The sequence below is a fragment of the Mesorhizobium sangaii genome, assembly GCF_014207355.1.
GTDB classification, from domain to species: Bacteria; Pseudomonadota; Alphaproteobacteria; order Rhizobiales; family Rhizobiaceae; genus Mesorhizobium; species Mesorhizobium sangaii.
Genome location: NZ_JACHEF010000001.1, coordinates 1,805,704 through 1,863,006 on the forward strand (window position 1 = coordinate 1,805,704; position 57,303 = coordinate 1,863,006).

Here is a 57,303-nt window from a genome sequence, read left to right on the forward strand (position 1 = left end):
GCCCTACTCCCTTACTGCCCTACTCCCTTGAGGATCATGCCCTACCAATCCCCGATTTCACCCGGCCGTTCCTGGTATGAGGACACTGCCGGCCCACGGCCTGAATATCCAGCGCTGGATGGCGACAAGACGTGCGATGTCGTCATCGTCGGCGGCGGTTTCACTGGCCTTTCGGCGGCTGCTCACCTTGCCAAGGCGGGCACGAATGTCGTGCTGATTGAAGCCTGCCGTTTTGGCGATGGTGCCTCTGGGCGCAATGGCGGGCAGCTTGGCACCGGCCAGCGCGCCTGGGTCGAGGACCTGGAAGACGAATACGGCCTCTCCCGCGCCAAGGCTTTGTTCGACCTTGCCGAAGAGGCGAAGGCGCATCTCCTCGAGTTCGCCGCCGCCAACCAGATCGATATCGACTACATGCCGGGCCAGCTCTCGGTGGCGCACAAGCCGCGCTATGTCGACGACTACAAGGCGCATGCCGAGATCATGGCGAGCCGTTTTTCCTACCCGCATATCTCGTTCATGGATGCCAAGGAGACGGCGGAGCGGCTGGGCTCGACCGCCTATTTCGGCGGCACGCGCGACACCGGCACCGGCCACATCCACCCGATGAAGCTGGTGATCGGCACCGCGCAGGTGGCGGCGCAGGCCGGCGCACAGCTGTTCGAGGAGACGCCATCGACCGCAATCATTTCCAGTGGCGGCAAGGTCAAGGTTTCGACACCGAGAGGCACGCTGACAGCGCAGAAATGCCTGATCGCGGTCAACGCCTATGGCGGCACGCTCGAACCGGTGAGTGCCGCGCACATCATGCCGATCGGTTCGTTCATCGGCGCGACGGTGCCGCTGGGCGCGAACTCGACGGTGCTGCCGGGCGGCGAGGCGGTCGACGATTCCCGCTTCGTCGTGCGTTATTTCCGCAGATCGAAGGACGGGCGGCTGCTGTTCGGCGGACGCGAAGTCTATGGCGTCAACGACCCGAAGGATATCCACATCCACATCCGCCGTCAGATCACGGAACTCTACCCGGCACTGAGGGATGTCGAGATCACGCATGGCTGGGGCGGCTATGTCGGCGTCACGGTGCCGCGAAAGCCGTTCGTGCGCGAAGTGATGCCCAATGTGATCTCGGCCGGCGGCTATTCCGGCCATGGCGTCATGCTGTCGAACTTCTTCGGCAAGCTCTATGCCGAAACCGTCGCCGGCAACCGCGACCGGCTGAAGCTGATCGAGGATCTAAAGATCCCGCCATTCCCCGGTGGCCGGCGCTTCCGCGCGCCGCTGCTGTTCCTGGCGCTCAACTGGTTCGCGTTGCGCGACAGGATCTAGAAGCTGTTCTGTCCCGGTGGAATTGAGACACTATCGGTTTTTAGAGTGTGATCTCGAGCGAAAAACCGGATGCCACTTTTCGGGATCGTGCTCCAGACGGACAGGATCGCTCTCATCTATGTAATATTGTTGTAATATTTGTTGCCGTAACGGCACATTGCGGAATCCCCTCCAAAGGAGCAGAATCCCTAACGAGGGCGTAGTGATGCCACAATCAGCGATATAAAGATGCCGGTTGTGGGTTACTGACGGGGAATTCTGCGGGCTTGCCCGCTTTGATTCTTGGGACTGATGCAGATCTGGCGCCAGGTTCTTGGCATTTGATCGGAAGAACATCGGCCCGCTTATGGAGGTGGCAAGAGTGAGAGAGCCCTTCAGTTTCGGTACGCCGGAACGTCGGCGCTTTGCCATGCAGTTCGGATATGACATGCGGCCGTCCTTCTGGCAGGAGGTCCGCTCGAATTCGCATCTGGTGATCGCCGCGATCGGCACCGCCGCACTGCTTGGCGTGGCCGCGGTGGCGCTATGGCTGGCGTTGCCGGCCAATGACAGGCAAGCGGCGGCGAGCCCCGAGCAAACCATTCCAACCATTCCGGTGAAAACGACGAAAATCGCTCCGGGGGGAGCAGCAGTGGCTGCAGCAGCCGTGCCACAGGCAGCGCCCAAATCGGACAAGATTTTACCAGCCGTGGCGGCCGCGCAAGCCACCATTGCGGCGCTGCCAGCCAATGATCCGCGTTGGACCGGTTCGCAGTCGAAGGCCGCATCCTCTGCCGGGGCACCTGCTCCCGGCAAGGTGGCGAACCAGGCTGAACAAGCACCGGGCAAAGCCGCGGTGGCATTTGCGCAACCGGCAGCAGATAGCGTTGCCGCCAGCGAACTTGCCAAGGTTGCCGCACCCACTCCGCCGGCGGCTAGCCGTCCCGATGGCGCGAAAACCGCAGCCATCCCGGCGGTACAGCCGCAAGTGCCGTCAGAGCAGCCCGCGGCGGCGGAAGGCGACGACAGCCAGGCCAATGCGAAGCCAGGCAAGGTCGAGGCCGCCGGAACAGGACAGATCCTAAGGGCAGTGACCATGCGCAGCGGCCCGAAGAAAAATGCCGCTGCTATCCTCACCGTGCCAGCCAAAAGCTCGGTGCAAGTGATGAGCTGCAAGAAGTGGTGCCAGATCACCTACAACGGCAAGACCGGCTGGATCTACAAGACCTACATCAAGACCGGCGCCTGACGCCTGTCTCGACCCGCCGCCGAAACGCCGTGCAGCATTTTGATTTGCGTCGGCGCTCTCAGATGCAGCGTCCGCCGTCGACCTCCAACGCCACACCGGTGATGAAGGCGGCTTCATCCGACGCCAGCCAAAGTGCGGCGTTGGCGATATCGAGTGGAGTCGAAAGCCGACCGAGCGGGATCGACGCGCGGAACTTCTCGCGGATTTCAGGCGTGTCGGCGCCCATGAACTTCTCCAGCATGCCGGTCTCGCCGGCAACCGGGCAGAGGCAGTTGACACGGATGTTCTTCGGCGCCAGTTCCACCGCCATCGACTTGGTGGCGGTAATCGCCCAGCCCTTCGAGGCATTGTACCAGGTAAGGCCGGGCCGCGGCCGCAGACCGGCGGTCGAGGCCGTTGTCAGGATGACGCCGCCGCCTTGCCGATCCATGATCGGTACCACGGCGCGTGCGGCGTGATAGATCGCCTTCATGTTGACGGCGGTGATCAGGTCGAAGGTTTCCTCGTCGACGTTGAGCATGTCGCCATTGCGATGGGTGTAACCGGCGTTGTTGACCATGATGTCGATCCGGCCGAATGCGCTCTTGGCGGCATAGACCATCTCGTCGAATTCGGAGCGCTGTGAAACATCGGTCTGGGTCCAGATCGCCGCCTCACCGATTTCGCTGGCGACACGCTCCGCGCCCTTGGCGTTGAGGTCGGCAACGACGACCCTGGCGCCTTCCCCGGCAAAGCGCCTGGCGATGCCCTCGCCAAAGCCCGCCGCAGCACCGGTGATCACGGCAACCTTGTTTTCCAGACGCATGCTCTTCCCGCTCATGATTGGTGACGATCGGCCGGAGTGCCCGCGGCACATGCAAAACCATGACTTCTGACCGGGCCACGACTTCTAGCCAGGTTCATCGAAAGATGTGCGGTCATCGCCGATTTCTCCTTTGGCTTTCGCTTCGATCCCGCTCTATGCTGCAACTGCGAAGGCTTCCGGGGCCGCGCCTGTCGACAAGCCTCCGAGGTATCGGGCTGTCAAGAGGCAGGCGCAACACTCAGATGTGACACCATGGCACTGGAAAATTTAAATCGATTAGATTATATCAGCCGCGTCACAGCGACCGGCGTCAGAGCGGACAGACCATGACCAGCCAGATCATCCCCGTCGATCCTTTCGACTTCATCATTTTCGGCGGCACCGGCGATCTGTCGGAACGCAAGCTTCTGCCGTCGCTCTACTATCGCCAGCGCGACCATCAGTTCTCCGAGCCGACGCGCATCATCGGCACGTCGCGCTCGAAGATGACCGACGAGGAATTCCAGGCCTTCGCCAAACAGGCGATCTCGGACCACGTCAAGGCTGCCGATATCGACGCCAAGGAACTGAAGACCTTCCTTGCCCGCCTCTCCTACGTTTCGGCCGATGCGACGACCGGCGCCGGCTTCGACAAGCTGAAGAAGGCGATCGGCGACAGCGACCGCATCCGCGCTTTCTACCTGGCTGTGGCGCCGGCGCTGTTCGGTGATATCTCGCACAAGCTGAAAGAGCACAAGCTGATCACGCCGAACTCGCGCATCGTGCTGGAGAAGCCGATCGGCCGTGACCTTGCCTCGGCGCGAGCACTCAACGATCTGGTCGGCGACAATTTCCACGAAAACCAGATCTTCCGCATCGACCACTATCTCGGCAAGGAGACGGTGCAGAACCTGATGGCGCTGCGCTTTGCCAACGCGCTCTACGAGCCGCTGTGGAATTCCGCCCATATCGACCACGTGCAGATCACCGTGGCCGAGACCGTTGGGCTGGAAGACCGCGTCACCTATTACGACAAGGCCGGCGCGCTACGCGACATGGTGCAGAACCATATGCTGCAGCTTTTGTGCCTGGTTGCCATGGAAGCGCCCTCGTCGATGGATGCCGACGCGGTGCGCGACGAGAAGCTGAAGGTGCTCAGGGCACTGAAGCGCATCAACGGCAACGAGGCGCCGAAGCACACTGTGCGTGGCCAGTACCGCGCCGGCGCCTCGGCCAGCGGGGCTGTGAAGGGCTATGTCGAGGAGCTTGCCCACGACAGCAACACCGAGACCTTCGTCGCCATCAAGGCCGAGATCGGCACCTGGCGCTGGGCGGGCGTTCCGTTTTACCTGCGGACCGGCAAGCGGCTGGCGACCCGGGTTTCGGAAATCGTCATCGAGTTCAAGCCGATCCCGCATTCGATCTTCGGCGACAGTGCCGGGCCGATCTTCGCCAACCAGCTGGTCATCCGGCTGCAGCCGGACGAAGGCGTCAAGCAGTTCATCATGATCAAGGATCCGGGTCCGGGCGGCATGCGGCTGCGCCAGATCTCGCTCGACATGAGCTTCGCGCAATCCTTCGACGGCCGCGCGCCGGACGCCTACGAACGGCTGATCATGGATGTCATCCGCGGCAACCAGACCCTGTTCATGCGTCGCGACGAAGTCGAGGCGGCGTGGAAATGGATCGACCCGATCCAGAACGCCTGGGAAAGCGCCAGACAGGAAGCGCAGGGCTACACAGCGGGCACCTGGGGACCGTCGGCCTCCATTGCGCTGATCGAACGTGACGGGCGGACATGGCACGAGAGCAATTGAACAGCGCCGCCTATAGCTGGAACGGCTTCGCCGGGCGCCAGGAGTTGGCGGCCGCCCTTGCCGATCATGTCGCCGGGCGCCTGACCAAGGCAATCGCCGAGCGCGGCACAGGGTTGCTCGCCGTCTCCGGCGGCACCACACCGGCCAAATTCTTCGCCGCCCTTTCGGTAATACCCATCGCCTGGGACAAGGTGATTGTGACGCTGGTCGACGAGCGTTTCGTGCCAGCCTCCTCGCCGCGCTCCAATGCCGGGCTGGTGGCCGCCAATCTCTTGCAGAACGCGGCAAAAGCGGCACGGTTCGTACCGCTCTATCACGAAGCCGTCGGCATCGAGGATGCGGCGGCGTCCGACAACGCAGCGCTGCAGTCATTGCCCTGGCCGCTCGATGTCGTCGTGCTCGGCATGGGACCGGACGGCCACACCGCCTCGTTCTTTCCCGATGCCGATGATCTGGCAAAGCTGCTCGACCCGTCGTCCGACAGGATCGTGCTGCCGGTTCATGCGGCGAGCGCCGTCGAGCCGCGGCTGACCTTGTCGCTGGCGCGCATTGTCGATGCCGGCTTCATCGCGCTGCACATCGAAGGCGAGGACAAGCGCACCGCCTTCGACAGTGCGGTTGCACCTGGACCGCGAAAGCCGATCCGCGCCGTGCTCGACGCCGCACCCAAGCCCGTAGAGGTTTTCTGGGCGCCCTGATTTGAACGTGCTGAGGGTCCCGGCAGACAGCTGGAGCGTGTTCCGGGACCTCGCCTGAAAGGACCGACACCATGACCGCCAGACGCGACATCGAAGCCATCACCGAGCGCATCCGCCAGCGTTCCAGACCGGGCCGCGAGCGCTATCTCGGCCGCATCGCTGAAGCGTCGAACCGCACCGCCAACCGGGCCGTGCTGTCCTGCGGCAACCTCGCCCATGGCTTTGCGGTGTGCAGCCCCTCGGAAAAGCTGGCGCTGGGTGCGGACACGGTGCCGAACCTCGGCATCATCACCTCCTACAACGACATGCTGTCGGCGCATCAGCCGTTCGAGACCTTTCCGGCGCTGATCAAGGACGCGGCGCGCGAGGCCGGCGGCATCGCCCAGGTGGCCGGAGGCGTGCCGGCAATGTGCGATGGCGTCACGCAGGGCCAGCCCGGCATGGAGCTGTCGCTGTTTTCGCGCGATGTGATCGCCATGGCTGCGGCGATAGGCCTGTCGCACAACATGTTTGACGCCGCCGTCTATCTCGGTGTTTGCGACAAGATCGTGCCGGGTCTGGTGATCGCTGCACTGACCTTCGGCCACCTGCCCGCGGTGTTCATTCCGGCAGGGCCGATGACCACCGGCCTGCCGAACGACGAAAAGGCCAAGGTCCGCCAGCTCTATGCCGAAGGCAAGGCGGGACGCGCCGAACTGCTGGAGGCCGAGTCCAAGTCCTATCACGGGCCGGGAACCTGCACCTTCTACGGCACGGCCAATTCCAACCAGATGCTGATGGAGATCATGGGCCTGCATACGCCGGGCGCCTCCTTCGTCAATCCCGGCACGCCGCTGCGCGAGGCCTTGACCCGCGAGGCGACGAAGCGGGCGCTGGCGATCACCGCGCTCGGCAATGCCTATACGCCGGTCGGCCGGATGATCGACGAGCGTTCGATCGTCAACGGCGTCGTCGGCCTGCATGCCACAGGCGGCTCGACCAATCACACCATCCACCTGATCGCCATGGCGGCGGCCGCCGGCATCGCCATCACCTGGCAGGACATTTCCGACCTGTCGGAGGCCGTGCCGCTGCTGGCGCGAGTTTACCCGAATGGTCTCGCCGACGTGAACCACTTCCACGCGGCGGGTGGGCTCGGCTTCCTGATCCGCGAACTGCTCGACGAAGGCATCCTGCATGAGGATGTGCAGACGGTGTGGGGCGAAGGTCTGCGGCCCTATGCGGTGGAGGCCAAGCTCGGCGCCGACGGCGGCGTGGTGCGCGAAGCCTCGCCGCGCGAAAGCGGTGACGAGAAGGTGCTGGCGCCGTTCAAAAAGGCGTTCCAGGCAACCGGTGGTCTGAAGGTGCTGTCTGGCAATCTCGGCCATGCCGTCATCAAGACCTCTGCAGTAAAGCCGGAGCGGCGGATCATCGAGGCGCCGGCCAAGGTTTTCGACAGCCAGCAAGGGCTGAACGAGGCGTTCAAGGCAGGCACGCTGACCGGTGATTTCATCGCCGTCATCCGCTTCCAGGGACCGAAAGCCAACGGCATGCCGGAACTGCACAAGCTGACCACCGTGCTCGGCATCCTGCAGGACCGCGGCCAGCGCGTGGCGCTGGTCACCGACGGGCGCATGTCGGGCGCCTCCGGCAAGGTGCCGGCCGCCATCCATGTCACGCCGGAAGCAGTCGAGGATGGACCGATCGCCAGGATCCATGATGGCGACATCATCCGGCTCGACGCCGACGCGGGAACGCTGGAAGTGCTGGTGCCGGCCGGCGAGTTCGCACTGCGCCGGACGGCGGATGCCGACCTCATCGGCAATGAATTCGGTTTCGGCCGCGAGCTGTTTGCCGGCTTCCGCCAGTTGGTCGGCCGTGCCGACCATGGCGCCAGCGCCTTCGGCACGGCGTGACGAAATCGTCCTGTCGATGAAAAAGGGCGGCTGACAGCCGCCCTTTTTGCTGCCGGTCAGACGGCAGTCATGGCGTAACAGTGATCTCGGTCCGCTCGCCAGCCTTGACCGTCACCGGCATTTCCTTGTCATGGCCTCCATCGGACATGTGCCGGACGACCACATAGTCGCCGGCCGGAATGGTTTGCTGCCAGGCGTCGCCATAGCTCAGGCCAAGCGCCTTGCGATTACCCTGGATGTCCTTTTTCGGCGACAGGACCTCGATCGAGTAGGCGCCAGGGGCCGACATGGCCAGAACGCCGGCATCGAGCGGTACCTTGATGTCCTGATTGTCGCCGACCTTAACGCTGAACGGCTGCTCGACGGTCGCGAGATCAAGCGTGGTGAGCGCGACATAGTCGTCCGGCGGCAGCCAGAACTTGCTGTCCGGTCCGTAGGAATGCTCGACATCGTCGCGTGAACCATCGATCTTCTTCTTGGCCTTGACGATCTGGAAGCCGAGGCCGGAACTGTCGGCCTTGTCGCCGCCGGTGACATAATAGGCGTTGAACAGGACGTGCCCGACGCCGACGATGACGTCCTTTTCGACCGTCTGCCCGGCGGCCAGCTGGATGGTCTCGACCACCGAGCCGCTGCCGATCTGGACCGTGACCTTCTGCTCACCCGCCGGCACGATGATCTTGGTGTCGCCATAGTGGGTGGTGTTGCCGCCGGGATAGGTGAAGTCGACATGGGCTTCGTCACTGATGTCGGCGCCCTGGCTCGGCCGCGGATGAATGAGCATGGTGCCCGCGTTCAAGGTGAACAGCGGCTTGTAGACCTTGCCGGCCTCGATCTTGAACTTCTGCTCCACCTTGGCTTCGTCGTCGCGTGCAACGACGACATAGTCGCCGGGCTCGAGATTGCCGTTGTAGGCCCCATATTCGGTGGTCACGGAATCCCCGCGCGAGCCGTCGGAGTTCGCCTTGTAGATCTCCCAGGCGTTGCCATCGGTGATCGGCTGGCCACCTTCGGCCATCACCACCGTCGGCTGGAAGTTGAATTCCGGTTTCGCGGGCTCCGGCGAAGGCGCCGGGGCGGGAGCGGGAGCCGGCTCAGGAGCGGGTGCTGGCGCTGGTGCCGCCACGGTCTCGACAAGCGCCTCCTGCAACGCCTTCTCGTCGGAGGCCTGGATGTATTTGCCGCCGGTGTTGTCGGCGAGGCAGGCGATCTGCTTGCCTTCGTCGGCGGTAAGCCCGAAGCCGACGACGTCGGCGGTGAAATCGACGCCGGACGCCTCGAGTTCCTTGCCAAGCGCGCAGGGATCGCCGCCGCATGTTTCGAGCCCGTCGGTGATGAGGACGACGGTCGCCTTGTCCTCGGTGTATTTCAACGCTTCGGCCGCCTGCTTGACGGCGGCGGTCAGCGGTGTCTTGCCGAGGAATTTCAGGCTGTCGGCGGCGGCCGAGATGGCGCTTGCCGAGCCTGCCTGTGGCGGCACGATCAACTGGATGTCGTCGCAGCTGCCTTTTTCGCGGTGGCCATAGGCCATGAAGCCGATTTCATCATCGGCGGGAACCGATTGAAGCACGGCTCTCAGCGATTCACGGGCGATTTCCAGCTTGGGCTTGCCGTCGATCTGCGCCCACATGGAACCGGAGGCATCGAGAATGATGATGACCTTGTTTGCGGCAAAGCCGAACGTCGTCATCGACAAAAGGAGGATCGCCGCAGCGACGCTCCGTGCAAATCCCGCCATCGAAATCTCCTCAACTCCGCCCCGATCCGGGCGGGAAGCTATTTGACGCGGCGTCAGGACACAAGGCCGGGCACGGCTGTGAGGGGACGGAATGTCAAACTTTTGAGCGGCAGCGAAAATCGTCGCTCAGTAGGTCGTACGACGCTCTTCCGAGGGCGGCCTGCCGAATTGCAGCCGGTAGCTCTGGGCAAAATAGGAATGCGAGGTGAAGCCCGTGGCGATCGCCACATCGAGGATCGGCATGTTGGTCTGGCGCAGCAATTCGCGCGCCCGCTCCAGCCGCAGCCGCATGTAATAGCGGCCGGGCGTGACGCTGAGATGGCGCAGGAACAGGCGCTCGACCTGACGCACCGACAGGCCGGCGGATTTGGCCAGCTGCACCGCCGACAACGGCTCATCGAGGTGGTCGGCCATCAGTTCGACGATGCGCCTGAGCTTCTCCGACTTGCCGGTGAGATCGCGTTCCGGCCCGACACGCTGGCGGTCGCCGGCCGAGCGGATGCGTTCGTGCTGGAACTGGTTGGCGACGCCATTGGCGAGGTTGGAGCCGAAATCACCGCGCACGATCTCCAGCATCAGGTCGATCGAGGTGGTGCCGCCGGCGCATGTGTAGCGCTTGCGGTCGATCTCGAAGACGTTACCCGTGCAGTTGATGTCGGGGAAGCGTTCGACGAAGCCGGCGCGGTTTTCCCAATGGATGGTGCAGCGATAGCCTTCGAGCTGGCCGGCCTCGGCAAGCAGGTAGGAGCCGACCGACAGCGCACCGAGCGCGTTACCGCGCCGGCCCCAGCTGCGCAGCGCCGCCAGCACCTTGCTCTTGCCGGGAAATTCCGTCGTCAGTCCGACCGAGACGAAGAGGATGTCGACCGGCGGCAGGTCGGCAACGGCATAGTCGATCTTGAGCGGCAGGCCATTGGAGGCCATCACCGGATCGCCATCCGCGGAGACCGTCGTCCAGCCGTAGAAATCGCGGCCAAGCAAACGGTTCGCCGACCGGAACGTATCGATCGCCGCGGCCAGCGAGAACATCGAGAACTTGTCGACCAGCAGGAAAGCGAACTGCCGGCCGCCTTGAACGGGATCTGTCATGACCGGCCGTTCTACAGGAACAGTTGGGTTCGGCAAAGCTGCGGCTTTCTGGTGGGTCAGAAGGACGGCCGTTTCAATCCGGCCGCAAGGTAGGCTGAGGCTAACGTATTGGCCATCAGCATGGCAATGGTCATCGGCCCGACACCACCGGGCACCGGCGTGATCGCGCCGGCGGCCTTCGCCGCTTCGGCATAAGCGACATCGCCGACGAGGCGCGACTTGCCCTCGCCCTTTTCCGGCGCCGGTATGCGGTTGATGCCGACATCGATGACGGTGGCGCCGGGCTTCACCCAATCACCTTTGACCATCTCCGGCCGGCCGACGGCCGCGACGAGAATATCGGCGGTACGGGCAAGCGCCGGCAAATCCCTGGTGCGGCTGTGGGCGATGGTGACGGTGCAGTTGGCGGCAAGCAGCAGGTTGGCCATCGGCTTGCCGACGATGTTGGAGCGGCCGACGACGACCGCGTTGAGGCCGGACAGGTCCTTGCCGCGCACCCGCTCGATCAAAAGCATCGAGCCGGCCGGCGTGCAAGGCACGAAGGCGGTCTCGAGTTCGCCGGTGCCGAGCTTGCCGACATTGATGAAATGGAAGCCATCGACATCCTTTTCCGGCGCGATGGTCTGGATGATCTTGCCGGCGTCGATATGGGCGGGCAGCGGAAGCTGCACCAGAATGCCGTTGATGGCCGGATCGGCGTTGAGGTCGCCGATGATCTTCAGCAATGCCGGCTCGGAGGTTTCGGCCGGCAGCGTGTGCTGGACGGAATGAAAGCCGCATTCCTTGGCGGTGCGCGACTTGGATGCGACATAGACCTGGCTGGCCGGATCCTCGCCGACGATGACCACGGCAAGACCGGGCTTGGCCTTGCCTTTCGCGACAAGTTCGGCCGTCAGGCTCTTGACCGTCCGCACCACGTCTTCGGCGACGCTCTTACCATCAATCACTTCGGCCATGGACCACCCTCAACACCGTTCCGCCCAAGCGGACCGCATCCGAAACATGAATGCGGCACCCTGGATCCCTGTCTGACGCATGCCGCGAAACCACGCGCCCGGATCGAGCCCGGGAGCGTGCCTATGGCACTATGCAGCGCGGCATTTTCACGAAAATTCCAACACGCAATCCCGTCAAAGCGCCGTCCCATGCCGTTTACGCGAAACCGGCATGTTTTTGTTCGGCAGCGCGACTTATTTTGTGGCTCAGAAGTAGCGGCGGCGCGCGCGGGTCTCGGTAAGTTCGCGGACCGCTTCGCGGAATTCGCGCAGGCTGGCGCGGATCTCGTCGATCGGCGCGTGCGGTTCGATATCCGCCCCGGCCCGCGGCGCCTCCACCGATGGCTCGTCAGGCTGAGGTGCCTGCTGCGGCGAGGCGGGCTGTTGCGGATAAGGCGCGGAAGCGGGCTGAGGCGGATAAGACATCTGCCCGGCATGGGGTATGGGCTGCGGATAGGGATAGCCCGGCTGCTGTGGCACCTGCCAGTGCTGCGCCTGCGGAAGGCCTATCGGCTGCCCATAGGGATACGCCTGCGGACCCGAATACGGTCGCTGCGGCACCATGTTGGGAGGCAATGGCGGCTGCGCCGTCGGTTGCGGATAGGGACCGTGGCCGCCGGGCCGGAAAGGCAGCGGCGGATAGGCTGCCGCGGCCGGCTGCAGAGGTGCAAAGGCCGTTGCCGGCTGGGAGTAGGCGGGGTGCGACAGATCTTCCGTTGGCTTCCCATCGGCAAAGGGCGAGACCCATTCACCGGTATCGATGGTGTCCGGGGACTGCTTGCGGGACATGGCCTTGCGTAGCTTCGATAGCAACGCACTGATGCGACCGGGACCTTCGGTCGGCGTGATGTCAACCTGCTGAACAGGCGGGAGTGGTGCAGGCGGTGGCGGCGGCGGTGCAGGTGGTGGCGGGGCCGCCGGCTGCGGTGCCGGTGGTTTTGGTGGCGGTGCTGCCTGATATGCCTTGTCTTCGTAAGGCGTCCGGCGTTCGTCCATGCTGCGGTCGCGGCGCGAGCGCGATGTGGCGGTGTCACGCAAGCTCTCATAGGCGCCACGCATGGCGCCGAGGCCAACGCCGGAGGCAAAGCCCAGCAACAGCCCGGCAAGCGCCACCACGACCCGCGATGGCCCGTTCGGCTCGAGCGGCGCGAACGCCTTCGAGATCACATTGATGTTGGCGGTGTTGATGTCCTTCTGTTCGCCGGTCTCCTTGGCGCGCAGCAGATACTGTTCATAGACCGAACGCTTGGCGGCGGCCTCGCGCTCCAGTTCGCGCATCGACACCAGATCGCTGTTGACGTCGCCGCTGCGAACCTTCAGCTGCGCCAGACGAGAGGCGAGATCCTGTTCAAGCTGGACCGCGCGCTTGAGGTCGACCTGCAGCGACGAGCCGATGCGCCGCAGCTCCGCGGCGATGCGGTCGCGTGCACCGGCAAGCTGGGCATTGAGCGCCTGGAGTTCGGGGTGCCGCGGACCGAACCGGATGGCGGCGCGGTCGGCCTCCTGCTTGAGCGACGCATATTGCGAACGCAGATCGCTCATCGTGTTGGAGTTGATCTCCTCTGGCAAGGTGCCGGTGAGAACCGAGTTGACGTCGACCGAACGCGCCGAAGCGGCCCTGGCGTTGAGTTCCAGCGTGCGGGCACGCGCAACCGACAGCTGCTCGTTGAGCTTCAGCATCTCGTCGTCGCTGATGAGGTGGCCCTGCGCGTCGACGAGGTCGTGCGTGGCCCTGAAATCCTCGACCTTGCGTTCGGCCGCCTCGACGCCCTTGCGCAATTCATCAAGCCTGGCGGTCAATTCGTCGGTGGCGCGGCCGGCGGTATCGGACTGGATCTGACCAAAGGTCTGCAGGAAGACATCCGTCATCGTGTTGGCGATGAGAGCTGATTTCTCGCCATTCTGCGTGGTGGCGCTGACGGTGATGACGAAGGTCTTGCCGCCGCGCTCGACCGACAGGCTTTCGCCCAGATTGCCGACCGTAAGCGCCCGGCGGCGGGTCTCGTCGACACCGCCCGGCCCGTCGTGGCGTGACAGGACGGAGCGGATGAGCGACATGACGCTGAGGCCGCTGCTGCCCTGCCCATTGAATTCCGGGTCGTTGACGAGATTGAGCTTGTCGACGACCTTGTTCAGAACAGTGCCTGATGTCAGAACCCGGACCTGGTTTTCAACGATGGCCAGCGTGGCGTCGGAGGCGACGACCGACTGGGTGAGGTCGCGGTCGGTGAGCTTCAGGTCACGCGGATCGACGATCAGTTCTGTGGTGGCTTCGTATTTCTTCGGCGTCGACAGCGCGATGGCGATGCCGAGCCCGGCACCCAATATCGTCGTCGCCACGATCAGCAGCTTCGACTTGCCAACGCCGCGAACGACCTGCATCGGATCGATCAGCGGCTTCCATTGCTGGCTGTCCGCGCCGTCGTTGCGGGACGCCCGCGCGTCGCCTGAATGGTAAGGTTCGGATGTTCGATCGGAGCGATAGGAGCCTCCGGTTTCAGCAGTCCGTGGCGTGGTTTGCGCATAGTCCGATGATGCCGACCCGGTCGCAGAAAAATCGTCGGCGGATCGACTGCGTCCGGGCGCCACCCGCGCAGACGATGCAGGCTCATAGCCAGGCTGATATCCATCTGTTGCAACAGCATCCGACAGCTTCGGGTTCGACAGCGCTTCGCGCTGCGAAGGATTCGTCCGCGCTTCGCGCTGTGACCGGGCGAGACGATGGCGCGTGGCGGCATCCTCGCGCCATGACGGGTCCGCCCGGTCTCCGATCGAGACCAGGGATGCGTCGGGTTCGTCGTCGCCGCGCACAGCCTTGCCAAGCGCCAGCAGCGAACGCTCGCGCTTCCAGTCTTCACGGTTTTCCCTGTCGACCATCGTCTGGAGCTTTACCCTTGGCGGCCTGCAAACGGCACTTGCCATTCGTTAAGCCACGCTAAACAGGCATGGAAAACAAAAGGTTAATTTTCGCCCGCCGAAGCCGCGGTTTGTCCCTCCGCCAGCACCAATTTTTCAACACGCCCCTGGGCTCCAGAACGGCACGTTAAGTTTTCCGACCTAAGCTCTCCTGGAGACATGACGCAAGCCAGTGACATACCGCAAAGGCGGCCCACCCTCGCCCGGATCGGCACTTTTTTGGCCGAACGACGGGGGCTGCTGCGCGACTATTTCTCGGCGATCAGCGGCGCCGGCGGGCGACTGGTGTTTTCACTCGCCTATTTCATCGCGCTGGCCAACACGTTGTCGATTTCCGAGTTCGGCATGTTCGCCACCGCATCGGCGGCCGGCGTCATGCTATCGCGCATCCTCGCCTTCGGTTTCATCTCGGCGCTCTATCGCACAGCCACCATCCGCCCCAATCTGATCGGCACCTTCACCGCCGGCTTCCTGCTGCTCGGCCTGCTGTCGTTGCCGCTGCTCGCCGCAGCCTCGTTCGGCGTCTACCTGATCTTCTTCGCAGACACCGTGCCGCTGTCGGTGTTTGCGGCGATCGTCTTTGCCGAAGCGCTGTTGTGGCGGCCGGTGGAGGTGGCGCTGATCGTCAACAACGGCCTGGGCAAGTTCGGCCGCGCCGCGTTGCTGGCCATCCTGGCGACGGCGCTGCGGGCGCTCGGCGCGGTGCTGTTCATGTTCTGGGCGCAACACAGCGTCTGGATATGGTCATGGTTCTATATCGGCGCCAATGCCGCCTCGCTCCTGATTGCCTTCGGCTTCTTCTACCCTCGCCAGCGGTTGCGGTTGCGCATCGAGCTTTATCTCCGGCGACTGGCCGACTCCATCTACGTGGCCGGTGCCGAAGTGCTGTTCTACCTGCAGATGGAGTTCGACAAGCTGCTGGTCCTGGCGATCGGCGGGCCGCACCTGGCTGGTATCTACGCCATCATCATGCGGCTGGTCGACCTGACGGCCATTCCGATCCGCACCTTCTCGATGATGCTGGTGCAGCGCATGATGCGCGCGCCGGACCTGCTGTCGCGGCTGGCGGTCAAGAGCGGCATCGAAGGCGGCGTGTTTGCGGTCTCGACGCTGGCGCTGCTGACGCTTGGCATCGTGCTGCATTTCTTCCCCAATGCGCTCGGCAAGAACGTCGCCGAGGCCGCCCCCCTGGTGGCGCTGGCGATCTGCGTCCCGGGACTGCGCAATCTGGTCGAATACCAGGCCGAGCTGCTGTTCGCCCGCGGCCAGACGCTGGTGCGAGCGCTCAATCTTGGCCTGCTTGCCGGGCTGAAGGCGGTGCTGCTGACCTATGTGCTGACGACCATCCTCGACACACCGAACCTGGTGCTGTCGCTCAATGTCGTTTTCCTGCTTCTGTATCTCGCCTCGACGCTGCTCACCTATTCGGCGATGCGCAAGCCGGCAAAGCCGGTCTAGGACCCGCTTCGTTCAAGCATGATCTTTTCCGGAAACCGGGTCGCACTTTTCGGGATCATGCTTTATTCAAGCCCGATCAGACGGCGGATGCGACCGATATCGGTGCCGATGAAAGACTGCATGCCGATCGCCACCTGCTCAGGCGCCATGGCGCCAACGAAGCGGCGGAACTCGTCGTCCGACAGCGCTTGCCCGGTCCAGTGGACGCGGCAGAACTCCTCCGAACCGTGGAAGTGGCCGGCCCCCTCCAGCAGATCGTCGACGTAGCGGCCGTAGATCATGCATTCGGAGAATTTGCGTGCCGAGCCGACGACCTCGACCCAGCCACGCGCATGAACTTTCTCGATCTCGCCGCACATAGCCAGCACGGTGTCTCGCCGCCACGCGATCAGTGTCGAGATGTAGTCATGGACCGATGTCCGGGACGGGTCGATGCCAAGTGCCGCACCGGCGTTGCGCGACCAGATCCGATGCTCCTCATGACCTTCATCTGCCAGCACCCCGTCGCGGCGGAACAGCCGCGCCTTGCCGTCGCGCCAGAAGGCGCCGCAGTCGAAAGGTTTGAGGAAGGCGACGTCGGAATCGCAGAAAATCAGCACGTCTTCCCCGGCACGCGCTGATATCGCGATACGGCGCAATTGCTGCACGTGCCAGCCGCGCAGCGGCTGCGTCTTCAGGCTGAGCCAGACGCGCCTGCGAAACAGGCTGAGCGGATCGTCGAACGCGTGCAGCCAGCGCGGCAGCAAATCCCGCTCATCGACGACGCTGCGGCGTCCGTTCTCCAACTGACGGAAGAGCTGGATATCGCGATGTTCGACCAGGATATAGTGGTGCGCCGCGCCTGAGACGTGGCGGTCGAGCGTTTCGCACAACAGCCGGCAACGCTCGAAATCGGGCGCATAGCTTGCCGTCACTATTGCCGCCGTCGGTATCTGCCGAAGCGAGCTTGGCTCGATAGCGGCGCCTGGGACGAACCGGCTGTTCAATGGATGTCTCCCGCAACTTCCGAAGTACGCGAGAATTTCTGCCTGACGACGCGCAGCAGGAACAAGGGATTGCCGACCACGTAGCGGCGCCACAAGCGACCGGGTTCGACGGCCAACCGAAACAGCCATTCAAGCCGCAGCCGGCGCATCCACAAGGGCGCCCGCGGCACCGCGCCGCTCAGGAAATCGAGCAATGCGCCGACGGCGATCGGCAGCGTGCAGTGACGCGCGTCGATATGGCGTGCGATCCACAATTCCTGGCGCGGCACGCCCATCGCGACGAGCAGCACATCCGGCCGCAATTGTTCGATCCGGTCGACTATTCCCGCCTCCTCGGCAGGCGAGAAATAGCCGTCATGGATGACCACGAAGCTGTGCTGCACGGCAAGTGCCGCAAGCTTGGCCGACGCCGCTTCGGCATTGACGCGGGTCGCGCCGAGCAGCCCCACCGTCAACGGCGTTATCGAGGCCTGCAGGAAGGCGGGGACGAAATCGGTGCCGTTGAGATTGTCCGGAAACGGCGCCCCATAAAGAAGTTTCGCCGCCAGATCGACGCCGATGCCGTCGGGCAGGATGAGGAAATCATCGAGCGCCTCGGCAAAGGCCGGGTCGGTGGAGGCGAGGTTGGCGTTGTGGGCGTTGAGGAAACTGACCTTGGTGAAGCGCCGCTCGGCAATCAGGCGGTTCAGCAGGCTGACCGCATCGTTCCAGCGGATGGCGAGCACCGGGATACCGAGGATCGTCTTCAAGGTGTCGAGCCCTGACGGGGTGCGGGCGGCATGCATGTTCATGCAAACGCCTCCTGCCTGACCGGCCCGAGCTTTTCGAGACCGAGCCGGATGGCGGCATCGAGCGCCTTGACCTGCGACCGACGGAAAGCGCAGCCGTCGACGTCGTGGATGACGGCTGCCGCGGCCTCCAGGGCCCGGGCAAAATCGGCCGGATCGTCGGTAACGACGCAATTGGCCGGGCGATGATCGATGCCGCGTAGCGAGCGGCTGGTGGCGACGGAGGGCAGACCGAGCTCGAAGGTCTCGATGGTCTTCAACTGGACGCCGCTGCCGGCGGTGCTGATCAGCGGGATGACGGCAGCACTGCGCACGAAAGCCTGCGCATCCGGCACACGGCCGACGAATTCGACACCGGGATGCTTCGACGTGACGCCCGAAGGCATGCTGCCGGCGATGCGGACGCGGAAACCGGGCCGCAGATGCGGCACCACCTTGCCCAGGAACCAGTCGAGGCCGATGCGGTTCGGCTGCCAGGTCCAGGTGCCGATCAGCGCCGCATCGCAGTCGATGCGGCGCAAAGCTTTCTCGGTCGGCGCCTGTGCGCCCGTCACCAAAGGCAGCACCGCCGAGCGGTCGTCGGAGGCGACACCGAGTGCCGCGCGGTCTTCCTCCGCCAGCGTGAAGATGAAGCGTGCGCGGCGGCAGAGACGCTCTTCCATGGTCTCGAGCAACCTCGCCTCGCGGCCAAACAGCAGGCGCTGGAAGAGGCTGCCGGCGGCAGCGGCATTCTCCCGCGCCGAAAGATGCTCGACATTGTGGGCGACGAAGATCGAGGGCCGGTCGGCGAACAGTTTTTCGAAGGCACCGGCGAACTGCACGGAATTCAGCACATAGCCGTCGAACGGACCGGCGCGTGCGACCGCGGCGAGAACGTCGCTGTCTGGTACTGCGCGCAACTTGACCGAGGCGAAGGTGAGGCCCGAGAGCAGCGCCTTGCCGACCCAGGCCAGCTTTTGTCGTGCAGAGGCACTGTCCGTGCGCACATCGATCGCACCCAGCACCACGGTGTTTTCGGGATCGTCTGCGGGTTTTCCCGGCCAGGTGAAGCCGATGACGGTGACGCGCGCGCCAGCGCGCCGCAAAGCGGCGATGATTGCAGCGTTGGCGATCTCATAACCCGAGGCAAGGGCGCCGTCGGGCACGATCGATGTGGCGAACAGCAGATGCATCTCACCTATCCTGTGGTGTAGCCGGTAGCAAAGTGCGGTGAACCCTTGATTAAGCGAGCACAATCAACGAGCGAATGCCGCTGCCTGGCAGGCTTCTCCGTACAAGGTGATTAACGAAACCTTATCATCGTGGTGCTACCAGAACCCAACTCACCATTTGGCTGGACACGGATGATCCCTTTGCCATCGGACGGTTCGGTATCGATCGCGGGGCGCTCGCCCCGGCTTGACGTCGAGGCTGTCGAAGTCGTCGTCACCTTGCCGACCTTCAAGCGGCCCGAGCAGGTGCTGGAAACGCTAGCGTCGCTGCGCGCCCAGCAAACCGGCAGGCGCTTTGCCGTCATCGTCATGGAAAACGAAGCCGGAGCGCGCGCTGGCGCCAAAGCGGCGGTGCCGCTGTTCGAGCGCGGCGAGATTTCAGGTCTGGTCATCATCGCCCATCAGCGCGGCAATTGCAGCGCCTACAATGCCGGCTGGCAGACAGCGATCCTCCAATTCCCCAACTTCAGGCATCTCCTGGTCATCGACGATGACGAGATCGCCGATCCCCAGTGGCTGGAACGGATGTGCGGGGCAGCCGAAACGCTCGGCGCCGATATCGTCGGCGGTCCGCAGGTGCCCGACTTTGCCGACCCCGCCCATGCGAAATGGGCAGAGCATCCGGTGTTCGCGCCGCCCTACCGGGAAACCGGACGCGTGCCGGCGCTCTATTCGTCCGGCAATCTTTTGCTCGGACGCAACGTACTGATCGCCATGGGTCCGCCCTTTCTCGACCTGAAATTCAACTTCATGGGTGGCGGTGATTCCGATTTCCTCAGCCGGTCCGCACAGAGAGGCTTCGTGCTTGGCTGGTGCGCCGAGGGACAAGTGCATGAAACCGTTCCGGCGCGGCGTGTCGAAGCCGACTGGATCCGTGCCCGCAGCCTGCGCAACGGCGTGATCTCGACACTGGTCGAAAAGAAGAAACGCGCCGGCACGCCGCTGGCCGGCGCCATGGTGTTGCTGAAGAGCCTGGCACTGCTTGCCGCCTCGCCGTTCCGCGGCATGCTCCGGCTGGCGCGGACAGGATCGCCGGCGATCGCCATCTACCCCGTCCATGTGGCGCTGGGCCGCGTGCTGGCCGAATTCGGATATGCCAATGAGCAATACCGCCAGCCTGAGAAAAACTGAGCGCGCGCCGCTCAGCGCCGCGTTCACGCGCGAAGGCGTGGCGACCGCGATCGCAGCACTGCTGTTCACCGTCGTCATGGTGTCCTTCCGGCCGTTCCAGCCGGCCGGCGCCGAACCGACCGGCCAAGGTGGCGACATCGTCAACCAGCTTGGCTTCGGCTCGCTCGGCGCCATGTCGATCTTCTCGCTGATGGCCTTTGCCGATCCGCGCGTGGTGCGCTCGCTGCTCAGCCCGTCCTGGGTGCTGATGCTGGGCTTCTTTTTCCTGTCGGTGGTGCTGGCAACCGACCCGCCCACGGCGATGCGCGCCGCCTCGTTCACGCTGATCGGCATTTTGACGATGGCGACGATCCTGGTCTTGCCGCGCGACGCCGAAGCTTTCTCAAAAGTCATCATCTTCGCCGCCGTGGTGGTCATGGGCCTGTCCTATCTCGGCCTCATCGTCTTTCCGCACGAGGCCATGCACACTGCCGACTCACAGGAGCCCGAACATGCCGGCCTGTGGCGCGGCGTGTTCACCCACAAGAACATCGCCGGCCCGATCATGGCGTGTCTCAGTTTCGCCGGCCTCTATCTCTACCGGCGCGGTCAGCGGCTTTGGGGGGCGGCGATCTTCTGCGCGGCGATGATCTTCATGCTGCACACCGGCTCCAAGACGACGGCCGGCCTGGTGCCGTTCTCGATCCTGATCGTCATGTTTCCGAGCCTGATGGGCATGCGGCTCGGCACGCCGGTCCTGTTTGCGCTGGCGATGATCGGCACGGCCGTCGGCACGCTCGGCATCGTCTTCCTGCCGCCGGTGAAACATCTGGCGGCGATCTATTTCCCCGACCTCACCTATACCGGACGCACGACGCTATGGGAGTTCGCCGGCAGCATGCTGGCGAAGAAACCATGGACCGGCTACGGCTATGAAAGCTTCTGGGGCACGCCGCTGCTGCTCAACCAGGACCAGCCCTTCGACCGGCCGTGGGACATCAGAACCATCGTGCACGGCCATGACGGCTATCTCGACATCGCCGTGCTGATGGGCATTCCGGCACTTTGCGTCGCGGTCTACACCTTCCTCATCGCGCCGATGCGCGACTACATGCGCATCCCGCTGCGCAAGGAGAACATCTATCTCGGCGATTTCTTCATGATGGTGGTGCTGTTCACCGCGCTGAACGCGTTCCTCGAAAGCTTCTTCTTCCACCGCGGCGACCCGGTCTGGCTGTTCTTCGTGCTCGGCGTGCTTGGCCTGAGGCAAGTGTCGCTGCGGCCGATGGCAGTGCGCGACCCCGATCGCGGCTAGCGGTCTTCCCGTCTGTCCTGACGGGTCTTCCCCACCGAACCGCTAGCGTCTATGTGAAGGCCATCCTTTGGAGGGTTCCATGACGATCAGGCTTGTTCTCGCCGGCTGCGGCAATATGGGGTACGCCATGCTCTCGGGCTGGCTGAAATCCGGCAAGCTTCAACCATCGGCGGTCTTCGTGGTCGAGCCCAATGCCGACCTGCGCAATCGAGCAGCAGTGCTGGGTTGCGGCACATCAGCCGATGCCGGCGGCATTCCGGCCGACGCCGTGCCCGATCTCGTCGTCATTGCGGTGAAGCCGCAGGTGATCCGCGACGTGACGGCCGCCTACAAGCGCTTCGGCGACGGCCGCACCACCTTCGTCAGCATCGCTGCCGGGACACCAGCCGCCACTTTCGAGGAGATCCTGGGCAGCCGCGCGCCGATCGTGCGGTGCATGCCCAACACGCCCGCTTCGATCGGCAAGGGCATGATGGTGGTGTTTTCCAACAGGCTGGTCTCCGACGACACCAAGCGTTTCGTTGCCGACCTTTTGTCGGCGAGTGGCGAGGTGGCCACCATTGACGACGAGAGCCTGATGGATGCGGTGACCGCCGTGTCCGGATCGGGGCCGGCTTATATCTTCCATTTCATCGAAGCACTGACCGTGGCCGCCGAGAAGGCTGGCCTGTCGACGGCGACCGCCAAGCTGCTCGCCATGCAGACCGTCTACGGTGCTGCCTCGCTCGCCGCCGAAAGCGGCGAGGAGCCAGGCGTGCTGCGCCAGCAGGTGACCAGCCCCAACGGCACGACAGCAGCCGCGCTTGGCGTGCTGATGGGCGAGGACAGGCTGACCAATCTGCTTACCCAGGCGGTGGAAGCAGCACGGCTGCGGTCGATCGAGTTGGGGAAGTAAAACTCAGTTCGTTCCGTACAGCATCTCGTCCTGCAGCCGGCGCAAGGCGAACAGCCGCGTCGTCTGGTCGGGCGCGGCATTGTCGGCGGTCAGCAGTTCGCCTTTCCGGACCGGTTTCAGCACCTTGCCGCCCTCGAGCAGGCCGACTGGCACGGCGCGTTGGGCACGAGCGTCACCTACGGTCATGGTCCAGGAGCGATAGCAGGTCTCGCCGATCGCATCGAAGGTTTCGCCGGCGGCGAGATCGCGCTTGGCGACGGCGCACACCTCGGCCACTGGCCTTGGCAGCGGCACCATGTCGGGCTTGCCGAAAAGCACGATACGGGCGGCGGTCAGCGGTACTTCCAGCGAGGTCAGATGATACGGCCGGAATAGGCTGTAGTAGGGGCCGTGGCCGATATGCAGATCGTCCATGCGCTCGATGATGCGCGGATGCGTCGCCTCGACGATGACGAACACGCCGGGCGCGACACCCTTGCCGACCGTGTAGTCGACGACGCCTTTCTTCAACAACAGCCCGCCATCCTCGCGCGGAATGAGCACCTTGGCGAGGTCGTCGCGATCGGCCTTCGGGCCGTGCATGCCGGGCACATCGGGCACCAGCCCGGTGGCGTTGGCGATGGCGCACATCTCGACCATGGTCTTCGAGCCGTCGACGAACTCGACGAGCATGCGCGGGTTCATGTTGCGGCGGATCGCTTCCTCGCGATAGTCGTCCGGCACCGCATCATGGTTGAGCGGGTTGTTCTTGCCCTTGCCGGCGGAGACGATGGTGTAGCCGAGCGCCGACGCAAACTCGATCAGTTCCATGCAGCTAGACGGCTCGTCGCCGGCGCCGACCGAATAGACGACGCCAAGCCGGTCGGCCTGCTGCTTGAGATAACAGCCGATGGTGACGTCGGCCTCGACATTCATCATCACCAGATGTTTGCCGTGCTCCATCGCCATGAGGTCGAAATCGGCGGCAACACCCGGCTTGCCGGTGGCGTCGATGACGACGTCGATCAGCGGATTGGTCACCAGCATCTCGTTGGAGGTGATGGCGATCTTGCCGCTCTCGATGGCACCGGTGACTTTCGAGGCGGTGTCGGCTTCGACCGCCATCGCTTCATCGCCATAGGCAATACGGATGGCCTCGCGCGCGGTGTGCGGGCGGCGTGTCGAGACGGCGCAGACCGAAATGCCCTTCATCAACATGCCTTGCGTCACCAGATCGGTGCCCATCTCGCCCGAGCCGATAACGCCGATGCGCACCGGGCGGCCTTCGGCGGCACGCCTGGCGAGATCGCGGGCAAGCCCGGTCAAGGCGACATTGGTCATGCTGAAACGTCCATGCTTCTCGATTTGGAGGCGGCAATAGCAGGGAACTGCCCCCTTTTGCCAACGAAACCGCAAGCCAGCGGCAATTTCTCGCTCGTCAATGCAGCGTTAGAACACTCTCCCGGTCCATCTCCGAGCCATCGAACCCGGCTTCAGACCACCCTGACATAGCTCGTCATTCCCGATTTCTGGTGCTCGATGATGTGGCAGTGCAGCAGCCAGTCGCCAAGATTGTCGGCGACGAAGCCCAGGCTCACCTTCTCGTTGGGCTGGATGAGATAGGTGTCCGAAATCAGCGGTTGAACCTGGCGCGTCGAGGACGACAACACTTTGAAGCTCATGCCGTGCAGATGCATCGGATGGGATTGCGGCGTCAGGTTCTCCATGTCGATGACATAGCTTCTGCCGAGCTTCAGTTCGGCCAATGGCGCGGTTGGATCGGGCGTATCGCCTGGCCACGGAACCTTGTTGATTGCCCAGAAACTGTAGCCAAGCGAACCGCAGATGCCATCGCTCGGGACGTTTTCCGCAGTCGCGCTGAGTGCCAGCGAAATATGCTGGGCGGTGGTGAGATCGACCTCCGCCACCGGATTGACCTCGAGCGGGGCAACATCGCGAATGTCGCGCTTGAGCGAGCTTCCAGTGGCGCGCAGGGTCGCGAGCACTTTGGGCTTGGTGCCCCTGACGTCTCGCAGGCTGACAATCGCACCCTCATCGTCGGGCATGCGGATGGCCAGTTCCATGCGTTGGCCGGGTCCAAGCAGCAGGGCATCGGGTGAAAAACGTGGCGGCACCGGATTACCGTCGAGCGCCATGACGGTGGCCTCCGCCCCGTCGACGAGAAAAGCATAGATCCGCGTGACATCGGTGATGGCGACCCTGAGCCGCACCAGCCCGCCGGCCCGCGCGTCATATTGCGGCTGATCGAGCCAGTTGGCGGTGCGCACGGTGCCGTAGGTGCCGGTTCTTGCGGCATCGCGCGGCCGGAACTGGTCGATGAACTGGCCGTCGTCGCCAAGCCGCCAGTCGCGCAGATTGAGGACCATCTCGGCATCGAACTTCGGATCGCCGGGGTTTTCGACCACGATCACCCCCGTCAGGCCATGGCCCATCTGTTCCAGCGTATTGCAATGCGGGTGATACCAGAAGGTGCCGGCGTCGGGAGGCGTGAAGGCGTAGTCGAAATGATCGCCGGTATAGACATAGGGCTGGACCAGGAACGGCACTCCATCCATCTTGTTCGGCACGCGGATGCCGTGCCAGTGGATCGTCGTCGGATCGTCAATGGCGTTGACGAGACGCGCGGCGAAGGGCTCGCCCTTTTTCATCCTGAGCACCGGCGGCATTCCGGCGTCGCCATAGCTCAGCACATCCCTGGTCTGGCCTACATCCATCAGCTTCGCCTGGATCTTGGCCGTCTGCAGCACCACTGGCTCAGGCCCTGCTGAGGCCCAGCCGGCAAACCTGCCCATAGCCGAGAGCCCTACCCCGCCGGCGCCGGCAATCGCTGCCGTTTTCAAAAGCCTGCGGCGTGTGAGTACGGTCATCTGGCGCTCCAACTGCAAAGACGGCTACCCAGAAGGTGTAACCGCCACGCCATGGATCACAAGCCAGCAACCAGCGCAAATGCCGACGATGGCATGGCGCCCGCTGCTACTCCGCCGCCTCGGCATGGGGCACGGGTACATAGTTGAGGATGGGTCCGAGCCAGCGCTCGACCTCGGCCAATGGCATGGCCTTGCGGCGCGCATAATCCTCGACCTGGTCGCGTTCGACCTTGGCGACGCCGAAATAATAGCTTTCGGGATGCGACAGATAGATGCCCGACACCGACGAGCCTGGCCACATCGCATAGCTTTCGGTCAGGCTCACCCCCGCATTGCCCTCGCCGTCGAGCAGCCGGAAGAGTGTGGCCTTCTCGGTGTGGTCGGGCTGCGCCGGATAGCCGGGCGCCGGGCGGATGCCGCGATAGGGCTCGCCGATCAATTCGTCCGGCGCCAGATTCTCGTCTGCCGCGTAGCCCCAGAACTCCTGGCGCACCTTCTCATGCATGCGCTCGGCGTAGGCCTCGGCGAAGCGGTCCGCCAGCGCCTTGACCATGATCGAGGAATAGTCGTCGTTCGCCCGCTCGAAACGCTCAGCGATCGCCACCTCTTCGATGCCGGCGGTGACGATGAAGCCGCCTATATGATCGGGCTTGCCGCTGTCCGACGGGGCGACGAAATCCGACAGCGCGACATTGGCCTTGCCGTCGCGCTTGGTCAGTTGCTGGCGCAAGGTGAAGAAGGTCGCCAGTTCCTGCGAGCGTGCTTCGTCCGTGAACAGTTTTATGTCGTCGCCGACGGCATTGGCCGGCCAGAAGCCGATGACGCCGCGTGGCGCGAACCATTTTTCGGCGATGATCTTCTTCAGCATCGCCTGTGCATCTTCGAAAAGCTGGCGAGCGGCGGGACCCTGCGCCTCGTCTTCGAGAATCTTCGGATAACGGCCCTTCAACTCCCAGGTCTGGAAGAATGGCGTCCAGTCGATGTAGCGCGCGAGTTCGGCGAGGTCCCAGTTCTCAAAGACCTTCACGCCTGTGAAGGACGGTTTTGGCGGCTCGTAGCTCGACCAGTCGATCCGATGCGCGTTGGCTCTCGCCTTGGCCAGCGGCAGCCGCAGCTTGTCGGCTTCGGAGCGGGCATGCGCATCGGCGACCTTCTTGTATTCGGCGCGCACCGCGTCGACATAGCCGCCCTTGGTCTCGTTCGACAGCAAGGACGAGACCACGCCGACCGCCCGGCTGGCGTCGGTGACATAGACGGTCTGACCCCTCGTATAGCGCGGGTGGATCTTCACCGCCGTGTGCACGCGACTGGTCGTCGCGCCGCCGATCAGCAGTGGAATGTCGAAACCCTCGCGCTCCATCTCGCCGGCCATGTGCGCCATCTCGTCGAGCGACGGCGTGATCAGGCCGGACAGGCCGATGATATCGACGTGCTGCTCGCGCGCCGTCTGCAGGATCCTGGCCGCCGGCACCATGACGCCGAGGTCGATGATCTCGTAATTGTTGCAGGCGAGAACCACGCCGACGATGTTCTTGCCGATGTCGTGGACATCGCCCTTCACCGTCGCCATCAGGATCTTGCCCGCCGTCTGGCGCTCGCCATTGTCGATGCCGTTGGCGGCGTTGGCCAGCTTCTCGGCCTCCATGTGCGGCAATAGTCCAGCGACCGCTTGTTTCATCACCCGCGCGGACTTCACCACTTGCGGGAGGAACATTTTTCCCGCGCCAAACAAGTCGCCGACGACATTCATGCCGGCCATCAGCGGACCCTCGATGACATGCAGCGGGCGCTCGGCCGCCAGTCGCGCTTCCTCGGTATCGGCATCGATGAACTCGGTGATGCCGTTGACCAGCGCGTGGCTGATCCGCTGTTCGACCGGCAATTCGCGCCAGGCGAGATCGCGTTCCCTGGCTTCCTGGCCCGCCGTGCCCTTGAAACGTTCGGCGATCTCCAGCATGCGTTCGGTGGCGGTGCCGCCAGCACTGGGCACGCGGTTGAGCACGACATCCTCGCAGGCCTCGCGCAGTTCGGGCTCGATCGTGTCGTAGACCGCAAGCTGGCCGGCATTGACGATGCCCATGTCCATGCCGCGCTGGATGGCGTGGTAGAGGAACACGGCATGCATGGCCTCGCGCACCGGCTCGTTGCCGCGGAACGAGAAGGAGAGGTTGGACACGCCGCCGGAAATATGGACATGCGGCAGCGTCGCGGTGATCTCGCCGGTGGCCTCGATGAAGTCGACGCCGTAATTGTCGTGCTCCTCGATGCCGGTGGCGATGGCGAAGACATTCGGATCGAAGACGATGTCTTCCGGCGGAAAGCCGGCTTGCTCGGTCAGGAGCTTGTAGGCACGGGTGCAGATCTCGACCTTGCGCGCTTTGGTATCGGCCTGGCCTTCCTCGTCGAAGGCCATGACGACCACCGCCGCGCCATAGGCGCGCACCAGCCTGGCATGATGCAGGAACGCCTCCTCGCCTTCCTTCATCGAGATGGAGTTGACCAGCGGCTTGCCCTGCACGCATTTCAGGCCGGCCTCGATGATCTCCCATTTCGAACTGTCGACCATGACCGGGACGCGGGCGATGTCGGGCTCGGCGGCGATCAGGTTGAGATAACTGACCATCGCCTTCTTCGAATCGATCAGCCCCTCATCCATGTTGATGTCGATGATCTGGGCACCGTTGGCGACCTGGTCGCGCGCCACGTCGAGCGCGGCGGCATAGTCGCCCGCCGTGATCAGCTTGCGGAACTTGGCCGACCCCGTGACATTGGTCCGCTCGCCGACATTGACGAACGCAATCTCGTCGGTCAGCGTGAACGGCTCCAGCCCGGACAGGCGCATCTTCGGCTCGATCTCGGGGATGGCGCGCGGCGGATATTTCCGCACCGCCTCGGCGATCGCCCGGATGTGATCCGGCGTCGAACCGCAGCAGCCGCCGACGACATTGACCAGCCCCTCGCGGGCGAAATCCTCGATCTGCGCGGCCATGAATTCCGGGCTCTCGTCATACCGGCCGAATTCATTCGGCAGGCCTGCATTCGGATAGGCGCAGGTGAAAGTGTTGGCGACGTCCGAAATCTCGGCCAGATGCGCGCGCATGGCCCTGGCACCGAGCGCGCAGTTGAGGCCAATGGTGAACGGGCTGGCGTGACGCACAGAATGCCAGAAGGCGGTCGGCGTCTGGCCGGACAGCGTGCGGCCGGACAGGTCGGTGATCGTGCCGGAGATCATCACCGGCAGGCGCACGCCTTTCTCGATGAAGATCTCGTTGCAGGCGAAGATCGCCGCCTTGGCGTTCAGCGTGTCGAAGATGGTCTCTATCAGGATGATGTCGGCGCCGCCGTCGATCAACCCGCGCAACTGTTCGCCATAGGCGAGGCGCAGATCGTCGAAAGTCACGGCGCGATAGCCTGGGTTGTTGACGTCAGGCGACATCGACGCCGTGCGGTTGGTCGGCCCCAGCGCGCCGGCGACGAAACGGCGTTTGCCGTCTTGCTGCTGCGCCCTCAACGCTGCGCGCCGCACCAGCCGTGCGCCGTCGCGGTTCAACGCATAGACGGCATCCTCCATGCCGTAGTCAGCCTGGGCGATCGAGGTCGAGGAGAAGGTGTTGGTCTCAAGGATGTCGGCGCCTGCCATGGCGTACTGATAGTGGATTTCCTCGATCGCCCCGGGCTGGGTCAGGATCAAAAGGTCGTTATTGCCTTGCTGGTGGCAGGCGCAGCCGGCGAAGGCCTCACCGCGAAACTGGCCCTCGTCGAAACCCAGACCCTGGATCTGCGTGCCCATGGCGCCGTCGAGGATGAGGATGCGTTCGCGCGCAGCCGCCGTCAGCGCCGCAAGCACTTCCGAACCGTCGGGCCTTGCCGCAACGGGGCCGAACAATGCGTCCAGCGATGCAGAATTCTGCGACATTTTTTATCCCTTTGGCGACAAGCCTATTCATGTCACATAAGGATATCTTTATGTCAATATACGCCAGACGATCAACGATGTCACGCGTCGTTGCAAGCGCCTGGTTCCCGAGGGAAATCGCTGCGTCAGTGCAGTCCGGCCAGCAAGGCTTGTGCCTCTGCGAGATTTCTTTCCGAACCATCGCCTTCTCACTGCGGGCGGCGCCGAGATCGGTCAGCCCGTCGCACAAGCTGTCAAGTCCGGGGCAAGCGGTGTTCTTGTCGTGAGCCCAGATGCCGGCTGGCTTTCAAGCGGCGACCGGATAGTGTTCTGCGAAGAGGCCGTCACCATCCGCGATGGTTTTGGCCTGGAGCATGATCCCGAAAAGTGGAATCCGGGTTTCGCTAGACAACATGCTCAAAAAAGAAGCCAGAGCCTTTCAGGGGAGGTTGCAATGACAGAATTCACGCCGAAATTCGATCTGGCCGGCAAGGTCGTGCTGGTCACCGGCGCCTCGCGCGGCATCGGCCGCGCCTGCGCTCTTGCCTGTGCCGGGTCGGGGGCCGACATGATCGTCGGCGTGCGCAGCAAGGCCGACGGGGCGGAGCTTGTCGCCGTGATCGAGAGCTTGGGCAGGCGCGCGCTTCCCGTGCAGATGGATTTGACCGACCTCGCCACGGTACGGGCCGCTGTCGCCGAGGCGCACGCTGCCTTCGGCCGCATCGACGTTCTGGTCAACAATGTCGGGCTCGGGCCGGAAAACCTGGCCGAAAACGTCACCGAGGAGGATTTCGACCTGACAGTGAACGTCAACCTCAAGGGCACGTTCTTCACCACCCAGGCGGTCGGAAGGCTGATGATCGCGCAGAAATCCGGACGTATCATCAACATCAGCTCGCAGGCCGGCACGGTGACGCTGAAGGGCGAGGCGATCTACTGCATGAGCAAGGCGGCGATCAACCATTTGACGCGCTGCCTCGCCGCCGAATGGGCGCAGCACAAGATCGCCGTCAACAGCGTGGCGCCAACCTTCATCTGGACCGACGGCACGCGGCCGTCCCTCGCCGAGCCGGACTTTCACGCCCATGTCTTGGGGCACATCCCGCTCGGCCGCATCGGCGATCCGATCGATGTCGCAGGAACCGTCGTGTTCCTGGCTTCGCCCGCAGCTTCGATGATCACCGGCGCCAATATTCTGATCGATGGCGGCTGGTCGGTGGCGTAAGATCGCGGGTTGTGAGCGAAATCAAAAAGGACGCAATCGAAGCTGTGGCTCGTTCAGTCCGTCCTTTTTGGGTGAGATGCGCGTATACTTTTCGAAAGGAAGGAAGGCGGCATGTCCATCAATCGCAAGCTCAAAGAGGCGGGCAACTTCACGCCGTCCGAGATGGGACTTCTTGGGCGTGTCTTCGACAAGGCGAAGCGCGAGGGCGACTCTGATGCCAGCCGAGAAGCGCTGGCCTCCCGCATCATCGCCAACTATATGGCCGGAATCACCGACGAGGCCGAACTCCTCGCCTTGTCGCGGCAGCCGCTTGGTCGGTGACGCGGCCTGTGAATTCGGGACCTTCCGACGTCCGCGTCTTCCACTTCGAGCCGTCTTCCGGTTTGATCCCGTAGCGTTTGGCCAGTGTCCTCAGGCTCTCTTGACTATGTTGTATCGCTCGGCGGATCGCCTATGTCGTCGTGGCGCTCCCATGAAGAACTTGGCCCACAGCACATCCGTTGATTAGGACGACAATGATGCCCGATCAAAGCCAGGGATCAAACACCTGGCATAGATCGGGCGCATGCCGGCAGCGCCTCGAACCGGCTACTGGCAAGACCTTCAGGATGACACGCCGACCGCACCTCAACTGTTCAGTTCGCCGGCCGCCGCAATCACTTCGGACACCATTTCGAGCACATCGTTGTCTGTCGTCCGGTGATTGACGAAGCATGCCCGCAAGACGAACTGGTTGCCGATTATCGCGTTCGAGAGATACACGCGCCCGCGATCACGCCTATCGGCGTCGGCGGTTCACAGCGTGACGGAAAGGATGTTGCCAAGGGCGTTCATGACGAGTTCACGGCTATGCTGCACATGCCGCAGGGCCGCATCCTCCGATGCCTTGGGGTCTCCTGCCACAAGCGCGTCGATCAATTCCTCATGCTGTTGTCGTTGAAGCTCATGGTCCAGCAGCAGACGCCGCCGATCTCGGTTGGAGAACAATCCGATGTGAAGCAATCGTTGCATTTCATCGAGCAAAGACTCAATGACCCGGACCATCCGCTCGTTTCCGGACGCCCGGGCGATCGCAACGTGAAAGTCTCTGTTGTTTCTCAGGAATTGCAGATCGTCTGGCGCATTGTCCCGAAGGAAGGGGCCGGCCCCCAGCGTGCGAAGCATCTTCTCATCGACACGCCCCGCGGCTGCCCGTGCCGCGGCAGGTTCAAGCAGTACCCTAAGGTCGAAGACGTCGTTCGCCGTCCTGCCACTGACCGGAGCAATGATGTAGCCGCGTCGCGGGACGGTGTTGACCAGCCCTTCCTGGCTAAGTCTCGACAGAGCTGAGCGTATGGGTGCCAGACCGAGTCCATAGTGGCTGGCCAGTCCCGCTTCGGTGACGTCAGCCCCGGGCTTCAATCTACACAGGATCACATCGTTTTTGATGAGGTCGTAGGCCTCGTCGGTCAAACGTCGCCGCGCCGGCAATGCGAAAATACCTTCGTTGTTCATCGTTCAACCGTGGTTGGCCGCAGTGGAGCCCATCGATCGGACACACTTGACACATTCGGTCGTTAGGCGCTAGAAGAAATATCGGTGAAATGTTACAAAAATTTCAGCTTTGACCCAAGTCATCGACATGGTCGGAGAGATGAAAGACGTCCCGACTGCCGGCCCTGAAAACGGTACAGATGTTCGACACGGTGGTGCCGCGACGATTTTGGACGCTGATATCTTGAGCCGGCTTACTGCCTCCGAGCTTGCTGGCCTCTATCTGAAGAGACAGGCATCCCCTGTCGACGTCGTCCAGGCCGTGCTCACCAGAGCGGCGAGCATCAACGCACGGTTCAATGCCTTTGCCTTCCTGGACGATGAGGGGGCGATAGCCGCCGCCAAAGCATCCGAGCGCAGATGGCTAGACGGGGCGGCGCTTGGCCCCCTCGACGGAATTCCAGCTACGATCAAGGATTTGATGACGGTCAAGAACTGGCCCACCCGCTTTGGCAGTGGGGTAACTGCTGGTGCGCGTTCTCAAGCTGATGCGCCTTCCGTCGCAGCACTGCGAGCGAAAGGCGTCTTGTTGGTAGGGGCGACTACAACGCCTGAGTTCGGCTGGAAGGCAGTCACCGATAGTCCGATGTTCGGAGCGACGTCGAACCCATGGAACCCGGCGTTGACATGCGGCGGATCGTCTGGAGGCGCGGCTGTTGCCGCGCGCACCGGTTGTGGGAACCTGCATCTCGGCACAGACGGGGGCGGATCGGTGCGGATACCTGCCGCCTTCACCGGGGTAGTCGGCCACAAGCCGAGCTTTGGCCGAGTGCCATATTATCCGCCGAGCGCGTTCGGCACTCTCGGTCACCTAGGACCGATCGCTCGCACGGTCGAGGATGCCACGCTGATGCTCGACGCCATGACGGTCCGCGACGCCCGGGACTGGAACCAGCCTGCAATAGAATTTGCATCTACGGTGCTTAGCCGGCAGCGGGAATGGCAGGGTTTGCGGATCGGCCTGTGGTCAACACCGATCGTTGGCGAAGTCGCCCCAGAAATCCTCGCTGCAGTCGTTCGCGTCGCCCGCCTGCTGGACGAGGCGGGCGCAACAGTCGAGCCGATCAACCTGCCGGGTGGAAACATATTGGCGGCGTTCAACGTCCTCTGGTTTGCAGGTGCGGCAAACAGGGTGTCCAAGATCGCCGAGAAAGACCGGTTTCAAATGGACCCGGGTTTGCTTCGCGCAGCGGAAATCGGTGGACGATTCTCGGCATCTGAGTACGCGGAAGCGTTGTTACACCGTTCGGCCTTCGGCGCCGAAATGGATCAACTTCTCAGGATCTACGATTTGGTGATCTCACCGACCACGCCGGTCGCGGCGTTTCCGCTCATGCACGATGTCCCGCCTGGATCCATCTATCAGGAATGGACCGAGTGGGCATGCTTCAACTTTCCCATAAACCTCAGTCAGCAGCCCGCATGCTCTGTGCCAATTGGTCTAACAAATAGAGGACTTCCGATCGGGTTTCAGATTGTCGGCGCAAGGGGAGCCGATGCGGACGTATTGAGCGCGGCCATGCAGGTGATGGAACTTGTCGGGTGGATAGACAGTCAGCCGAGCGGGAGGAAAAAGACATGAACTCAAAAACGATCACTTGTATCGAAGATCTCCGGCAGCTTCATAAGAAAAGGGTGCCAAAAGCATTTTTCGACTATGTCGACCGCGGTTCGTATAGCGAGCAGACCTTGCACGCGAATCGAGCGGATTTCGAAAACATCAAATTACGGCAGCGGGTCCTCGTCGACGTATCCAAGAGGAGCACGTCTACCGTGCTCCTGGGCGAGGTAATTTCAATGCCGCTGGTTCTGGCGCCTGTCGGCTTGGGAGGGCTTCAACATGCCGATGGAGAGATCCACGCGTGTCGAGCGGCGCAGGCGGCGGGCATCCCCTATACGTTATCGATCATGTCCATCTGCTCGATGGAGGATGTTGCAGGTGCTGTCAAAAAGCCCTTCTGGTTTCAGCTGAGTTTGCTAAAGGACCGCGGCTTCGTCAAATCGCTTGTAGAACGCGCAATTGCCGTGAAATGCGACGCAATTGTCTTGACGGTAGACCTGCCGGTGTTGGCGCAACGCCATGCCGACATCAAGAATGGCATGACGGTGCCGCCGAGGTGGACTTTCGGCAAATTCGTCGACTTTGCGAGCAAGCCGGCATGGGTTTCCAGCGTAATGCGCAGCAAGAGGAAAACGTTCGGGAATCTCGCCGGACAATCCGGCAACTCGAAAATGGAATCGCTTGCTGCCTGGATGAATGAGCAATTCAATACGAGCCCAACTTTGAAGGACGTGGAGTGGGTTCGAAACATATGGCCTGGAAAATTGATCATTAAAGGCATCGGCGACGCCAGAGATGCGCGTGACGTGGCGAAAATTGGGGCGCATGGCCTAGTGGTTTCGAACCATGGGGGACGTCAACTTGACGGCGGCAGGTCAACGATCTCTGTGCTGCCCGAAATTGCGAATGCGGTGGGCGCCGATCTCGAGGTTCTGGTAGATGGAGGCGTTCGCTCCGGCCAAGACGTGATGCGAGCGTTGGCTCTTGGGGCAAAGGCGTGCATGATCGGCCGGGCCTATGTTCACGGTCTGGGTGCTGCCGGCGAACAAGGCGTCGCCAAGGCTATCGATCTCATCCGTAAAGAATTCGAAGTGACAATGGGTCTGACCGGGGTTGTCCGCGTTGATGAAATAGATCGCCGAATACTGGCCTAGTTGCCTGTAACGAAAGCGAACAGGCCGGTCCGTTGCCGCCGGGCAAAAGATGCTAGAGGACTAGGCGCTGCATGATACGCTTTCGCTAGCATAACCCTTTGGCGCCGAGGCCGCTCCTGATCTCGGCAACCGAGCGAAGCTGCCGCCCGGCGTCGAAATTTCCGGGATCAAGCCAGGCCTCAAAAGCTGAGCGATGGTCCGGCCATTCGCTGGAAAGCATCGAATAGACGCAGATGTCGCAAGGTTTGCCCTTCAGGAACAGGCCCTGGCGCAGCGTGCCCTCATAGACGAAGCCGAGCCGATCGGCCGCCTTGCGCGAGCGCAGGTTGGTCGAGGTGCATGTCCATTCGAGGCGCCGGTAGCCGAGATCGTCGAAGACATGGCGCAGGATCAGGTAGAGCGCCTCGGTGGCGAGCCGTGTGCGCTGCAGCGGCGGCGTGTAGAGCACATAGCCGAGTTCGACGACATGATGGGAGGGTCTCGCCTCCATCAGGCAGAGCCACCCCAGCGGCTTGTCGTCGAGGCCGGCGACGGCAAAGAAGGCGCGTTTCTTGTCGGCCACCAGTTCGGCGACGTGGTCGGCGAACGCTTGCTCGCCGGCGAACGGGCCAACCTTCATGTCGACCCAAGTGGCGTCCGTGTGCTCGTCATGCGACAGCGGGTAGAGACGGGATGCGTCGCGCCCGGCGTCGAGCGGGCGCAGGCGACCCGAGCGGCCGACCAGCACGACGGCGGCGGGAACTGGAGCGTCGCCCGGCGGGATCTCATCCGGTTTCAGATCTGATGACATGATCGCCCCGATGCGCTGGCTAGAGCAATTCCAGGAAAAGTGTGAAACGGTTTTCCGTCCGGAATTATGTCAAAACAAAGAGTTAGAGCCGTTCGCCGTTTCCGTGAAACGGTGAACTGCTCTAGTTCCAGTAGCGGAATACCCTGCCCATTCTGTTCGGCATCATGAAAATCTCCTCGGCGCGGCGAAACCCGGCATCTCGCCCCATGCCGAGCCAAGTGTCGGCGGTTTCAGGGAAATCGGCCAGAAGCATATGCCGTTCCATGGAAGCGAATTCCTCGTCGGAAACTGTCGACCATTTGTCTCGCAGCAACGAGAAGCGGGCGAGCCAGGCGGCGCGATCTTCTCCCTCGAACAGGGCCGGCTCCCAGATGACGAACTGGCCCACGCCGCCCAAGGCCCTGCGGGCGTGCCGCATCAGCTTCGCCTTGCCCTCGGTCGCTAGATGGTGCAGCGACATGCCAATCCAGATTACGTCGACGGGTTCCGACCAGTTCGCCATCGCTTGCGCGAAATCGCCGCAGCGCAGCTCGACCGGGCATGGGAGCCCTTCGAGTGCGCGAGCGGCAAGCGCTAGCGACGCTTCCGACAGGTCGATGCCGACATAGCCGCCGATCGCGGACGTCTTCAGCATCGCGGCAGAGGCAGCGGCATCGCCGCACGCCACGTCGAGGAATCGAAACGACCCTGGTGCATGCTCGACGAGCAGATCGCGCAGGAGCCCGTAGACCTCGCGGTGGAACATGAGGTTTGTGGCCACGATCCTGCGGTACGTCTCCAGCTCCTTGTTGAACATGTCCTGGGAGCCGGTAGCCTCGTTAACGGTCGCCACCGGCATGCTCTCGCTCGACGAACTGGCCATGATATCCTCCCAAGGAACGTTGACGAGGCGCCGCTACGGAGCTGCACCCGCTGCGTAGAGATGCAGGGCGCGGAAGACCGCCGTGTGGCCGGGGGTCGCAACACCGAACCTGATGCCCAATTCGTGCATGCGCCCGGACAGCCAGGCGACCTCGATTGGCTTGCCCCTTTCGAGGTCGTTGGCCATCGACGATTTTACGTGCGGTGGGAATGCGGTCCATCTGGTCACAACGCGCCCTTCGAACCCCTCGGCCATGGGATGACCGGCCGCGGCCGCGACCGCCATCCCCTCGTCGCGCAGTTGCTCGATGAAGATACGAGCCTCGGGGTCGTCGAGGATCGGACCGATCCCGGAGCGCATGAGCGACGTCCCTCCGGAAAAGGCCGCGAGTGTCACGAACTTCTCCCACAGCACATTGTCGATGTCGGCAACTGGCTTCAGCTCAAGCCCAACAGCACGATCGCAGAGCGCCTGAAGGTCCTTGATGAGAGGCTCGCGGTGCCCGCCGACCAGGATGTGACGCAGCCCGCCAGCGTGGACGACTTCTCCCGGCTGTTTGATGAATGCGGACAAGTAGGTGGCGCCGCCAATCACCTGGTCGCCAGGAACATGGCGGCCTAGAATCTCGACGCTGTCGATGCCGTTCTGCAACGTCACGACACGCGTATTCCTGCCGATGAGCGGTCCGAGCGCGGCGGCAGCCTTCTCACTGTCGTAGAGCTTGACCGCGAAAATCACGAGATCGACGGGACCGATGTCGGCGGGCGCGTCGCTCGCGGACACATTGGGGAGAAAGACGTTGCCGATATCGCTTTGAATTCGCAGGCCGTCCCGGCGCATTGCCTGCAAGTGGGCACCGCGGGCGATGAAGCTGACGTCGCCCCCCGCCTCGGCGAGCCTTGCGCCGAGATAGCCGCCGATGCCGCCCGCCCCGATCATTGCGATCCGCATGCGTCCCCCTCGATATCAGCTGCCGTCATGGGCCGAGCGAAGCTGGAACGGCATCCGCCGGCCCGATGTCTATTAGCATTTACTTGAATACAAGGCCAGCCGACGGGTTGGAGGTCCGACGGGCACGCGATCACGATGAGTCCTCGCCCAATAAGCCACCAAGCCGCAGTTCTGGCAGCCGCCATGCAGATGGTTCCGACTGCGACCAGACCGGAATAGCTCGTTGAATGTCCCTCATAAAAAAAACCCTGGCCTCGTCCCAGGGTTTTCGCTTCAAGGATATGAGCGAGGCCGCCGTTCCCCTCGCCAGCGGGCTTCGATCGCCCGTTCACGGCACGGTGGCGGTCAGGCCATCTTTGCCATTATTTTGGCCATATCTGCCGCGTCGAACGCTCTCAGTGTCTGGGTTCTGATGTTGCCTAGCGATGCGATCGACAGGGCTAGCGCAGTCGCGGCAATGTCGTCGTCGGCTTCGGCAATCGCCACGACATCGTGTTGACCAAGCGTCCACAACAGGGTGTGAACCTTGATGCCGTTCTTGCTGGCCATCGCCTTGAAGGCTTCGGCACGCTTCTGGGTATCCTTTATGCTCTTGATACCTTGATCTGTGAAATTTGACAGCAATACGTAATAAGCCATTTATTCCTCCCATGAAGGGAGCGGGCGGGCACTCACGGCGCGTCCGCCGTCTCCCGGAACCACGATAACACGAGTCAGGTGCGCGAACCACTTGCGGCAAAGAAGGCTATCGAGCGAAGTTGTCGCTTCAACCAGACGGAACCACGTTGAGTTCGTGGAGATTCCCCCAAAGGGGCCAATTCCGTGGCCACGATCTTGATGTTCGAGTTCCATGCCGCCGACGAGTGCTAGGCCGGACGTCAGGCTCATCGCCGTCAGGCTGGCCCACCGACGGAAAAAAGCTGCAAGCTCCCGGGAAGCCCGGCAAGTTCCGTATCGCCGCGCTCTTCAAACATCAGGCCGGAGCCGACCACGAGATCACGAACCGTCCGCGAGGCAATGATCTCGCCTGGCCGCGCATGACCGAGCAGCCGCGATGACAGCTCGATCGCAATCCCGGTGAAATCATCGCCGCGCTCCTCGCATTCGCCGGTATGGACTGCCGAGCGGACATCGAGACCGGATTGCTTCAGGCGTTGACGGATCGCGATCGCGCACTGGATCGATCGCGTCGGGCCTTGGAACACGGCGACAAATCCGCTTGCCGTGCGTCTGATCCGCCTGCCTTCGGCACCGAGCAGTTCGCCACGGATCTCTTCGGCGTGTCGGTCAATCAGATCCGTGCCGGCCCCAGAGGAAGGGCCTCCTATCTCCACGGAAAGCACCGACACCAGGAGCCGCTTGCCCGGCACCGCTGGCAAAGCGCCGGTGACAAAAGCCTGGATCTCGTCCACGAGGCGATCGGAATTCTCCCCCCAGATCACGTGATCCCGGCCGGCAAGCTCGATGTATCGGGCGCCTTCGATATGCGTTGCCAGGTAGCGTCCTTCTTCCCGCTTCACCCAGAGGTCGCCCGTCGTCTGCACGATAAGTGTCGGAACGTGAATGGCCGGCAGAATGTCGCGAATGTCGATTTCGGTCCCCCAGCGCCAGAGCGCTATCGCGTCGGCGGGAGAGGCTGAATTCCTGAGGTAGGCGGCGAACCATTCTCGCTCGAAACTGTCGTTCATCAGGCTGGGCGCGGCGTTGCTCATGTCCGCGGGCTCTCCCCACTCTCTCTCGACGACTGCTAGATCTTGCTCGACCTGCTCGCTCGTTCTCGCCCAGGGGTAATCCTTCGACCATCTGCCACTGGCATAGGCTCCGTTGAGCACGAGCGCCGCAGTGCGCTCGGGATAGGTCGCCGCGAACAGCATACACATGGGGCCGCCCTCGGAGCTGCCGAACAGAACCGTGCGCTTCGAGCCGACCTCATCCAGCACGGCCCGCACGTCTTCCATCCGCTCTTCCATCGTCGGCAGACCGACATTGCGGTCGGACAGCCCTGTGCCGCGCTTGTCCATGCGGATCAGGCGGCAGAAGCTGCCGAGGCGCTGGAACACGTGCGCCAGCCGCGGCGACGACCAGGAAAGGTCCAGGTTGGAGACCCATCCAGGCACGTAGATCAGGTCGATCGGCCCGTCACCGGTCACCTGATAGGCGATGTTGATCCCCGCCGATTTGACGTAGTGCGTCGGCGGGCTGATGGGCTGACCTGAGAAATCCAGACGCTTAGCGGCTTGGGATCGCGTTTGTAGCGAAGGTGAAACTCCGGGCGCTGGAAAAGCCGCGTCCGGTATCATGCGGCGCGCCCGAAGGTCGTCATAAAGCTTCCGGGTTTCGGGCTCGGGTTGCAAGCCGAGCTGCCGCCGCAAGGCATCACGGCAGCGCTCATACTGCTGCAGGGCGAGGTTGAGGCGGCCCTGGGCTACATAGGCCCGCATCAAGGCGCGGTGAATGTCTTCCCGCAGGGGTTCAAAAGCCAGCAGGCGCGTAGCCGCCCGCACGCCTGAACAAGATCGCTTGTCGCGGAATGGTATGCGACGAGCTTGTCCAGAACTGTAATGGCGATTGCCCTCAATCGCTCGCGCTCGAAGCGCAGCCAGTCTTCGAAGGGCTCCTCCTTGAGATCGAAGCCTTCGAGGAGATCGCCACGATAGACAGCAAGCGCCTGCTCGAGCTGCTCGGGGGCGGAGCCAGCGGCCAGCGCCTCGAACCGGGCGACATCGAAATCGAGATCATCGAGATTAAGGCTGATGGTGTCGCCCTCAGTGAGGAACCTCCCGCCCCCCGATGCGTGAGTGGCCTTCCTGACGGCAGACAAAGCCTGCCGCAGGTTCGTCCGGGCCTGGGACTCACTGTTGCAACCCCACAAAAGGGAAGCGAGCTTCTCGCGCGATTGCGAGCGTCCGGACTGGAGGGCCAGGTAAGCCATCATGGCACGCGCCTTGCGGCCGAGGAGCGGAACCGTCGCTGCATCGCTGGCAAAATCGAAACCACCGAGCAGACAGAGATGAGGGTGCGCCATCGAATCCGCCACAGCCATAGCTCCCACCGGCAATCATTTCCCCTACCTGCCCCTATTTCAATCGCGATTTTGCCGGCGTGACGCTTTTCACGAGTTCATCACGCTGGTTCCAACGCATTTCTCACGGGCGGGGGCGAGATTACCCGGACGAGGCAGCCCTTGTCTCAGGAGGAGGATGCTATGCTGCACCCGAACGAGTGGCCCATCTGGCATGATGATCCCGGGCAGAACCCGCGCCTGTGGTATGCGGTTGCGCCGCAACGCCACGAAATTGCACTCGCGCGCTATCTTGAGAAGCAGGCGGCCGGCCGAGAATCAATGGTCCGCCCGTTCGATCTCCGGACCAAGACGATCCGCGCATGTGTGCTGATAGCAGATGCTGGGAGGCATTTTCTCAGGCGCTTGGTCGCCCCCGTCGGAGCGCCGAGAACTCACCGTCGCTAACCATCGGCAAGGTCAGTTGTCCAGCGACCCCACGCCGGAACTGCGCAACAACGCGATCATGATGATGAGCAGCGGCAGCGCCTGGCAGTGCCTTCAGAGCCGTCTTATCGTAACCGCCCAAGGCGTGTTCACAGCTCTGTCCTGCACTCCATAAAGGGCCGAATGTCCTTCGGGATCACAAGCCTGCCGAATAGCGGCCGTCTCGATTTAGATTTCGAACTCGCCCAGCCATCGATTCTATCCGTCTTTTTACGTCATTTGTAACGTCAGAATGGACAGAACGCGTGCGCGTCATGCACTTCAGCGATTTCAATGGGATGGACTGGTGCTGCGAGAGAGGATTGAACTCTCGACCTCTCCCTTACCAAGGGAGTGCTCTACCACTGAGCTACCGCAGCCGCCGATGGCGGGGCTTCTGCCATATCGAACCGGCAAGCGCAAGGCCAAGTGCAACGCTTCTGTGAATGCCTTTGCCGGATCGCTTTTCATGACATGGCGGCGCCACAATGTTGGCTATCCCTGATTAGCGGGCTGGCTGGTCGCCGGCCGGGGCGGGACAATGAACGACAAGGCAATTCCACTGAAAAAGGATGGTCCAACGAAAAAGGGCGGTACGAACCGCAAGGACCGACTGGCCGAGCAATTGCGCGCCAATCTGCAGAAGCGCAAGGCGCAGTCGCGCTCGCGGCGTATCGGCGAAGCCGACCAACGACCGGACGGGCTCGGCTCGGCGAAGGAAATGCAAAAAGATTAACTCAAATCGGCCACTCTTGGACCGCAGTGGACGAAATCCTATTTCTTGAACCAGACCGGCCAATGGTCTAGACGGGCCGATACTCAACCGATTGAACCGGCATTTTTTTGACCGAGAGGGACGTTCTTCCATGGATCGCATCAGAATTGTCGGCGGCAACAAGCTTGCCGGAAGCATTCCGATCTCGGGCGCCAAAAATGCGGCGCTGCCTCTGATGATCGCCTCGCTCCTGACCGACGACACGCTGACGCTGGAAAACGTGCCGCATCTGGCCGATGTCGAGCAGCTGATCCGCATCCTCGGCAATCACGGCGTCGACTATTCGGTCAATGGCCGCCGCGAGAAGCAGAATGAGGGCTATTCGCGCACCATCAATTTCTCGGCCCGCAACATCGTCGACACCACGGCCCCTTACGAGCTCGTGTCGAAGATGCGGGCATCGTTCTGGGTGATCGGCCCGCTGCTGGCCCGCATGGGCGAGGCCAAGGTGTCGCTGCCAGGCGGTTGCGCCATCGGCACGCGCCCGGTCGACCTGTTCCTCGAAGGCCTGCAGGTGCTGGGCGCCGATATCGACGTCGACACCGGCTATGTCATCGCCAAGACCCGGAACGGCCGCCTCGTCGGCAACCGCTACGTGTTCCCCAAGGTCTCGGTCGGTGCCACCCATGTGCTGATGATGGCGGCGTCACTGGCCAAGGGAGAGACGGTGCTCGAAAACGCCGCCTGCGAGCCCGAGATCGTCAACCTCGCCGAGTGCCTCAATGCCATGGGCGCGAAGATTTCCGGCGCAGGCACGCCAACCATCACCATCGATGGCGTCGAATCGCTGTCGGGCGCCCGCGTGCGCGTCATCCCCGACCGTATCGAGACCGGCACCTATGCCATGGCCGTAGCGATGACGGGCGGCGACGTCGTGCTCGAAGGCGCGCGACCCGAACTGCTGCAGACGGCGCTCGACGTGATCGCACAGACCGGCGCCGAGATCACGCCGACCAATTCCGGCATTCGCGTCAGGCGCAACGGCGCCGGCATTTCGCCGGTCGATGTGACGACGGCGCCATTCCCGGCCTTCCCGACCGATCTGCAGGCGCAGTTCATGGGCCTGATGACCATGGCCAAGGGCAAGTCGCGCATCACCGAGACGATCTTCGAAAACCGCTTCATGCATGTGCAGGAACTGGCCCGGCTCGGCGCTCACATCACGCTTTCGGGCCAGACGGCGATCGTCGACGGCGTGCCGAAGCTGAAGGGCGCGCCGGTCATGGCGACCGATCTTCGCGCTTCGGTCTCGCTGGTCATTGCGGGTCTCGCGGCTGAAGGCGAGACCACGGTCAACCGCGTCTATCATCTCGATCGCGGCTTCGAGCGGCTGGAAGAAAAGCTGTCCAACTGCGGCGCGGTGATCGAGCGGATTTCGGCTTAACAGCTCCGAGGCAGTCGAAAGCCTCTGCGGAGGATGTCGGAACAGCAATTGTTAATGTCGGCACCGCCCCTCATCCGCCTGCCGGCACCTTCTCCCCGTGAACGGAGAGAAGCCCGCTGACCCGCAACCTAGCCGCCTATCTTGCAACGTAGGCCACTAGCGAAATCAAGAATGACGGCGTCCTTCTCCCCGTCCCCAAAACGGGGAGAAGTGCCCGGCAGGGCGATGAGGGGCAGCACAAACCTGAGGTTATCGCCCTGGGCAGAATCCGTGACGCGGTTGCACGGACCGGAAAGACCGCCTAGAGCCTGTTTCATCCCGACCAACGTCGAGATGAGGCTCCAGATTGCTGCTTGAGCATGATCTTTTGCGAAAACCGGTTTCCACTTTTCGGGATCATGCTCTAACAGAAGGCTGAACAATCAACCTTCAGGTGCGAAATCCGCATGACCGCCCTTAAGCTTATCGCACTCGACGACCAGGATCTGAGCATCGTTTCGGCCCATGTCCAGGATGCCGTGATGAAGGTCTCGGACCTCGAGTTCCTGCCTTCGGCCAAGCGTTTCGTGCTGACCATGAACCGCTTTGTCTGGGAGGCCAAATCCGGCCTGTTTCGCCAGCACAATGAGCGGCGGCAGGCGGTGCTGCATTTCGACCGCGTGCTCGGCGCCAAGACCAATGGCATCGCCCGCGACAAGCCGGCCGAGGTCCTGTCGCTGCTGGCGATCAGTTTCATCGAGATCAGCAAGCCGGCCGGTATCGTCGAGCTGATCTTTTCTGGCGGCGGCACCATCATGCTCGATGTCGAGTGCATCGAGGCCCGTCTTGCCGACATCGGCGGCGCGTGGGAAGCCACCTCGCGTCCCGTCCACAAGGCTTGAGCGTCCGATGGCCATCACGCTTCGTCAGTCCGATGCCGATTTCGAGCAGCGTTTCGCCGCCTTCCTTTTGACCAAGCGAGAGGTGTCGGCCGATGTCGATGCCGCGGTGCGCGACATCATTGCGCGCGTTCGCGCCGAGGGCGACGCGGCGCTGATCGACTATACCAGGAGATTCGACCACGCCGACCTCGCAAGTCTCGGCATTGCCGTATCCAAGGACGACATCGCCCGGGCCTACAAGGCCGCCGACCCTAAGACGATCGAGGCGCTGGAATTCGCGCGCGACCGCATCCGCTCGCATCATGAGCGGCAGCGGCCCAGGGATGATCGCTATACGGATGCCGCCGGTGTCGAACTCGGCTGGCGCTGGACGGCGATCGAGGCGGTCGGGCTCTATGTGCCGGGCGGCACGGCGAGCTATCCAAGCTCGGTGCTGATGAACGCCGTACCGGCTGGGGTGGCCGGCGTCGAGCGCATCGTCATGGTGGTGCCCGCACCCGGCGGCATCATTAATCCGCTGGTGCTGGTGGCGGCCGATATCGCTGGCGTGTCGGAAATTTATCGCGTCGGCGGCGCGCAGGCGATCGCCGCTCTTGCCTACGGAACCGAAACAATCAAGCCGGTGGCCAAGATCGTCGGCCCGGGCAATGCCTATGTCGCTGCGGCCAAGCGCCAAGTGTTCGGCACCGTCGGCATCGACATGATCGCCGGGCCCTCGGAAGTGCTCGTCGTGGCCGACGGCAGCAACGATCCGGACTGGATCGCCGCCGATCTGCTGGCCCAGGCCGAGCACGATGCGTCGGCGCAGTCGATCCTGGTCACCAACGATCCGGCCTTCGGTCGTGCGGTCGAACAGGCCGTGGAACGCCAGTTGCAGAGCCTGCCGCGCGCCGAAACGGCTGCGGCGAGCTGGCGCGATTTCGGCGCGGTGATCGAGATCGCCACGATCGACGCCGCGCTGCCGCTGGTCGACCGTATCGCCGCCGAACATGTCGAACTTGCCATCGACGATGCCGAAGGGTTTCTGGCGCGGATGCGCAACGCCGGTGCCGTGTTTCTCGGCCGCCACACGCCGGAGGCCATCGGCGACTATGTCGGCGGCTCCAACCACGTGCTGCCGACGGCACGCTCGGCGCGCTTCTCGTCGGGCCTGTCCGTGCTCGACTTCGTCAAGCGCACCTCGATCCTGAAGCTTGGACCGGAGCAGCTGCGGATTCTGGCGCCGGCGGCGATCGCGCTCGCCCAGGCCGAAGGCCTCGATGCGCACGGCCGCTCCGTCGCCATACGGCTGAACATGTAGGCCGCCATGTCGGACTCCGATCAAACCCGCGCCAGGCTGATCGATGTCGAACTCGATGAATCGATCGGCCGTTCGACGCCCGATGTCGAGCATGAGCGTGCGGTGGCGATCTTCGACCTGATCGAGGAGAACAGTTTTCAACCCGTCAATGACAGCGGCCCCGGGCCGTACCGGCTGAAACTGTCGCTGGCCGAGCAGCGCCTGGTTTTTGCCGTGGCGCGCGAGGACGGGGATGCCGTCGTCACCCACATCCTGTCGCTGACGCCGCTCAGGCGCATCGTCAAGGACTACTACATGATCTGCGAAAGCTACTACGACGCCATCCGCTCCTCGACGCCGAGCCACATCGAGGCGATCGACATGGGCCGCCGCGGCCTGCACAATGAGGGTTCGCAGACGCTGATGGACCGGCTGGCCGGTAAGATCGACATCGATTTCGATACGGCGCGCCGGCTGTTCACGCTGGTCTGCGTGCTGCACTGGCGGGGCTAGCCCTGGCTGCCCTGCCTCGCTCGATCCTGTTCCTGTGCGGCATGAACGCCGTGCGCTCGCCAATTGCCGAACAGCTGGCGCGACGGGCGCTGCCGGCCACCGTATTCGTCGCTTCGGCCGGCGTTCGCGCCGGCGAGCGCGATCCGTTCGTCGATGCGGTGCTGGCCGAGGAAGGCCTGTCGCTGGGCGAGCGTCACCCAAGGACGATGGACGATCTCGAGGACGACTATTTCGACCTCATCGTCACGCTGGCGCCGGAAGCACACCATGCGGCGCTCGAACTCACCCGCTCGCTTGCCGTCGAGGTCGAATACTGGCCGACGCCGGACCCGACCGACGCCACCGGCACCCGCGAGCAGATCATGGCGGCCTACCGCGACGTGCGCGAGCGGCTGAAAGCGCGCATAGGTCGACGTTTTTTGCTTCCAGAAGCAAAAAACGCGACGGATTAAGCGTGTTCACAAGCGCGCGTTTATCATATAGGTTCCGCCGAAATTCCGGCCAGGGCGCTGGAACTACCATCCAAGCAAAGGTATCGAATGCCGAAGGAAGAAGTCCTCGAGTTTCCGGGTGTCGTGACGGAATTATTGCCCAACGCGATGTTCAGGGTGAAACTCGAAAACGAACACGAGATCATCGCCCATACAGCCGGCCGCATGCGCAAGAACCGCATCCGCGTGCTGACCGGCGACAAGGTTCTGGTCGAGATGACGCCATACGACCTGACCAAGGGCCGCATCACCTATCGTTTCAAGTAAGCAAAGCCCGACTGGTCCGCGATGAGCATTTTGCAGAAGCTGGTGCTTGCCTCGGGTTCGCCGCGCCGGATCGAGCTCTTGCAGCAGGCCGGCATCGAGCCGGACCGCGTGCTGCCGGCCGATGTCGACGAGACGCCACTGCGCGCCGAGCACCCGCGCTCGCTGGCCAAGCGGCTGTCGAAGGAGAAGGCCGAGAAGGCGTTCGCTTCGCTGACGGCCGAGACCGACTATGCGCCTGGCTTCGTGCTGGCCGCCGACACGGTGGTCGCCGTCGGGCGGCGCATCCTGCCCAAGGCTGAAACTCTCGACGACGCCGCCAATTGCCTAGGGCTGCTCTCAGGCCGTTCGCACCGAGTCTATTCCGGCATCTGCCTGATCACGCCGGGCGGCAAACTGCGCCAGCGGCTGGTCGAGACGCGGGTGCGCTTCAAGCGGCTGCCGCGCGAGGAGATCGACGCCTACGTGGCATCGGGTGAATGGCGCGGCAAGGCGGGCGGCTATGCCGTCCAGGGTCTCGCCGGCGCCTTCGTCGTCAAGCTGGTCGGCTCCTACACCAACATTGTCGGCCTGCCGCTCTATGAAACGGTAGCGCTGCTTTCCGGCGAAGGCTTCAAGGTGCATCGCGGCTGGCAGGTGGGAGCCCGGCCGTGAGCCTGGACGACAAGGTCACGCCGCTGCGGCCGAAGCGCCCCTGCCCCGAATGCGGCGAGCCCTCGGCGCGCGAGACCTATCCGTTCTGTTCGACGCGCTGCAAGGACATCGACCTCAACCGCTGGCTGAAGGGCGCCTATGTCATCTCCGCCCGCGACGACGAGGAAGAGACGGACAACGACGAGCCGAAGTGAGGCCGGGGCGTTTAGGCGGCCTCGTTCTTGCGCCCCACACGCGCCCAGGCAGGCAGCCAGTCGCCGTGGGCGGCCAAGAGATCATCGACCAGTGACCAGATCTGGTCGAGATCGAGCTCGGCTGCGGTGTGCGGATCCATCATGGCCGCATGGTAGATGTGATCGCGGTTCTCGCTCATCAGCGCCCGCACCGTCAATTCCTGCACGTTGATGTTGGTGCGAATCAGCGCCGTCAATTGCGGCGGCAGGTCGCCGATGTACGTCGGCTGAATGCCGGAGGCGTCGACCAGGCACGGCACTTCAGCGGCGCAATCCCGGGGCAGCGAGGTGATGCAACCATTGTTGCGGACATTGCCGTAGATCACCGAGGGTTCGCCCGTCCACACCGAATTCATGATCGAAGAGGCATACTCCTTCGACTCCTCGACCTCGATGCGCTGGGCCGAGCGGTAGGCCTGCGCCTGGTCTTTCCAGCGCTCGATCTGCTCGATGCAGCGTTTGGGATATTCGTCGAGCGGAATGCCGTATTTCTCGATCAAGTCTGGGCGGCCTTCCTTGATGAAATAGGGCGTGTATTCGGCGAAATGTTCCGAGCTTTCGGTGACGAAATAGCCCAGCCGCGTCAGCATCTCGTAACGCACCTTGTTGGGGCAGCGCGGATTCCAGCCGGGCTTGGGTGCGCGGCCTTCGCGATAGGCGCGCACGAGATCGGGATAGAGGTCGCGGTAGGAACCGTCCGGCTGGCGGTGCTCGAATTTCAGGTAAAAGGCCATGTGGTTGATGCCGGCCGAGCGATAGCGGATCTCTTCGTAGGGAAGGTTGAGATCGTGCGCCAACTCCATTGCCGTGCCCTGTACCGAATGGCAGAGGCCGACCTGCCTGATCTCAGGGTATTTCTCTGATATCGCCCAGGTGTTGATCGCCATCGGGTTGACGTATTGCAGCATGATCGCCTGCGGGCAGACGGCAAGCATGTCCTCGCAGATCTTCCACAGATGCGGCACGGTCCTCAAGCCGCGCATGATGCCGCCGACACCAAGCGTGTCGGCGATCGTCTGGCGCAGGCCGTATTTCTTCGGCACTTCGAAGTCAGTGACAGTGCAGGGCTCATAGCCGCCGATCTGGAAGGCGACGACGACGAAGTCGGCGCCCGCCAGCGCCTTGCGCTGGTCGGAATGGGTCTCGGCCTTCGCCTTGACGCCGAGCGTCGCGATCAGCTTGTTGACGACGATGGCGCTCTCTTCGAGCCGCTGCGGATTGATGTCCATCAGCGCGATCGTCGCGCCAGAAAGCGACGGCCGCTGCAGCACGTCGCCGACAATGTTCTTCATGAACACCGTCGAGCCGGCGCCGATGAATGTGATCTTGGGATTTCTTGCCACGCTAACCTCCGGCATATGTTCAAGCCACATCGAAAGCGGCCCTGACGAGCCGTTCGGTGTAGGCGGTCTTGGGATTGGTGAGGACCTCGTCGACGGGTCCCTGCTCGACGATCTTGCCGTGCTGCATGACGATGACGCGGTGGCACAGCGCACGCACCACCTTGAGGTCGTGCGAGATGAACAGGTAGCTCAAGCCCCGCTCGTCCTGCAGCTTGCGCAGGAGGTCGATGATCTGCGCCTGGACGGAGAGGTCCAGCGCCGATGTCGGCTCGTCGAGCAGGATGAATTCGGGCTCGAGCGCGATTGCGCGGGCGATCGCGACGCGCTGGCGCTGACCGCCCGAGAATTCGTGCGGGAACCGCGACAGTATATCGCCCGGCATGCCGGCACTGACCAGCGCCTCGCGCACCCGGTCGACCCGCTCGACCCGCGTCGCGCCGATGCTGTTGACGACCAGCCCTTCCTCGATGATCTGGCCGATTGTCATGCGCGGATTGAGCGAAGAGAAAGGATCCTGGAAAACGATCTGCATGCGCGAGCGCAGTGGCCGCATCTCGTTGCGTGACAGGCCCTGGATCGGTTGGCCGTCGAAACGGATTTCGCCGCGCTTGGTGTCGATCAATCTCAGCAGCGCCTGGCCGAATGTGGTCTTGCCGGAACCGGATTCGCCGACCAGCCCCAGCGTCTCATGGCGGCAAAGCTTGAGGCCGAGATCGTCGACGGCGACCAACTCGCGCCAGTCCGGCCTCAGGAAACTGCCGTGACGCAGCATGAAGCAGACGCGCACATCATTCGCTTCGAGGATGGCGCCGCTGCCCTCAGGAAGCGGTTGCGGACGCCCGCGCGGCTCCGCGGCGAGCAGCCGCTGCGTGTAGGGATGCTGTGGGTCCGCAAACAGCCGTTCGGTGACGTTGTGCTCGCACATCGCGCCATGCTGCATGACGTAGACATAGTCGGAGAACTTGCGCACCACGGTGAGATCGTGGGTGATCAGGATCACCGCCATCCGCAGTTCTTTTTGCAGATTGCGGATCAGGTTCAGGATTTGCGCCTGGACGGTGACGTCGAGCGCGGTGGTCGGCTCATCGGCAATCAACACGTCAGGATCGTTGGCCAGCGCCATGGCGATCATTACGCGCTGCCGCTGACCGCCCGAAAGCTGGTGCGGATACTGTTTGAGCCGCGCCTCCGGCTCGGGGATCTGGACATGCCGCAAGAGTTCGAGCGCCCGTGCCCAGGCCTGCCTGCGGCTCACCTTGCGGTGCACCCGGATCGCCTCGACGATCTGGCTGCCGACCGTATAGATCGGGTTGAGCGAGCTCATCGGCTCCTGGAAGATCATCGAGATGCGGTTGCCGCGCAGCTTGCGCCGCTCGCTCTCGGGGAATTTCAGGATGTCTTGGCCATCGTAACAGATGCTCGATTTCGGCGACACGGTGGCTCGGCGCGACAGCAGCCCCATGACGGCGCGCGCCGTCACCGACTTGCCGGAACCGGATTCGCCGACGATGGCGATCGTCTCGCCGCGATAGAGCTGGAACGAGATGTCCTTGACCGCTTCGACAACGCCGTGCTCGACCTTGAAGGCGACCTCGATGTTGCGGGCGTCGATGATGGGCTGGTCCTGGCGCCCGTCATGGTCATGACGGACGGTAGGGGCGAAGGATTCGGCGAGTGCGACGGTCATCCCAGCCACCTCAATACGGATCGACGGCATCGCGCAGGCCGTCGCCCAGCGCGTTGAAGGCAAAAACGGTGGCGAGCACGAAACCGACCGGCGACAGGATCCAGGGATAGGTGCCGATGACGGAATAGGTCGCGGTGTCCTGCAGCATCAGGCCCCACGAGATCAGCGGAGGCTTGACCGCGAAGCCGAGGAACCCGAGGAAGCATTCGAGCAGCACCACCGTCGGGATCGCCAAGGTGACGGCGACAATCACATGGCTCATCACATTGGGCAAGATGTGCTGCAGGATGATGCGCCGGTCGGTGGCGCCGACCGCCATTGCGGCGCGCACATACTCGATGCGCGCCAGCGCCAACGTCTTGCCGCGCACCTCGCGCGACATCTGCGCCCAGCCCAGCGCCGACATGACGACGATGACAAAGGCGAGGAAGACATTGGTCGGCGCGGTGACGGGGATCAGCGTCGTCAGCGCAAGATAGAGCGGCAGCTGCGGGAAGGCGAGCACCAGTTCGACGAAGCGCTGCATCCAGATATCGAACCGGCCGCCGAAATAGCCGGAAACCATGCCGACGGTGGTGCCGATGACGGTTATGATGAAGACGACCGTCAGCGCGATCATCAGCGAGACGCGCGAGCCATGTATGGCGCGCGACAGGATATCGCGGCCGAACTTGTCGGTACCGAGGAAATGCACCGGCTGGCCGTCCATCGAGGCGAAGAAATGCCTGTCCGCCGGGACCAGCCCGAAGAGCTTGTAGGGCGCGCCTTCGACAAAGAAGCCAAGCAGCCTCGGATGGTCGTAGTCGGGCCCGACGACGGGCTGGAAGGTGACCGGATCGAGGTCGGCCGAATCGGCCAGCGCATAGACCCGTGGCCGCGCGACGAAATTGCCGTCCTTGTCGTGGAAAGAGGGCAGTTGCGGCGGAGCGAAGCCGACATCGGTCGCCTTCGGGTCCATCGGCGCCAGGAATTCGGCGAACACGGCCATCACCAGCAACAGAACGACGAGCCCAAGCCCGGCCATGCCGGTCCAGGAGCGCTTCAACCGACGCCAGACGAGCGCGATATAGCTCTCATTGCCGCGCGCCGGTTTGGCGACGATGGGTCCTTCCGCCGGCAGCGGTGGAGGTGATGGATCGCGGGCCAGCATCTAGCTCTCTCCGTATTGGCGGATGCGCGGGTCGAGCAGGACGAGCAGCATGTCGGCGATGATATTGCCGACGATCAGTGTCGCCGACAGCACCATCATGAAGGTGGCAGTGACATAGACATCACCAACCGCCATCGAACCGACGATCGCCGGGCCGACGGTCGGCAGCGCGAAGATGATCGCCGTCTCGATCTCGCCGGTGAGCATGTAGGGCAACACCACACCCTGATACATGACGAGCGGATGCAGCGCATTGGGCACGGCGTGCCGCATGACGACGGCACTACCGGTCAGGCCCTTGGCTCTCGCCGTCTCGACATATTGCGCGTTGAGCGTATCCAGCAGATTGCCGCGCATGACACGCATATTGTAGGCGAGGCCGCCGAAAGTGGCGATCGCCACGACCGGCCAGACATGCTTGACCAGGTCGACAAACTTCGCCCAAGACCATGGCGCGCCGCCATATTGCGGCGAGAAGAATGAGCCGATCTCCGACAGGTTGAACTGGAAGACGAGGAGATAGACGATGATCAGCGCCATCAGGAAGCGCGGCACGGTCATGCCGAGGAAGGCGATGGCCGAGAGCGTCGAGTCGATCCACGTGTATTGCCTTGTCGCCGCCCATATGCCGAACGTGATGCCCAGCACCGAGGCGAGCAGATGGCAGACCAGTGCCAGGAGCAGCGTTCTCGGCAGGCGCTCGCCGACGACATCGGCCACCGGCTTGTTGTAGTAGAGGCTGTAGCCGAAATCGCCGCGAGTAATGATTCCGCCGATCCAGTTGAGATACTGGACGGGCAGCGGCTTATCGAGGCCGTGTTCGACGCGGTAGGCCTGGGCCTGCGCATCGGCCTCGGCGAAGGACGCGCCGCCCTGGTTGATCAGCTGCGAACGGATGTAGTCGGCATAGTCACCAGGTGGCGCCTGGATGATGGCGAAGGTGACGAGGCTCAAGATTGCGAGGACCGGTATTGCCGACGCTACGCGCATAAGCAGGAATCGCAGCATGGACGGTCGGCTTCCTCATTTCGCCGGACGCTCTCATTGAGGGTCGTTCGGAGGTTGGTTTGCCCCGGCCGCGCCAGCGGCGCGGCCGGGTCTCTCTTGGTCAGGGGAGGTAAACTTACATCGGACCCTTGTCTCCGGGCTTGCCCGGGAGCTCCTGCGGGAACAATTCGTATTTCGCCTGCTTGTCGGCCGCGACGAAGACGCGTTCTCGGACGATCGAATCCTCGGCCCAGTTGAACATGAAGATCGGCGTGCCCTGCGGAATGTTCGAGAAGCGCTTGTTGACGATCAGCGCGCCGGGATATTCCGTCAGGCCGATATTGTAGACGTGTTCGGTCGAGATCTTCTGGAACTCTTTCATCAGGCTGGCGCGCTTGTCGTTGTCCTCAGACGCGACGAACTTGTTGACGATGGCGACGAGGTCTTTTTCGAAAGGCATCAGGTCGACCTCGCCGCTTTCCGGCGCACGGTGATTCCAGCTGGTTTTCGGGCCGACAGGTGCAAGCTGTTCTGTGTTCTGCACAACCGAGGTCAGTTCCTGGTCATTGCGCCGGATCAACCAGTCGAAACGGCCGGAATACTGCGAGGCGTCGCGCTGGGTACCGTTGAGGCCGTTCAGCACGACCCTCAAGCCCAGCTTTTCCATTTGCGCGACGACACCTTCGGCAAGGCTTTTGTCGGTGCCGTAGTCGTTGTTGACCAGCATCACGATCTCGACGTTCTTACCGCCGGCAGTGCCAGCCGGGAAGTTTACGAAACCGTCGCCGTCGGCATCCTTGAGGCCGGCCTTGGCGAGTTCGGCCTTGGCGCCCGCGAGGTCGAAGGGATAGTAGACGGTGGACTTGCGATCATAGAAGCTTGTGCCCGAGGAGAAGCCGCCGGGATAGATGGCGGTGAACGGCCCCTTGACCAGGGAGTCTCCCAGCGCCTTGCGGTCGAGCGCCATGGTGACAGCCTTGCGGAAGTCCTCATTGCGGTTCAGCTCACGGACTGCCTGGCTTCGCTCGTCCGGGTTGCCCCAGCCATTGGCGGAAAAGTTCATGCGCAGATTGTAGCCGATGAGCCGCGGGCCGAAGGCCAGCCTGGCCGGCGCGTTCGCCTCCGCCGCACGCTTCAGCGAGGCGACGAAGTTTTCCGGCTGCTCCAGATTGGAGAAGTCGGCGGAGCCGGCGACCGCCTGGACGTCGCGGTCGGCCCAGGTCGACAGCTTGTACTGCAGTTCGTTGAGGTAGGGCAGCTGGTTGCCCTTCTCGTCGACCTTCCAGTAGTAGGGGTTGCGGCGCATGACGATGATGTCGTCCGGCCGGTACTCGACCGGCGCCCAGGCGCCCATCACCGGCATGTTCATGAATTCCGGCGGGAAGGCATTCTTGAACTGGTCGTAGGTGTTCTTCGAATATTTCGGATGCTGCGGCTTCAATATGTGCGCGGGGCCGGGGCAGAAGGTACCATAGGCCATGGCGTAGAGGTACTGTTTCGGGAAGGCGTCCTTGAAGGTCCATTCGACGGTGTAGTCGTCGATCTTCTTCAGCGTCGTGCCGACACCGAAGGTTTCCGGCGTCGCGCCATTGAGCGGCGAGACGTTCGGGTCGACCACCTCGTCATCCCAGTAGAACATGACGTCGTCGGCGTTGAAGGCCACGCCATCAGACCATTTGGCGCCCTCGATCAGATGCATGGTCAGCTTGTGGCCGTCCTTCGACCAGTCCCAGCTCCTGGCCAGATTCGGCAGCGGTTCGGTGTCCTTGGCCTCGACCTGGAACAGCGGCGCGGTGCGCGTCAGACATTCGGAAAGGCCGATGTCAATGCCGCCCCAGCCTTGCGTCTGGCCGGCGCCATAGTTCCAGCCTTCCGGCCGGCCACCGATGACATGGCGCATCGTATCGCCATAGACGCCGACGCCGTCAGGCATGTTGGCCGTCTTGAAGACCAGCGGCTCTTTAGGCAGCCTGTCTTTCACTGGCGGCAGCTTGCCCGTCTTGACGTATTTCTCGGTGACCCAGTCGGGCTCGTGATATTGCGGCAGCGCCTTGAACTCCAGAATGGAGTCGCGCGCCACATATTTGATCTTGCCCTCGGCGGGGAACGGTGTCGGCGCCGGCGGAACAGTCGGCTCGGAAGCGTATGCATTGAGTGCCGAGACCGAGACGCTCAGCGCCAGTCCGGCAGCAAGACCGATATTGCGTAAATTCCTCACTGTCTCTCTCCCTCTTGTTTGTTCCGGAGCTTTTATACCTGCTCCGCTTCTCCTCGAATCCAAACGGCTTCGTGGCAGTGGATCCGCCTCCCGTAGATCCACCATCACCGCATGAAAATTCAGCCGGCCTGCTTTAGCGCAGCTTTTTCGGCGCGCAATTCCTCTATCGAGCGCACACTGCGCCGCGCCGCGCCCGCCCATTCGCGGGTCTTGACCCCGGATGTCGACAGCCGCGCCCTGGCGGCCGGAACCGCGTGGGCATATTGCGGCAGCCAGGCTGCCTGGGCGACGACCATTTCGTCGACCATCTGCCAGACCTCCTCCGGGGTTGAAACCGCGCCGACCAGCGGGTCGTGCAATACGGCGAGCTTGAGCAGATCGATGTCGCCGGCGATAGCGGCATGGACCGACATGCGCTGGACATTGATCGAGGAGATGCAGGTGGCCGCACAGGCTTCCGGCAAGGTGATGCCGGCGGCCATGTTGATGCCGAAGCGGTCGACGAAACCGGGCGACTCGATGATGGCGTCCTGCGGCAGGTTGGTGATCACGCCATTGTTCTTGACGTTGAAGTGGCCGCGATAGACGCGGTTGGTCTCCAGCGCCTCCAGGATGTGGCTGGCATGCTCGTTGGAGCGCTTCTTGGAATCGATCGGCTGTGACGCCGCTTCGAGGAACTGCGGGTATTCCGTTTCGAACCAGTTGCGGGTTTCGGTCGAGTAGCGGAGATAGCCGCCCGTCTCGCCATGGATCCAGTCGGACATGTCGATCCAGCGCGTGATCTCGTCGGGCCGTTTGCGGTACCAGGGCAGATACTCGGAAAGATGGCCGTTGCTTTCGGTCGAGTAGACGCCGAAGCGCTTCAAGACATCGATGCGAAGCTTCTCCTGCCTGGAATAGACCGGATGCGCCTCGAAGGCGGCGACCAGTTCGTCCTTGCCGATCTCGCGGCCGTTCAGGCGCAAATCGATGAACCAAGTCTGGTGGTTGATGCCGGAACAGACATAGTCGAGCTCCTGCCTGGACTTCGCGCCCAGCACCTCGGCGATCTGCTCGGCGCCGTGCTGAACACCGTGGCAGAGCCCGACGGTGTCGACCTTGCCGTACTCGATCGCAGCCCAGGTGTTCATCGCCATCGGGTTGGCGTAGTTCAGGAATTTGGCGTTCGTCTCGGCGACCTCGCGTATGTCCTTGCAGAAATCCAGGATCACCGGAATGTTGCGCTGGCCATAGAGGATGCCGCCGGCGCAGATCGTATCGCCGACGCATTGGTCGATGCCGTATTTCAGGGGAATCCTGATATCGTCGGCATAGGCTTCGAGGCCGCCGACACGCACGCAGCTGATGACATAGCGTGCGCCTTCGATTGCCTTGCGGCGGTCGGTGGTCGCGGTCACCTTGGTTGGCAATCTATTTGCCTCGACTATCCTGTCGAGGATCGCCTTGATCATCTCAAGATTGTGCGCACTGACGTCGGTCAGCGCGAATTCGATATCGGTGAATTCGGGCACGCACAGAATATCGGTGAACAGCTTCTTGGTGAATCCAACGCTGCCGGCACCAATGATAGCGATTTTGAAACTCATCAGCCGGACCTCATTTCGTTCGAATGGCAGGCAAGGAACGACAAGCAAAGGTTCAGCCACATGCCGTGACATGTATGCAGGACAAGCCGGAATCCAGCCTGCCAACCTCCCTGTCCGCTCCTCGGCTGCGGATCGCTCTCGCTTTTCGAGGGGGAGTATGCGCTTATTCGCGAGCGCGACCAGAGAAGGATTATGCTTTCAAGGGTAATTTTGTGCTGCAGGATTTGATAGCCAACGGACAGTCGATGCGGACGATCTCGTTGCCGCGCGGTCGCCAGCGCCTGCACGCCATGCCGACGAGCACGGGTTATGAAGTCCGCGAGGACGAGATCTACGACTGGGACGGGCGCAGGCGCGGCCAGACACCGTTCACCGTGCTCCAGCACACGATCAGCGGGACCGGCCGGCTGCGCTATGAGAACCGCAACTACCGCCTGCAGAAGAACGACACATTGCTGGTGCTGGTGCCGCACAACCACCGCTACTGGCTGGCCAAGGATGAGCGTTGGGAATATTTCTGGATTTCGATGAATGGCGAGGAGGCGCTGCGCATCCACAAATCCATAATCGGCACTTCGGGCCCGGTGTTTCGGCTGCAGCCGGCGACGATCGACCATCTTGCCGATTGCAGCCTGCGCCTCATCAAGGGCGCCGCTTCGCCGGGTGCCGCTTCCGCCGTCGCCTACGAAGCTGCGATGGCGCTCTACGACGATGTCTTCGGCTCACATGCCTTTGCTGAAAAACAGAGTGCCATGCAGCCGGTCATCGATCACATCAGTGCCAATCTCGACAGGCCGCTGCCGGTGGCCGACCTGGTCCAGATCAGTGGCCTCAGCCGGGCTCATTTCTCGCGCTGTTTCGCCGAGAGCGAAGGCCTGCCGCCCGCAGAGTTCGTGCTACAGCAGCGCCTGCAACGCGCGGCGAAGCTGCTGACCAAAGTGGACTTCCTGCCGGTGAAGGAAGTTGCCATCCTGTGCGGCTTCGAGGACGCGAATTATTTTTCGAAGGTCTTCCGCCGTTGCTACGGCATCACGCCCAGCCAATTCCGCACCACCGGCATGTATGCCAGCATGAGAACCCCGGCCAGGCACGGCGCCAGGGTCTCGGACGAGACCTGACACCGCCTTGGGTTCTCATTATGCATCAGGCGGCGTGCCGGCTGCCGCCATCCAGCCATTCGAGATCGGCCGGCGAAAGCGTGACGTCGAGTGCTCGCAGACTGTCGTCCAACTCGCCCAGCGTGCGGGGCCCGATCAGCGGAATGGATGGGAAGGGCTGATTGAGCAC

At 63.0% G+C, this 57,303-nt stretch carries 48 protein-coding genes, 1 tRNA gene and 2 pseudogenes (1 of these 51 only partly in view); 23 read left to right on the forward strand and 28 right to left on the reverse strand.

Annotation, left to right across the window (positions count from 1 at the left end; translation table 11 throughout):
• Positions 1-36 precede the first annotated feature (36 nt).
• Both HNQ71_RS08515 and HNQ71_RS08520 read left to right on the forward strand, forming a co-directional pair.
• Positions 37-1,323: an NAD(P)/FAD-dependent oxidoreductase gene (locus HNQ71_RS08515; RefSeq protein ID WP_184872081.1), complete on the forward strand. Its 1,287-nt coding sequence runs from the start codon at positions 37-39 to the stop codon at positions 1,321-1,323.
• Positions 1,324-1,732: 409 nt separating this feature from the next.
• Positions 1,733-2,551, forward strand: coding sequence for an SH3 domain-containing protein (locus HNQ71_RS08520; RefSeq protein WP_246461278.1), 819 nt, complete (start codon positions 1,733-1,735; stop codon positions 2,549-2,551).
• Positions 2,552-2,609: 58 nt separating this feature from the next.
• Here the strand turns inward: HNQ71_RS08520 and HNQ71_RS08525 are convergent, their stop codons facing one another.
• Positions 2,610-3,356, reverse strand: a complete 747-nt coding sequence (locus HNQ71_RS08525) for an SDR family oxidoreductase (RefSeq protein WP_184872083.1) — start codon at positions 3,354-3,356, stop codon at positions 2,610-2,612.
• A 326-nt stretch (positions 3,357-3,682) separates the two neighbouring features.
• On the opposite strand from HNQ71_RS08525, the gene zwf reads away from it, so the two are divergent.
• The 3 genes from zwf to edd all read left to right on the forward strand — a co-directional run bounded on the left by zwf (position 3,683) and on the right by edd (position 7,745).
• Entirely contained in the window at positions 3,683-5,152 is a 1,470-nt protein-coding gene (gene zwf / locus HNQ71_RS08530; protein ID WP_184872084.1) for a glucose-6-phosphate dehydrogenase, read from the forward strand.
• A complete protein-coding gene (gene pgl / locus HNQ71_RS08535; RefSeq protein ID WP_184872085.1) occupies positions 5,134-5,850 on the forward strand; it encodes a 6-phosphogluconolactonase in 717 nt (238 codons plus the stop codon). The genes zwf and pgl overlap by 19 nt, the downstream gene beginning before the upstream one ends.
• Before the next feature lie 71 nt (positions 5,851-5,921).
• Positions 5,922-7,745, forward strand: a complete 1,824-nt coding sequence (gene edd, locus HNQ71_RS08540) for a phosphogluconate dehydratase (RefSeq protein WP_184872086.1) — start codon at positions 5,922-5,924, stop codon at positions 7,743-7,745.
• Positions 7,746-7,812: 67 nt separating this feature from the next.
• On the opposite strand, the gene HNQ71_RS08545 is transcribed toward edd, so the two are convergent.
• From HNQ71_RS08545 to HNQ71_RS08560, 4 genes are all read right to left on the reverse strand, one after another.
• The gene (locus HNQ71_RS08545; protein WP_184872087.1) at positions 7,813-9,483 is read right to left on the reverse strand and encodes a vWA domain-containing protein; all 1,671 of its coding nucleotides are present in this window, start codon (positions 9,481-9,483) and stop codon (positions 7,813-7,815) included.
• A 126-nt stretch (positions 9,484-9,609) separates the two neighbouring features.
• Complete coding sequence (locus HNQ71_RS08550) at positions 9,610-10,572, reverse strand: GlxA family transcriptional regulator (protein ID WP_013530232.1); 963 nt, start codon at positions 10,570-10,572, stop codon at positions 9,610-9,612.
• 56 nt (positions 10,573-10,628) lie between these two features.
• Positions 10,629-11,528, reverse strand: coding sequence for a bifunctional methylenetetrahydrofolate dehydrogenase/methenyltetrahydrofolate cyclohydrolase FolD (gene folD / locus HNQ71_RS08555; RefSeq protein ID WP_184872088.1), 900 nt, complete (start codon positions 11,526-11,528; stop codon positions 10,629-10,631).
• A gap of 246 nt (positions 11,529-11,774) precedes the next feature.
• A complete protein-coding gene (locus HNQ71_RS08560; protein ID WP_184872089.1) occupies positions 11,775-14,444 on the reverse strand; it encodes a Wzz/FepE/Etk N-terminal domain-containing protein in 2,670 nt (889 codons plus the stop codon).
• Between the two features lie 198 nt (positions 14,445-14,642).
• Here HNQ71_RS08560 and HNQ71_RS08565 point away from each other — a divergent pair, with 198 nt between their 5' ends.
• Positions 14,643-15,941 carry a lipopolysaccharide biosynthesis protein gene (locus HNQ71_RS08565; protein ID WP_184872090.1) on the forward strand — a complete coding sequence of 433 codons (1,299 nt, stop codon included), beginning with the start codon at positions 14,643-14,645 and terminating at the stop codon, positions 15,939-15,941.
• A 62-nt stretch (positions 15,942-16,003) separates the two neighbouring features.
• Here the strand turns inward: HNQ71_RS08565 and HNQ71_RS08570 are convergent, their stop codons facing one another.
• From HNQ71_RS08570 to HNQ71_RS08580, 3 genes are read right to left on the reverse strand one after another with little or no spacing between them, the layout of a single operon-like run.
• On the reverse strand, positions 16,004-16,927 hold the full coding sequence (locus HNQ71_RS08570; protein ID WP_184872091.1) for a DUF6492 family protein: 924 nt from the start codon (positions 16,925-16,927) through the stop codon (positions 16,004-16,006).
• Positions 16,924-17,718 (reverse strand): WecB/TagA/CpsF family glycosyltransferase, encoded by a 795-nt coding sequence (locus tag HNQ71_RS08575; RefSeq protein WP_184872092.1) that lies wholly within the window; start codon positions 17,716-17,718, stop codon positions 16,924-16,926. The genes HNQ71_RS08570 and HNQ71_RS08575 overlap by 4 nt, the downstream gene beginning before the upstream one ends.
• Positions 17,715-18,887 (reverse strand): glycosyltransferase, encoded by a 1,173-nt coding sequence (locus HNQ71_RS08580; RefSeq protein ID WP_184872093.1) that lies wholly within the window; start codon positions 18,885-18,887, stop codon positions 17,715-17,717. Before HNQ71_RS08580 ends, HNQ71_RS08575 begins: the two co-directional genes overlap by 4 nt.
• Positions 18,888-19,058: 171 nt before the next feature.
• Between HNQ71_RS08580 and HNQ71_RS08585 the strand changes: the two genes are divergently transcribed.
• From HNQ71_RS08585 to proC, 3 genes are all read left to right on the forward strand, one after another.
• The gene (locus HNQ71_RS08585) at positions 19,059-20,057 is read left to right on the forward strand and encodes a glycosyltransferase family 2 protein (RefSeq protein ID WP_184872094.1); all 999 of its coding nucleotides are present in this window, start codon (positions 19,059-19,061) and stop codon (positions 20,055-20,057) included.
• Positions 20,026-21,351: an O-antigen ligase family protein gene (locus tag HNQ71_RS08590; protein ID WP_184872095.1), complete on the forward strand. Its 1,326-nt coding sequence runs from the start codon at positions 20,026-20,028 to the stop codon at positions 21,349-21,351. The genes HNQ71_RS08585 and HNQ71_RS08590 overlap by 32 nt, the downstream gene beginning before the upstream one ends.
• Before the next feature lie 79 nt (positions 21,352-21,430).
• Positions 21,431-22,246, forward strand: coding sequence for a pyrroline-5-carboxylate reductase (gene proC / locus HNQ71_RS08595; RefSeq protein WP_184872096.1), 816 nt, complete (start codon positions 21,431-21,433; stop codon positions 22,244-22,246).
• Between the two features lie 3 nt (positions 22,247-22,249).
• On the opposite strand, the gene HNQ71_RS08600 is transcribed toward proC, so the two are convergent.
• The 3 genes from HNQ71_RS08600 to metH all read right to left on the reverse strand — a co-directional run bounded on the left by HNQ71_RS08600 (position 22,250) and on the right by metH (position 29,029).
• Complete coding sequence (locus HNQ71_RS08600; RefSeq protein ID WP_184872097.1) at positions 22,250-23,566, reverse strand: NAD(P)H-dependent oxidoreductase; 1,317 nt, start codon at positions 23,564-23,566, stop codon at positions 22,250-22,252.
• A 152-nt stretch (positions 23,567-23,718) separates the two neighbouring features.
• Positions 23,719-25,113 (reverse strand): multicopper oxidase family protein, encoded by a 1,395-nt coding sequence (locus tag HNQ71_RS08605; protein ID WP_184872098.1) that lies wholly within the window; start codon positions 25,111-25,113, stop codon positions 23,719-23,721.
• A 106-nt stretch (positions 25,114-25,219) separates the two neighbouring features.
• Positions 25,220-29,029 (reverse strand): methionine synthase, encoded by a 3,810-nt coding sequence (gene metH, locus HNQ71_RS08610; protein ID WP_184872099.1) that lies wholly within the window; start codon positions 29,027-29,029, stop codon positions 25,220-25,222.
• Between the two features lie 433 nt (positions 29,030-29,462).
• Here metH and HNQ71_RS08615 point away from each other — a divergent pair, with 433 nt between their 5' ends.
• Positions 29,463-30,233, forward strand: coding sequence for an SDR family NAD(P)-dependent oxidoreductase (locus HNQ71_RS08615; protein WP_184872100.1), 771 nt, complete (start codon positions 29,463-29,465; stop codon positions 30,231-30,233).
• A gap of 111 nt (positions 30,234-30,344) precedes the next feature.
• Positions 30,345-30,554, forward strand: a complete 210-nt coding sequence (locus HNQ71_RS08620) for a hypothetical protein (RefSeq protein WP_184872101.1) — start codon at positions 30,345-30,347, stop codon at positions 30,552-30,554.
• A 25-nt stretch (positions 30,555-30,579) separates the two neighbouring features.
• Here HNQ71_RS08620 and HNQ71_RS08625 read toward each other — a convergent pair.
• Positions 30,580-30,681, reverse strand: a pseudogene (locus HNQ71_RS08625) (IS481 family transposase); the annotation flags it as partial.
• A 347-nt stretch (positions 30,682-31,028) separates the two neighbouring features.
• Entirely contained in the window at positions 31,029-31,727 is a 699-nt protein-coding gene (locus HNQ71_RS08630) for a GntR family transcriptional regulator (protein ID WP_184872102.1), read from the reverse strand.
• A gap of 109 nt (positions 31,728-31,836) precedes the next feature.
• Here HNQ71_RS08630 and HNQ71_RS08635 point away from each other — a divergent pair, with 109 nt between their 5' ends.
• Together HNQ71_RS08635 and HNQ71_RS08640 are read left to right on the forward strand one after the other, a co-directional pair.
• On the forward strand, positions 31,837-33,348 hold the full coding sequence (locus HNQ71_RS08635) for an amidase (RefSeq protein ID WP_210333762.1): 1,512 nt from the start codon (positions 31,837-31,839) through the stop codon (positions 33,346-33,348).
• Positions 33,345-34,481: an alpha-hydroxy acid oxidase gene (locus HNQ71_RS08640; RefSeq protein WP_184872103.1), complete on the forward strand. Its 1,137-nt coding sequence runs from the start codon at positions 33,345-33,347 to the stop codon at positions 34,479-34,481. The genes HNQ71_RS08635 and HNQ71_RS08640 overlap by 4 nt, the downstream gene beginning before the upstream one ends.
• An 85-nt stretch (positions 34,482-34,566) precedes the next feature.
• Here HNQ71_RS08640 and HNQ71_RS08645 read toward each other — a convergent pair whose 3' ends face one another.
• From HNQ71_RS08645 to HNQ71_RS08675, 7 genes and pseudogenes are all read right to left on the reverse strand, one after another.
• The gene (locus tag HNQ71_RS08645; protein WP_184872104.1) at positions 34,567-35,271 is read right to left on the reverse strand and encodes a GNAT family N-acetyltransferase; all 705 of its coding nucleotides are present in this window, start codon (positions 35,269-35,271) and stop codon (positions 34,567-34,569) included.
• Positions 35,272-35,392: 121 nt separating this feature from the next.
• Positions 35,393-36,133, reverse strand: coding sequence for a class I SAM-dependent methyltransferase (locus HNQ71_RS08650; protein ID WP_184872105.1), 741 nt, complete (start codon positions 36,131-36,133; stop codon positions 35,393-35,395).
• A 33-nt stretch (positions 36,134-36,166) separates the two neighbouring features.
• Positions 36,167-37,072: a ketopantoate reductase family protein gene (locus HNQ71_RS08655; protein ID WP_184872288.1), complete on the reverse strand. Its 906-nt coding sequence runs from the start codon at positions 37,070-37,072 to the stop codon at positions 36,167-36,169.
• Between the two features lie 357 nt (positions 37,073-37,429).
• Entirely contained in the window at positions 37,430-37,723 is a 294-nt protein-coding gene (locus tag HNQ71_RS08660) for a GYD domain-containing protein (protein WP_142869763.1), read from the reverse strand.
• Positions 37,724-37,977: 254 nt separating this feature from the next.
• Positions 37,978-39,384 carry an adenylate/guanylate cyclase domain-containing protein gene (locus HNQ71_RS08665; RefSeq protein ID WP_425492191.1) on the reverse strand — a complete coding sequence of 469 codons (1,407 nt, stop codon included), beginning with the start codon at positions 39,382-39,384 and terminating at the stop codon, positions 37,978-37,980.
• A gap of 69 nt (positions 39,385-39,453) precedes the next feature.
• Positions 39,454-40,127, reverse strand: a pseudogene (locus HNQ71_RS08670) (AfsR/SARP family transcriptional regulator); the annotation flags it as partial.
• Positions 40,128-40,876: 749 nt separating this feature from the next.
• Positions 40,877-40,951, reverse strand: a tRNA-Thr gene (locus HNQ71_RS08675).
• A gap of 161 nt (positions 40,952-41,112) precedes the next feature.
• Here HNQ71_RS08675 and HNQ71_RS08680 point away from each other — a divergent pair.
• Both HNQ71_RS08680 and murA read left to right on the forward strand, forming a co-directional pair.
• Positions 41,113-41,307 (forward strand): hypothetical protein, encoded by a 195-nt coding sequence (locus HNQ71_RS08680; protein WP_184872107.1) that lies wholly within the window; start codon positions 41,113-41,115, stop codon positions 41,305-41,307.
• Between the two features lie 130 nt (positions 41,308-41,437).
• Complete coding sequence (gene murA / locus HNQ71_RS08685) at positions 41,438-42,730, forward strand: UDP-N-acetylglucosamine 1-carboxyvinyltransferase (protein ID WP_184872108.1); 1,293 nt, start codon at positions 41,438-41,440, stop codon at positions 42,728-42,730.
• A 128-nt stretch (positions 42,731-42,858) separates the two neighbouring features.
• On the opposite strand, the gene HNQ71_RS08690 is transcribed toward murA, so the two are convergent.
• A complete protein-coding gene (locus tag HNQ71_RS08690; RefSeq protein WP_184872109.1) occupies positions 42,859-43,152 on the reverse strand; it encodes a hypothetical protein in 294 nt (97 codons plus the stop codon).
• 24 nt (positions 43,153-43,176) lie between these two features.
• On the opposite strand from HNQ71_RS08690, the gene HNQ71_RS08695 reads away from it, so the two are divergent.
• From HNQ71_RS08695 to yacG, 7 genes are all read left to right on the forward strand, one after another.
• The gene (locus HNQ71_RS08695) at positions 43,177-43,611 is read left to right on the forward strand and encodes a DUF2948 family protein (RefSeq protein WP_184872110.1); all 435 of its coding nucleotides are present in this window, start codon (positions 43,177-43,179) and stop codon (positions 43,609-43,611) included.
• 7 nt (positions 43,612-43,618) lie between these two features.
• Entirely contained in the window at positions 43,619-44,911 is a 1,293-nt protein-coding gene (gene hisD, locus HNQ71_RS08700; protein ID WP_184872111.1) for a histidinol dehydrogenase, read from the forward strand.
• A gap of 6 nt (positions 44,912-44,917) precedes the next feature.
• Positions 44,918-45,403 (forward strand): UPF0262 family protein, encoded by a 486-nt coding sequence (locus tag HNQ71_RS08705; RefSeq protein ID WP_095088641.1) that lies wholly within the window; start codon positions 44,918-44,920, stop codon positions 45,401-45,403.
• Positions 45,391-45,855, forward strand: coding sequence for an arsenate-mycothiol transferase ArsC (locus HNQ71_RS08710; protein ID WP_184872290.1), 465 nt, complete (start codon positions 45,391-45,393; stop codon positions 45,853-45,855). The genes HNQ71_RS08705 and HNQ71_RS08710 overlap by 13 nt, the downstream gene beginning before the upstream one ends.
• A gap of 87 nt (positions 45,856-45,942) precedes the next feature.
• Complete coding sequence (gene infA / locus HNQ71_RS08715; RefSeq protein WP_006200926.1) at positions 45,943-46,161, forward strand: translation initiation factor IF-1; 219 nt, start codon at positions 45,943-45,945, stop codon at positions 46,159-46,161.
• Positions 46,162-46,182: 21 nt separating this feature from the next.
• On the forward strand, positions 46,183-46,812 hold the full coding sequence (locus HNQ71_RS08720) for a Maf-like protein (protein ID WP_184872112.1): 630 nt from the start codon (positions 46,183-46,185) through the stop codon (positions 46,810-46,812).
• Entirely contained in the window at positions 46,809-47,006 is a 198-nt protein-coding gene (yacG, locus tag HNQ71_RS08725) for a DNA gyrase inhibitor YacG (protein ID WP_184872113.1), read from the forward strand. The genes HNQ71_RS08720 and yacG overlap by 4 nt, the downstream gene beginning before the upstream one ends.
• Before the next feature lie 11 nt (positions 47,007-47,017).
• Here the strand turns inward: yacG and melA (HNQ71_RS08730) are convergent, their stop codons facing one another.
• The 6 genes from melA (HNQ71_RS08730) to melA (HNQ71_RS08755) form a co-directional block, all read right to left on the reverse strand.
• A complete protein-coding gene (gene melA, locus HNQ71_RS08730; RefSeq protein ID WP_184872114.1) occupies positions 47,018-48,388 on the reverse strand; it encodes an alpha-galactosidase in 1,371 nt (456 codons plus the stop codon).
• A gap of 19 nt (positions 48,389-48,407) precedes the next feature.
• Positions 48,408-50,075, reverse strand: a complete 1,668-nt coding sequence (locus HNQ71_RS08735) for an ABC transporter ATP-binding protein (protein ID WP_184872115.1) — start codon at positions 50,073-50,075, stop codon at positions 48,408-48,410.
• Between the two features lie 10 nt (positions 50,076-50,085).
• Positions 50,086-51,225 (reverse strand): ABC transporter permease, encoded by a 1,140-nt coding sequence (locus HNQ71_RS08740; RefSeq protein WP_184872116.1) that lies wholly within the window; start codon positions 51,223-51,225, stop codon positions 50,086-50,088.
• Positions 51,226-52,233, reverse strand: coding sequence for an ABC transporter permease (locus HNQ71_RS08745; RefSeq protein WP_184872117.1), 1,008 nt, complete (start codon positions 52,231-52,233; stop codon positions 51,226-51,228).
• Between the two features lie 115 nt (positions 52,234-52,348).
• A complete protein-coding gene (locus HNQ71_RS08750) occupies positions 52,349-54,430 on the reverse strand; it encodes an ABC transporter substrate-binding protein (RefSeq protein ID WP_184872118.1) in 2,082 nt (693 codons plus the stop codon).
• Between the two features lie 119 nt (positions 54,431-54,549).
• A complete protein-coding gene (melA, locus tag HNQ71_RS08755) occupies positions 54,550-56,016 on the reverse strand; it encodes an alpha-glucosidase/alpha-galactosidase (protein ID WP_184872119.1) in 1,467 nt (488 codons plus the stop codon).
• Positions 56,017-56,090: 74 nt separating this feature from the next.
• Between melA (HNQ71_RS08755) and HNQ71_RS08760 the strand changes: the two genes are divergently transcribed.
• Positions 56,091-57,134 carry an AraC family transcriptional regulator gene (locus tag HNQ71_RS08760; RefSeq protein ID WP_184872120.1) on the forward strand — a complete coding sequence of 348 codons (1,044 nt, stop codon included), beginning with the start codon at positions 56,091-56,093 and terminating at the stop codon, positions 57,132-57,134.
• A gap of 25 nt (positions 57,135-57,159) precedes the next feature.
• Here HNQ71_RS08760 and HNQ71_RS08765 read toward each other — a convergent pair whose 3' ends face one another.
• A protein-coding gene (locus HNQ71_RS08765) for an aldo/keto reductase (protein ID WP_184872121.1) crosses the window boundary here: on the reverse strand, positions 57,160-57,303 show its end. 1,884 nt of this gene lie beyond the right edge of the window; 144 of the gene's 2,028 nt are visible here — the last part of the coding sequence; its start codon lies beyond the right edge, outside the window; it ends in the stop codon at positions 57,160-57,162.

What these genes read in the sequence shown, in the direction of transcription:
- metH (WP_184872099.1), bottom strand. Translation starts at nt 29,029, where the DNA reads ATGTCGCAGAATTCTGCATCGCTGGACGCATTGTTCGGCCCCGTTGCG.
- HNQ71_RS08760 (WP_184872120.1), top strand. Translation starts at nt 56,091, where the DNA reads ATGCAGGACAAGCCGGAATCCAGCCTGCCAACCTCCCTGTCCGCTCCT.
- melA (WP_184872119.1), bottom strand. Translation starts at nt 56,016, where the DNA reads ATGAGTTTCAAAATCGCTATCATTGGTGCCGGCAGCGTTGGATTCACC.
- HNQ71_RS08660 (WP_142869763.1), bottom strand. Translation starts at nt 37,723, where the DNA reads ATGGCTTATTACGTATTGCTGTCAAATTTCACAGATCAAGGTATCAAG.
- HNQ71_RS08550 (WP_013530232.1), bottom strand. Translation starts at nt 10,572, where the DNA reads ATGACAGATCCCGTTCAAGGCGGCCGGCAGTTCGCTTTCCTGCTGGTC.
- HNQ71_RS08515 (WP_184872081.1), top strand. Translation starts at nt 37, where the DNA reads ATGCCCTACCAATCCCCGATTTCACCCGGCCGTTCCTGGTATGAGGAC.
- hisD (WP_184872111.1), top strand. Translation starts at nt 43,619, where the DNA reads ATGGCCATCACGCTTCGTCAGTCCGATGCCGATTTCGAGCAGCGTTTC.
- HNQ71_RS08650 (WP_184872105.1), bottom strand. Translation starts at nt 36,133, where the DNA reads ATGGCCAGTTCGTCGAGCGAGAGCATGCCGGTGGCGACCGTTAACGAG.
- edd (WP_184872086.1), top strand. Translation starts at nt 5,922, where the DNA reads ATGACCGCCAGACGCGACATCGAAGCCATCACCGAGCGCATCCGCCAG.
- HNQ71_RS08740 (WP_184872116.1), bottom strand. Translation starts at nt 51,225, where the DNA reads ATGCTGGCCCGCGATCCATCACCTCCACCGCTGCCGGCGGAAGGACCC.
- HNQ71_RS08640 (WP_184872103.1), top strand. Translation starts at nt 33,345, where the DNA reads ATGAACTCAAAAACGATCACTTGTATCGAAGATCTCCGGCAGCTTCAT.
- murA (WP_184872108.1), top strand. Translation starts at nt 41,438, where the DNA reads ATGGATCGCATCAGAATTGTCGGCGGCAACAAGCTTGCCGGAAGCATT.
- HNQ71_RS08580 (WP_184872093.1), bottom strand. Translation starts at nt 18,887, where the DNA reads ATGCATCTGCTGTTCGCCACATCGATCGTGCCCGACGGCGCCCTTGCC.
- infA (WP_006200926.1), top strand. Translation starts at nt 45,943, where the DNA reads ATGCCGAAGGAAGAAGTCCTCGAGTTTCCGGGTGTCGTGACGGAATTA.
- HNQ71_RS08590 (WP_184872095.1), top strand. Translation starts at nt 20,026, where the DNA reads ATGAGCAATACCGCCAGCCTGAGAAAAACTGAGCGCGCGCCGCTCAGC.
- HNQ71_RS08735 (WP_184872115.1), bottom strand. Translation starts at nt 50,075, where the DNA reads ATGACCGTCGCACTCGCCGAATCCTTCGCCCCTACCGTCCGTCATGAC.
- HNQ71_RS08630 (WP_184872102.1), bottom strand. Translation starts at nt 31,727, where the DNA reads ATGAACAACGAAGGTATTTTCGCATTGCCGGCGCGGCGACGTTTGACC.
- HNQ71_RS08745 (WP_184872117.1), bottom strand. Translation starts at nt 52,233, where the DNA reads ATGCTGCGATTCCTGCTTATGCGCGTAGCGTCGGCAATACCGGTCCTC.
- HNQ71_RS08545 (WP_184872087.1), bottom strand. Translation starts at nt 9,483, where the DNA reads ATGGCGGGATTTGCACGGAGCGTCGCTGCGGCGATCCTCCTTTTGTCG.
- HNQ71_RS08620 (WP_184872101.1), top strand. Translation starts at nt 30,345, where the DNA reads ATGTCCATCAATCGCAAGCTCAAAGAGGCGGGCAACTTCACGCCGTCC.
- pgl (WP_184872085.1), top strand. Translation starts at nt 5,134, where the DNA reads ATGGCACGAGAGCAATTGAACAGCGCCGCCTATAGCTGGAACGGCTTC.
- HNQ71_RS08565 (WP_184872090.1), top strand. Translation starts at nt 14,643, where the DNA reads ATGACGCAAGCCAGTGACATACCGCAAAGGCGGCCCACCCTCGCCCGG.
- folD (WP_184872088.1), bottom strand. Translation starts at nt 11,528, where the DNA reads ATGGCCGAAGTGATTGATGGTAAGAGCGTCGCCGAAGACGTGGTGCGG.
- HNQ71_RS08655 (WP_184872288.1), bottom strand. Translation starts at nt 37,072, where the DNA reads ATGATCGGGGCGGGCGGCATCGGCGGCTATCTCGGCGCAAGGCTCGCC.
- zwf (WP_184872084.1), top strand. Translation starts at nt 3,683, where the DNA reads ATGACCAGCCAGATCATCCCCGTCGATCCTTTCGACTTCATCATTTTC.
- HNQ71_RS08560 (WP_184872089.1), bottom strand. Translation starts at nt 14,444, where the DNA reads ATGGTCGACAGGGAAAACCGTGAAGACTGGAAGCGCGAGCGTTCGCTG.
- HNQ71_RS08705 (WP_095088641.1), top strand. Translation starts at nt 44,918, where the DNA reads ATGTCGGACTCCGATCAAACCCGCGCCAGGCTGATCGATGTCGAACTC.
- HNQ71_RS08520 (WP_246461278.1), top strand. Translation starts at nt 1,733, where the DNA reads ATGCAGTTCGGATATGACATGCGGCCGTCCTTCTGGCAGGAGGTCCGC.
- HNQ71_RS08575 (WP_184872092.1), bottom strand. Translation starts at nt 17,718, where the DNA reads ATGAACATGCATGCCGCCCGCACCCCGTCAGGGCTCGACACCTTGAAG.
- HNQ71_RS08605 (WP_184872098.1), bottom strand. Translation starts at nt 25,113, where the DNA reads ATGACCGTACTCACACGCCGCAGGCTTTTGAAAACGGCAGCGATTGCC.
- HNQ71_RS08645 (WP_184872104.1), bottom strand. Translation starts at nt 35,271, where the DNA reads ATGTCATCAGATCTGAAACCGGATGAGATCCCGCCGGGCGACGCTCCA.
- HNQ71_RS08585 (WP_184872094.1), top strand. Translation starts at nt 19,059, where the DNA reads ATGATCCCTTTGCCATCGGACGGTTCGGTATCGATCGCGGGGCGCTCG.
- HNQ71_RS08695 (WP_184872110.1), top strand. Translation starts at nt 43,177, where the DNA reads ATGACCGCCCTTAAGCTTATCGCACTCGACGACCAGGATCTGAGCATC.
- HNQ71_RS08615 (WP_184872100.1), top strand. Translation starts at nt 29,463, where the DNA reads ATGACAGAATTCACGCCGAAATTCGATCTGGCCGGCAAGGTCGTGCTG.
- HNQ71_RS08680 (WP_184872107.1), top strand. Translation starts at nt 41,113, where the DNA reads ATGAACGACAAGGCAATTCCACTGAAAAAGGATGGTCCAACGAAAAAG.
- HNQ71_RS08720 (WP_184872112.1), top strand. Translation starts at nt 46,183, where the DNA reads ATGAGCATTTTGCAGAAGCTGGTGCTTGCCTCGGGTTCGCCGCGCCGG.
- HNQ71_RS08600 (WP_184872097.1), bottom strand. Translation starts at nt 23,566, where the DNA reads ATGACCAATGTCGCCTTGACCGGGCTTGCCCGCGATCTCGCCAGGCGT.
- HNQ71_RS08665 (WP_425492191.1), bottom strand. Translation starts at nt 39,384, where the DNA reads ATGATACCGGACGCGGCTTTTCCAGCGCCCGGAGTTTCACCTTCGCTA.
- proC (WP_184872096.1), top strand. Translation starts at nt 21,431, where the DNA reads ATGACGATCAGGCTTGTTCTCGCCGGCTGCGGCAATATGGGGTACGCC.
- HNQ71_RS08525 (WP_184872083.1), bottom strand. Translation starts at nt 3,356, where the DNA reads ATGCGTCTGGAAAACAAGGTTGCCGTGATCACCGGTGCTGCGGCGGGC.